At 69.3% G+C, this 55,013-nt stretch carries 56 protein-coding genes (1 of these 56 running past the window's edge); 17 read left to right on the top strand and 39 right to left on the bottom strand.

Features of this window, described 5'->3' with window-relative positions:
• Positions 1-613, top strand: partial view of an AraC family transcriptional regulator gene (locus tag ACJQWM_RS12055; RefSeq protein WP_332705515.1) — the 3' portion only. Its footprint begins 530 nt before the window's first position; the window shows 613 of its 1,143 coding nt (coding positions 531-1,143); its start codon lies beyond the left edge, outside the window; its stop codon occupies positions 611-613.
• A gap of 59 nt (positions 614-672) precedes the next feature.
• Positions 673-1,536, top strand: a complete 864-nt coding sequence (locus tag ACJQWM_RS12050) for a CPBP family glutamic-type intramembrane protease (protein WP_332705560.1) — start codon at positions 673-675, stop codon at positions 1,534-1,536.
• A 90-nt stretch (positions 1,537-1,626) separates the two neighbouring features.
• Here the strand turns inward: ACJQWM_RS12050 and htpG are convergent, their stop codons facing one another.
• Positions 1,627-3,543, bottom strand: a complete 1,917-nt coding sequence (gene htpG, locus ACJQWM_RS12045; RefSeq protein WP_332705512.1) for a molecular chaperone HtpG — start codon at positions 3,541-3,543, stop codon at positions 1,627-1,629.
• A gap of 166 nt (positions 3,544-3,709) precedes the next feature.
• Positions 3,710-4,696, bottom strand: a complete 987-nt coding sequence (locus ACJQWM_RS12040) for a glutathione S-transferase family protein (RefSeq protein WP_332705509.1) — start codon at positions 4,694-4,696, stop codon at positions 3,710-3,712.
• A 224-nt stretch (positions 4,697-4,920) separates the two neighbouring features.
• Between ACJQWM_RS12040 and ACJQWM_RS12035 the strand changes: the two genes are divergently transcribed.
• From ACJQWM_RS12035 to ACJQWM_RS12025, 3 genes are all read left to right on the top strand, one after another.
• A complete protein-coding gene (locus ACJQWM_RS12035; RefSeq protein WP_332705506.1) occupies positions 4,921-5,742 on the top strand; it encodes a DUF1206 domain-containing protein in 822 nt (273 codons plus the stop codon).
• A 197-nt stretch (positions 5,743-5,939) separates the two neighbouring features.
• Positions 5,940-6,221 (top strand): hypothetical protein, encoded by a 282-nt coding sequence (locus tag ACJQWM_RS12030; RefSeq protein ID WP_332705502.1) that lies wholly within the window; start codon positions 5,940-5,942, stop codon positions 6,219-6,221.
• A 226-nt stretch (positions 6,222-6,447) separates the two neighbouring features.
• Positions 6,448-7,653, top strand: coding sequence for a PQQ-dependent sugar dehydrogenase (locus tag ACJQWM_RS12025; RefSeq protein ID WP_411306861.1), 1,206 nt, complete (start codon positions 6,448-6,450; stop codon positions 7,651-7,653).
• 326 nt (positions 7,654-7,979) lie between these two features.
• On the opposite strand, the gene ACJQWM_RS12020 is transcribed toward ACJQWM_RS12025, so the two are convergent.
• Together ACJQWM_RS12020 and ACJQWM_RS12015 are read right to left on the bottom strand one after the other, a co-directional pair.
• Positions 7,980-8,591: a flavodoxin family protein gene (locus ACJQWM_RS12020; RefSeq protein WP_332705496.1), complete on the bottom strand. Its 612-nt coding sequence runs from the start codon at positions 8,589-8,591 to the stop codon at positions 7,980-7,982.
• A gap of 222 nt (positions 8,592-8,813) precedes the next feature.
• The gene (locus ACJQWM_RS12015; RefSeq protein ID WP_332705493.1) at positions 8,814-9,236 is read right to left on the bottom strand and encodes a CBS domain-containing protein; all 423 of its coding nucleotides are present in this window, start codon (positions 9,234-9,236) and stop codon (positions 8,814-8,816) included.
• Positions 9,237-9,424: 188 nt separating this feature from the next.
• Here ACJQWM_RS12015 and ACJQWM_RS12010 point away from each other — a divergent pair, with 188 nt between their 5' ends.
• The 3 genes from ACJQWM_RS12010 to ACJQWM_RS12000 all read left to right on the top strand — a co-directional run bounded on the left by ACJQWM_RS12010 (position 9,425) and on the right by ACJQWM_RS12000 (position 12,168).
• Positions 9,425-9,718 carry a MoaD/ThiS family protein gene (locus ACJQWM_RS12010; RefSeq protein ID WP_330970088.1) on the top strand — a complete coding sequence of 98 codons (294 nt, stop codon included), beginning with the start codon at positions 9,425-9,427 and terminating at the stop codon, positions 9,716-9,718.
• 27 nt (positions 9,719-9,745) lie between these two features.
• Positions 9,746-10,879, top strand: a complete 1,134-nt coding sequence (locus ACJQWM_RS12005) for a WD40/YVTN/BNR-like repeat-containing protein (RefSeq protein WP_332705490.1) — start codon at positions 9,746-9,748, stop codon at positions 10,877-10,879.
• A gap of 221 nt (positions 10,880-11,100) precedes the next feature.
• Entirely contained in the window at positions 11,101-12,168 is a 1,068-nt protein-coding gene (locus ACJQWM_RS12000; RefSeq protein WP_332705487.1) for a COG3904 family protein, read from the top strand.
• 188 nt (positions 12,169-12,356) lie between these two features.
• Here the strand turns inward: ACJQWM_RS12000 and ACJQWM_RS11995 are convergent, their stop codons facing one another.
• Complete coding sequence (locus ACJQWM_RS11995; RefSeq protein ID WP_332705484.1) at positions 12,357-12,575, bottom strand: RNA-binding S4 domain-containing protein; 219 nt, start codon at positions 12,573-12,575, stop codon at positions 12,357-12,359.
• A gap of 140 nt (positions 12,576-12,715) precedes the next feature.
• On the opposite strand from ACJQWM_RS11995, the gene ACJQWM_RS11990 reads away from it, so the two are divergent.
• A complete protein-coding gene (locus ACJQWM_RS11990; RefSeq protein ID WP_332705481.1) occupies positions 12,716-14,257 on the top strand; it encodes an AbgT family transporter in 1,542 nt (513 codons plus the stop codon).
• 15 nt (positions 14,258-14,272) lie between these two features.
• A complete protein-coding gene (locus tag ACJQWM_RS11985; protein ID WP_332705478.1) occupies positions 14,273-14,662 on the top strand; it encodes an MAPEG family protein in 390 nt (129 codons plus the stop codon).
• 109 nt (positions 14,663-14,771) lie between these two features.
• On the opposite strand, the gene ACJQWM_RS11980 is transcribed toward ACJQWM_RS11985, so the two are convergent.
• Entirely contained in the window at positions 14,772-15,041 is a 270-nt protein-coding gene (locus tag ACJQWM_RS11980) for a GIY-YIG nuclease family protein (RefSeq protein WP_332705475.1), read from the bottom strand.
• A gap of 184 nt (positions 15,042-15,225) precedes the next feature.
• On the opposite strand from ACJQWM_RS11980, the gene ACJQWM_RS11975 reads away from it, so the two are divergent.
• Positions 15,226-16,236 carry a fatty acid desaturase gene (locus ACJQWM_RS11975; RefSeq protein WP_332705472.1) on the top strand — a complete coding sequence of 337 codons (1,011 nt, stop codon included), beginning with the start codon at positions 15,226-15,228 and terminating at the stop codon, positions 16,234-16,236.
• Between the two features lie 167 nt (positions 16,237-16,403).
• Entirely contained in the window at positions 16,404-17,771 is a 1,368-nt protein-coding gene (gene dbpA / locus ACJQWM_RS11970) for an ATP-dependent RNA helicase DbpA (RefSeq protein ID WP_332705558.1), read from the top strand.
• Positions 17,772-18,186: 415 nt separating this feature from the next.
• Here dbpA and ACJQWM_RS11965 read toward each other — a convergent pair whose 3' ends face one another.
• From ACJQWM_RS11965 to ACJQWM_RS11835, 27 genes are all read right to left on the bottom strand, one after another.
• Positions 18,187-19,254 carry a flagellar hook-length control protein FliK gene (locus ACJQWM_RS11965; protein ID WP_332705469.1) on the bottom strand — a complete coding sequence of 356 codons (1,068 nt, stop codon included), beginning with the start codon at positions 19,252-19,254 and terminating at the stop codon, positions 18,187-18,189.
• A 116-nt stretch (positions 19,255-19,370) separates the two neighbouring features.
• Positions 19,371-19,832, bottom strand: a complete 462-nt coding sequence (fliJ, locus tag ACJQWM_RS11960) for a flagellar export protein FliJ (RefSeq protein ID WP_332705467.1) — start codon at positions 19,830-19,832, stop codon at positions 19,371-19,373.
• Positions 19,833-19,834: 2 nt separating this feature from the next.
• Positions 19,835-21,244 (bottom strand): flagellar protein export ATPase FliI, encoded by a 1,410-nt coding sequence (gene fliI / locus ACJQWM_RS11955; RefSeq protein ID WP_332705464.1) that lies wholly within the window; start codon positions 21,242-21,244, stop codon positions 19,835-19,837.
• Positions 21,241-21,846 (bottom strand): FliH/SctL family protein, encoded by a 606-nt coding sequence (locus ACJQWM_RS11950; RefSeq protein WP_332705461.1) that lies wholly within the window; start codon positions 21,844-21,846, stop codon positions 21,241-21,243. The genes fliI and ACJQWM_RS11950 overlap by 4 nt, the downstream gene beginning before the upstream one ends.
• Positions 21,843-22,829, bottom strand: a complete 987-nt coding sequence (gene fliG, locus ACJQWM_RS11945; protein ID WP_332705556.1) for a flagellar motor switch protein FliG — start codon at positions 22,827-22,829, stop codon at positions 21,843-21,845. Before fliG ends, ACJQWM_RS11950 begins: the two co-directional genes overlap by 4 nt.
• A gap of 10 nt (positions 22,830-22,839) precedes the next feature.
• Positions 22,840-24,501: a flagellar basal-body MS-ring/collar protein FliF gene (gene fliF / locus ACJQWM_RS11940; protein WP_411306857.1), complete on the bottom strand. Its 1,662-nt coding sequence runs from the start codon at positions 24,499-24,501 to the stop codon at positions 22,840-22,842.
• Between the two features lie 226 nt (positions 24,502-24,727).
• Positions 24,728-25,108 carry a flagellar hook-basal body complex protein FliE gene (fliE, locus tag ACJQWM_RS11935; protein WP_332706716.1) on the bottom strand — a complete coding sequence of 127 codons (381 nt, stop codon included), beginning with the start codon at positions 25,106-25,108 and terminating at the stop codon, positions 24,728-24,730.
• 340 nt (positions 25,109-25,448) lie between these two features.
• Positions 25,449-26,894 (bottom strand): sigma-54 dependent transcriptional regulator, encoded by a 1,446-nt coding sequence (locus tag ACJQWM_RS11930; RefSeq protein ID WP_332706713.1) that lies wholly within the window; start codon positions 26,892-26,894, stop codon positions 25,449-25,451.
• The gene (locus tag ACJQWM_RS11925; RefSeq protein ID WP_332706710.1) at positions 26,891-27,292 is read right to left on the bottom strand and encodes a response regulator; all 402 of its coding nucleotides are present in this window, start codon (positions 27,290-27,292) and stop codon (positions 26,891-26,893) included. The genes ACJQWM_RS11930 and ACJQWM_RS11925 overlap by 4 nt, the downstream gene beginning before the upstream one ends.
• Before the next feature lie 9 nt (positions 27,293-27,301).
• On the bottom strand, positions 27,302-28,723 hold the full coding sequence (gene rpoN, locus ACJQWM_RS11920; protein ID WP_332706707.1) for an RNA polymerase factor sigma-54: 1,422 nt from the start codon (positions 28,721-28,723) through the stop codon (positions 27,302-27,304).
• A gap of 412 nt (positions 28,724-29,135) precedes the next feature.
• Entirely contained in the window at positions 29,136-29,699 is a 564-nt protein-coding gene (locus ACJQWM_RS11915) for a PilZ domain-containing protein (RefSeq protein ID WP_332706704.1), read from the bottom strand.
• Positions 29,696-29,977: a hypothetical protein gene (locus tag ACJQWM_RS11910; RefSeq protein ID WP_332706701.1), complete on the bottom strand. Its 282-nt coding sequence runs from the start codon at positions 29,975-29,977 to the stop codon at positions 29,696-29,698. The genes ACJQWM_RS11915 and ACJQWM_RS11910 overlap by 4 nt, the downstream gene beginning before the upstream one ends.
• Positions 29,974-30,390, bottom strand: coding sequence for a flagellar export chaperone FliS (fliS, locus tag ACJQWM_RS11905; RefSeq protein WP_332706698.1), 417 nt, complete (start codon positions 30,388-30,390; stop codon positions 29,974-29,976). The genes ACJQWM_RS11910 and fliS overlap by 4 nt, the downstream gene beginning before the upstream one ends.
• 8 nt (positions 30,391-30,398) lie before the next feature.
• Entirely contained in the window at positions 30,399-31,736 is a 1,338-nt protein-coding gene (gene fliD / locus ACJQWM_RS11900; protein ID WP_332706695.1) for a flagellar filament capping protein FliD, read from the bottom strand.
• A 245-nt stretch (positions 31,737-31,981) separates the two neighbouring features.
• On the bottom strand, positions 31,982-33,172 hold the full coding sequence (locus ACJQWM_RS11895; RefSeq protein WP_332706692.1) for a flagellin: 1,191 nt from the start codon (positions 33,170-33,172) through the stop codon (positions 31,982-31,984).
• A 280-nt stretch (positions 33,173-33,452) separates the two neighbouring features.
• Positions 33,453-34,655, bottom strand: coding sequence for a flagellar hook-associated protein FlgL (gene flgL / locus ACJQWM_RS11890; protein WP_332706689.1), 1,203 nt, complete (start codon positions 34,653-34,655; stop codon positions 33,453-33,455).
• Between the two features lie 229 nt (positions 34,656-34,884).
• Positions 34,885-36,756: a flagellar hook-associated protein FlgK gene (gene flgK, locus ACJQWM_RS11885; protein ID WP_332706686.1), complete on the bottom strand. Its 1,872-nt coding sequence runs from the start codon at positions 36,754-36,756 to the stop codon at positions 34,885-34,887.
• 11 nt (positions 36,757-36,767) lie between these two features.
• Positions 36,768-37,868, bottom strand: coding sequence for a flagellar assembly peptidoglycan hydrolase FlgJ (gene flgJ / locus ACJQWM_RS11880; RefSeq protein WP_332706683.1), 1,101 nt, complete (start codon positions 37,866-37,868; stop codon positions 36,768-36,770).
• 237 nt (positions 37,869-38,105) lie between these two features.
• Positions 38,106-39,188: a flagellar basal body P-ring protein FlgI gene (locus tag ACJQWM_RS11875; protein ID WP_332706722.1), complete on the bottom strand. Its 1,083-nt coding sequence runs from the start codon at positions 39,186-39,188 to the stop codon at positions 38,106-38,108.
• Between the two features lie 125 nt (positions 39,189-39,313).
• Positions 39,314-40,090: a flagellar basal body L-ring protein FlgH gene (locus tag ACJQWM_RS11870; protein WP_411306860.1), complete on the bottom strand. Its 777-nt coding sequence runs from the start codon at positions 40,088-40,090 to the stop codon at positions 39,314-39,316.
• Between the two features lie 152 nt (positions 40,091-40,242).
• Entirely contained in the window at positions 40,243-41,028 is a 786-nt protein-coding gene (flgG, locus tag ACJQWM_RS11865) for a flagellar basal-body rod protein FlgG (RefSeq protein WP_332706677.1), read from the bottom strand.
• A gap of 40 nt (positions 41,029-41,068) precedes the next feature.
• Entirely contained in the window at positions 41,069-41,815 is a 747-nt protein-coding gene (locus ACJQWM_RS11860) for a flagellar basal body rod protein FlgF (RefSeq protein ID WP_332706674.1), read from the bottom strand.
• Positions 41,816-41,958: 143 nt separating this feature from the next.
• Positions 41,959-43,179, bottom strand: a complete 1,221-nt coding sequence (gene flgE, locus ACJQWM_RS11855) for a flagellar hook protein FlgE (protein ID WP_332706671.1) — start codon at positions 43,177-43,179, stop codon at positions 41,959-41,961.
• 85 nt (positions 43,180-43,264) lie between these two features.
• Positions 43,265-43,930 (bottom strand): flagellar hook assembly protein FlgD, encoded by a 666-nt coding sequence (locus ACJQWM_RS11850; protein ID WP_332706668.1) that lies wholly within the window; start codon positions 43,928-43,930, stop codon positions 43,265-43,267.
• A 2-nt stretch (positions 43,931-43,932) separates the two neighbouring features.
• On the bottom strand, positions 43,933-44,340 hold the full coding sequence (gene flgC / locus ACJQWM_RS11845) for a flagellar basal body rod protein FlgC (RefSeq protein WP_332706665.1): 408 nt from the start codon (positions 44,338-44,340) through the stop codon (positions 43,933-43,935).
• A gap of 13 nt (positions 44,341-44,353) precedes the next feature.
• The gene (flgB, locus tag ACJQWM_RS11840; protein ID WP_332706662.1) at positions 44,354-44,734 is read right to left on the bottom strand and encodes a flagellar basal body rod protein FlgB; all 381 of its coding nucleotides are present in this window, start codon (positions 44,732-44,734) and stop codon (positions 44,354-44,356) included.
• A gap of 194 nt (positions 44,735-44,928) precedes the next feature.
• Complete coding sequence (locus ACJQWM_RS11835; RefSeq protein WP_332706659.1) at positions 44,929-45,861, bottom strand: chemotaxis protein CheV; 933 nt, start codon at positions 45,859-45,861, stop codon at positions 44,929-44,931.
• Between the two features lie 157 nt (positions 45,862-46,018).
• Between ACJQWM_RS11835 and ACJQWM_RS11830 the strand changes: the two genes are divergently transcribed.
• The 5 genes from ACJQWM_RS11830 (at position 46,019) to ACJQWM_RS11810 (ending at position 49,372) form a co-directional block, all read left to right on the top strand.
• Positions 46,019-46,291, top strand: a complete 273-nt coding sequence (locus ACJQWM_RS11830; RefSeq protein ID WP_332706656.1) for a hypothetical protein — start codon at positions 46,019-46,021, stop codon at positions 46,289-46,291.
• Positions 46,292-46,664: 373 nt separating this feature from the next.
• Entirely contained in the window at positions 46,665-47,330 is a 666-nt protein-coding gene (gene flgA / locus ACJQWM_RS11825; protein ID WP_332706653.1) for a flagellar basal body P-ring formation chaperone FlgA, read from the top strand.
• A 121-nt stretch (positions 47,331-47,451) separates the two neighbouring features.
• Positions 47,452-47,763, top strand: a complete 312-nt coding sequence (gene flgM / locus ACJQWM_RS11820) for a flagellar biosynthesis anti-sigma factor FlgM (RefSeq protein WP_411306856.1) — start codon at positions 47,452-47,454, stop codon at positions 47,761-47,763.
• Positions 47,760-48,113 (top strand): flagellar protein FlgN, encoded by a 354-nt coding sequence (locus ACJQWM_RS11815; RefSeq protein WP_332707992.1) that lies wholly within the window; start codon positions 47,760-47,762, stop codon positions 48,111-48,113. Before flgM ends, ACJQWM_RS11815 begins: the two co-directional genes overlap by 4 nt.
• Complete coding sequence (locus tag ACJQWM_RS11810; protein WP_332707994.1) at positions 48,110-49,372, top strand: sensor histidine kinase; 1,263 nt, start codon at positions 48,110-48,112, stop codon at positions 49,370-49,372. The genes ACJQWM_RS11815 and ACJQWM_RS11810 overlap by 4 nt, the downstream gene beginning before the upstream one ends.
• Here the strand turns inward: ACJQWM_RS11810 and ACJQWM_RS11805 are convergent.
• The 6 genes from ACJQWM_RS11805 to ACJQWM_RS11780 form a co-directional block, all read right to left on the bottom strand.
• On the bottom strand, positions 49,348-49,497 hold the full coding sequence (locus ACJQWM_RS11805; protein ID WP_332707996.1) for a hypothetical protein: 150 nt from the start codon (positions 49,495-49,497) through the stop codon (positions 49,348-49,350). The genes ACJQWM_RS11810 and ACJQWM_RS11805 overlap by 25 nt on opposite strands.
• A 693-nt stretch (positions 49,498-50,190) precedes the next feature.
• Positions 50,191-50,943 (bottom strand): chemotaxis protein CheW, encoded by a 753-nt coding sequence (locus ACJQWM_RS11800; protein ID WP_411306854.1) that lies wholly within the window; start codon positions 50,941-50,943, stop codon positions 50,191-50,193.
• The gene (locus ACJQWM_RS11795) at positions 50,940-51,719 is read right to left on the bottom strand and encodes a ParA family protein (protein WP_411306853.1); all 780 of its coding nucleotides are present in this window, start codon (positions 51,717-51,719) and stop codon (positions 50,940-50,942) included. The genes ACJQWM_RS11800 and ACJQWM_RS11795 overlap by 4 nt, the downstream gene beginning before the upstream one ends.
• Positions 51,719-52,801, bottom strand: a complete 1,083-nt coding sequence (motD, locus tag ACJQWM_RS11790) for a flagellar motor protein MotD (protein WP_332707959.1) — start codon at positions 52,799-52,801, stop codon at positions 51,719-51,721. The genes ACJQWM_RS11795 and motD overlap by 1 nt, the downstream gene beginning before the upstream one ends.
• Before the next feature lie 9 nt (positions 52,802-52,810).
• A complete protein-coding gene (locus ACJQWM_RS11785; RefSeq protein WP_332707961.1) occupies positions 52,811-53,551 on the bottom strand; it encodes a flagellar motor protein in 741 nt (246 codons plus the stop codon).
• Positions 53,552-53,773: 222 nt separating this feature from the next.
• The coding region (locus ACJQWM_RS11780) for a chemotaxis protein CheA (protein WP_332707963.1) at positions 53,774-55,013 on the bottom strand (1,240 nt) is incomplete at its 5' end.

The raw sequence follows: 55,013 nt of genomic DNA, 5'->3' as shown, positions 1-55,013 counted from the left end.
CCTTGGCTTCGACTGGAAGCCGCAGTGGTTCACCGTCGCGCAGAATGCCGCCATCCTGCTGGTCGCCGCACGGTTGACCGGCTGGCTGCTGCGGGGCGATGCCAGCGTTCTGACCTTCCGATCCGCGGGCGCGGCCGCCGTGGCGCCGGCGGGCGTCCCGGCCCCCGCGCCGCGACAGACCGGAAGCGCACCAGACCCGCGGCTACTGTGCCGCCTGAACGAGCTGATGGTGGCCGAGCGCATTCACCGTGATCCCGACCTGACCTTCGCCGCGTTCGTGGCGCGGATGGGCGCGCCGGAGGCTGAGGTGCGGCGGCTGGTCAATCAGCAGCTCGGGGCCCGCCACTTCCGCAGTTTCCTCAACGCACACCGCGTCGAGGAGGCGCGAGCGGCGCTTGCCGACCCGGCAAGAGCGAACGACAAGATGGTGGCGATCGCGTTCGACGCCGGATTCGCCTCGCTCGCCTCGTTCAACCGCGCCTTCAAACTGGCCGAAGGGCAGGCGCCGACCGGGTATCGAGCCGATGTGCTCCGGATCGACCGGTCCCGTGACGAGAGGGTGGATCCGGACGGCTCTCCAGAAGCGGAGCAGCGACTCAGAACCGGGTTTTGAGGAACGATCGTCGGGGTATTGAGCGGCATCCGGCACCGGCGCCGACTAGAGTGCTGCGCATGAACAGCCCTGCACCTTTGCCTTCCGCTTTGCGCCGTCCGCCACGCTGGCTGGTCACCGTGCTCACGATCGGTGCGTTCCTGCTGCTCGACCGGTTCCACCTGGACCTGTTCCGCGACGTCGCGGGCGACTGGGAGGGCTACCGGCGGCTCGCTGCACTGGCGGTGCTCGGATACGGCGCGCAGTTGCTCGTGCCGCTCGGATTGGGTGCAGTGCTGTTGGGGCCGAGGTGCGCGCTGGCATCGCTGGGCCTGGACCGTTCGATCCTGACCGGGCTCGCCGTCGGCCTGGCGGGCACATCGGTGTTGCTGGTCGGCTACGCCGCCATCGCGGCGTTTGCGCCGCCGGACCAGGCGCTCTACGTAGTGATGCGCGGCTCCGTTCTGCCCGGTATCGGCGAGGAGGTTCTGTATCGCGCGTTCCTGTTCGGATTCCTGTTCCGCTTCGCCGGCTGGGGTTTCCTGCCGGCTGCTCTGGCGGGGGCGGCATTTTTCGGCGCGGCACACCTGTACCAGGGAGAAGGTATGGCCGACGCGGCGGCGATTTTCGCGATCACCGCCCTCGGTGCGGTCTGGTTCGCGTGGCTGTACGCCGAGTGGGATTTCAACATCTGGGTACCCGCCGCATTCCACGTATTGATGAACATGTATTGGGAGCTGTTCGCCATTTCCGATACGGCGCTTGGGCCGCTGGCGGCGAATGTCCTGCGCTTTGCGGTGATCCTGCTGTCGGTGATCATCACCGTGCTCGCTGCCCGCCGGCGCAGCGGTAGGCTTGTCCACGGCTGGGTGTGGCTATGGGGTGGACCGGGATACGGTCGGGGGGCAGAGGTAGGAACAAGCGCCTGCGAACGGAGCAAGTAGGATGGGTTGACCCCGGACTTGATCCGGGGGATACCCATCGACCCCGAGTCAGCATGGGTATCGCCTTCGGCTCAACCCATCCTACGACTACTACGCCCCCGTCAGCACCCGATTCATCCGCTGCACGAACGCGGCTGGGTCCGCCAGCGGCGCACCGGCCGAAATTTCGGCCTGCTCCAGCAGCAGCAAGGCCAAGTCCTTCGACTTGTCCTCGTCGGCTTCCGCCTCGACCCGCTTGAGCAGGGCGTGCTGCGGGTTGATCTCCAGCGTCGGCTTGCTGTCGGGCGTCTCCTGGCCGGCTTCGCGCAGCAGCCGGGCGAAGTGCGGGGCCATGTCGAAGTCGGCCAGGGCCAGGCAGGACGGCGAGTCGGTCAGGCGTGCGGACACGCGCACGTCGCCGACGCGGTCGCCGAGCAGGGCCTTGAGTTTTTCCAGCAGCGGGCCGGCGGCCTGGGTCGCCTCGTCCTGCTTGGCCTTGTCGGCCTCGTCCAGCGGCAACTCGCCCTTGGCGACGTTCTGCAGCTTCTTGCCGTCGTATTCGCGCAGCGAGCCGAGCATCCACTCGTCGATGCGGTCCGACATCAGCAGCACCTCGATGTCCTTGGCCTTGAATGCCTCCAGCTGCGGGCTGCCGGATGCGGCGGCATGGCTGTCGGCGGTGATGTACCAGATCGTGTCCTGGCCATCGCGCATGCGGCCAATGTAGTCGTCCAGCGAGACCGTCTGCTTGGCGCCATCGCCCGGTGCCGATGAAGTGCCGGTGGACGCAAAACGCAACAGCTTGGCGATGCGCTCGCGGTTGCCGGCGTCCTCGCCGATGCCTTCCTTGAGCGTATTGCCGAAGGCCTTGTAGAAGGTGGCGAACTTCGCGGGCTCGTCGCGCGCGAGTTTCTCGATCAGGTCGAGCACGCGCTTGACGCAACTGGTCTTGATGCGGTCGAGCTGGCGGTTCTGCTGCAGCAGTTCGCGGCTGACGTTGAGCGGCAGGTCGTCGGCATCGATCACCCCGCGCACGAAGCGCAGATAATTGGGCAGCAGCTCCTCGGCGGCGTCCATCACGAACACGCGCTTGATGTAGAGCTTTAGTCCCTTGCGCTCGTCGCGGCCGCCCATCATCAGATCGAACGGCGGCTGCGACGGCAGGTACAGCAGGGTGGTGAAGCTCTGGTTGCCCTCGACCCGGTTGTGCGACCACACCAATGCATCGTTGAAGTCGTGGCCGAGCGACTTGTAGAACGCCTGGTAGTCCTCATCGGAGATTTCCGACTTGGGCCGGGTCCACAGCGCGGACGCGGCGTTGACCGTGTCCCATTCTCCGGCCGGCGCCTCGTCATCGTTCGCGCGATCGGCCTGCTTCTGCATGCGGATCGGGAACGCGACGTGCTCGGAATAGCGGTGGATCAGCGAGCGCAGCTGCCAGTCGGCGAGGAACTCGTCCTCGTCGGGCTTGAGCTGCAGCACCACGGTGGTGCCGCGCTCGGTCAGCTCGACCGGCTGGAGGGTGTACTCGCCGCGGCCGTCGCTCTCCCACTTCACGCCTTCGCCGGCCGGTGCGTCGGCGTGGCGGGTCAGCACGGTGACCCGTTCGGCGACCACGAAGGCGGAATAGAAGCCCACACCGAACTGCCCGATCAGCCGCGCGTCGGCCTTGTGCTCGCTGGCCATCGCCTCCAGGAAGCGGCGCGTGCCGGAGCTGGCGATGGTGCCGATGTTGGCCACCACTTCATCGCGGGTCATGCCGATGCCGTTGTCGCGCACGGTGACCGTGCGCGCGTCCTTGTCCCAGCTGACGTCGATGTGCAGCTCGCCGCCGCCGGCCATCAGCTCGGGCTTGGCGATCGCCTCGAAGCGCAGCTTGTCGCAGGCATCGGATGCGTTGGAAACCAGTTCCCGCAGGAAGATTTCCTTGTGCGAGTACAGCGAGTGCGTGACCAGGTGCAGGACCTGGGCTACCTCGGCTTCGAACGGGCGGGTTTCGGCTTCGCGGGTGTCGGTGCTTGCATTCATACGTGTGGCCTGGTGCCGCGGGGGCATGAGAAGGGGGTCGGTGGACTATGGGTCTGGCGCGCGCGAATTCAAGCCAGGCGGCTCGAGCAGGCCGGCTATCGGCTGGACGTGCGCCCCTCTAGCGGGGGGGCGCCGGGTCGGTATCGTCACTGCGCACCGGTGTCGATCATTGCGGCGCCGCGCGATCACGCCCGTGCGGGGCTTCCAGATCCAGCAGCGGTCCCTTGGGGACGATGCCGTTCGGATTGATCGTGTCGTGGCTGCGGTAGTAGTGCTGCTTGATGTGCTGGAAATCCACCGTCGCCGCGACCCCTGGGCACTGGTACAGCTCGCGGGTGAAGCCCGACAGGTTGGAGTAGTCGGCAATGCGCCGCAGGTTGCATTTGAAATGGCCGTGGTAGACCGGGTCGAACCGCAGCAGGGTGGTGAACAGCCGCCAGTCGGCCTCGGTCAGGCGCTCGCCGACCAGGTAGCGCTGGCCGCCCAAACGCTGCTCGATATCGTCGAGCGCCTCGAACAACGCGGTGACCTCGCGCTCGTATACCGACTGTTCGGTGGCGAAGCCTGCCTTGTACACGCCGTTGTTGATGTGGTCGTAGACCACCGCGTTTATCTCGTCGATCTGCGGCAGCAGTTCGACGGGTGAATAGTCGCCGGGGCGGGCACCGATGCCATCGAAAGCCGAGTTCAGCATCCGGATGATCTCGGCCGACTCGTTGCTGACGATGGTGTTGCGCTCGCGGTCCCACAGCACCGGTACCGTGACCCGGCCGCTGTAGTCGGGCCTGGCGCGCTGGTAGACCTGATAGAGGAACTGCGCCCCGTCGACCGGGTCGGCGATGACGCCCGGCGCGGGCTCGAAGGTCCAGCCGTTGCCGGCCATGTACGGATTGACCACCGACACGCTGATCATGTCCTCCAGCCCCTTCAGCGCGCGGAAGATCAGGGTGCGGTGCGCCCACGGGCAGGCCAGCGAGACGTAAAGGTGGTAGCGCCCGTGCTCGGCCTTGAAGCCGTCTTCGCCGCTGGGTCCGGCGCTGCCATCGGCGGTGATCCAGTGGCGGAACTGGGCCTGGCTGCGGACGAACTTGCCGCCGGTGCTCGATGTGTCATACCACTGGTCGACCCAGCGGCCTTCAATCAACAGGCCCATCGCGTTGTCCTCGGTTCCGGTGCGCGGCTGTGTGCACAACTCCAGCCGCGGCTTGCGTGCGCGGTTGCGACACGCGAATGACCATGATGGCCCGCGGCACGTCAGCGTCACGTGTCGTCCCCGCCCGCACCGGCGTAGGCGCTCCGCCCGGCACCGGTGCCAGTTCACTTTCCGCCCACGCAGGGTCTGCGAGAACTGGTGCCCCTTCAGGCGACAGGCAAGTCATGAACCAGAGCATCGGCAATGCCGGCTCCGATGCAGCCCATGAAGTGGCTGCGTGGGTGCCGCCGCTGGCACGCCTGGGCTACGCCGCCAAGGGCGTGGTCTATGGACTGGTCGGAGGCATCGCGATCCGGGCCGGGCTCGCATCGGGAGATGCCGAGGGCGCATCCGGCGCGCTGGGTTCGCTGACCGACGCGCAGGGCGGCCGGCTGATGCTGCTGCTGATCGCGCTCGGCCTGCTGGCCCATGTGCTCTGGCGGGCGGTGCAGGCGCTGCTCGATCCCGAGCATGCCGGGGTCGATGGCAAGCGGATCGCCATGAGGTTGTTCTACGCGCTCAGCGGCCTGGTGTACGGATCGCTGGCGTACACCGCCTGGCAGCTGAGCCAGGGCCAAGCCAATGGCAACGGCAGTGGCAACGGCCAGGAGGTGTGGGTGGCGCGGCTGCTGGAGCAGCCGCTGGGCACCTGGCTGGTGATGATCGGCGGTGTCGGCGTGATGGCCTACGGCGCCCACCAGCTGTTCAAGGCCTGGCGTGGCGACGTCAACCGCCGCATGGCGCCGCCCGGGCAGGAGGTATCGCGCGGGGTGCGGCTGGTCGGGCGCGTCGGCACCGCGGCGCGCGGCGTGGTGCTGCTGCCGATCGGCTGGTTCGTGTTCGGCGCCGGCCGTCACTACCGCGCGTCGGAGGCTGCCGATACCGGCGAGGTGCTGCAGATGCTGGACGCCACCGGACTGCTGGCGGCGGTCGGCATCGGGCTGCTGGCCTACGGCCTGCACCAGGTCGCCAAAGCGATATACCGGCGGATCGCGCCGCCGGGTTGACCGACCGCGTGTCCTGCTACTCCCGCGAAAAAAGACCATCGGCCCTTCATCCGGCCTGCACATCGAGCTCACCTGACTTGAACTTCTGGTGCGCGACACTCAAGGCGGGACACTCCTCCAGGGCCACCTGCGGGAGATTTTCCTTCCTTACTCATGCGCCAATCCCGTCCTCATAGGCAACTTCCGGAGTCGAAAACATGAAAAACATTAGCGGAAACACCAAAGCACTCGCCTTTGCACTCACGGCGGTATTTGCGCTCGCCGCATGTGACGTCGACCAGACCGAGGAAGGCGCGTTGCCGGAGGTCGATGTGGAGGCGCAGGGTGGCGAGATGCCTGCCTATGACGTGGAAACGGCCGATGTCGAGGTCGGCACCAGGCCGGCGGAGGTCCAGGTGCCGGAGGTCGACGTCACAATGCCCGATGAGCAGCATGATGCCGAGGCAGAGGAACTCGACCCTGCCGACAACGAGCACTGACCGACGCCAGAACCGTAGCGCCGGCGCTGATCAGCGTCGGCGGCGCCCTAATGCCGGCGGCGCCTAAGGAGGGGCCGCCGCGCACGGCCTTCCCTGCCGCGTGAGCACCGCGCGGATGCCAGGCTCTATAACCGGGTTGTCGATGCGATTGTTGCCACATGTAGCACTGACTGTCTCCACCGGCATCCTGCTGGTGGCGGCGGTCGGCGCTTCGTGGCCGCTTCGGATGCAGGCGCAAGGCAGCGCCGCAGCGGCGGTTCGACAGCCGGCTGCGACGGCTTTGCACGTTGCACCGGTGGATGCGCCGCAGCTCGCGCCGCCTGCCAGCGCGCCGCCGCCGGCCGGATACGAGATCGGCACCGGTGGCCCCCATCCGGCGCAGGCCGAACCGGAGCAGCCATTCGTATTCACCGAGGTCGCGCGCCTCGACCAGCCTTGGGCGATGACGTTCATCCCCGACGGTCGCCTGCTGATCACCTTGAAGGGCGGCCGGCTGAAGCTGGTGGACCCGGCCGATGGCCAAATCGGTGACATCATCGGCGTGCCCGAAGTCGCCTACGGCGGCCAGGGCGGACTCGGCGATGTGGTGCTGCACCCGCAGTTCCGGAGCAATCGCTACGTCTATTTCAGCTACGCCGAAGCCGGCTCGGGCGACACGCGCGGGGCAGTGGTTGCGCGCGCGCGGTTGATCCTTGACGCCGGTGTCGGCGGCCATCTGTCGGACGTGGAAGTCATCTGGCGCCAGCTGAAGGTCACCGGCCACGCCCACTACAGCCATCGCATCGCGTTCGGCGGCGACGGCAGCTTGTGGATCAGCTCCGGCGACCGGCAGAAACTCGATCCGGCGCAGGACCTGCAGTCCACGCTCGGCAAGACCTTGCGCCTGAATACCGACGGCAGCTCGCCGGCCGACAATCCCTTCCATGCGCAGGGCGGCCTGGCGACCCAGGTCTGGTCGCTGGGGCACCGCAACGTGCTGGGCATGGCGTTCGACGTGCAGGGCCGGTTGTGGCAGAACGAGATGGGACCGGCCGGCGGGGACGAGCTCAACCTGATCGAGCGCGGCGGCAACTACGGCTGGCCGATCGTCTCCAACGGCGACCACTACGACGGGACATCGATCCCCGATCACGACACGCGTCCGGAGTTCAACGCCCCCGCGACGTGGTGGACGCCCGTGATCGCGCCCTCGGGCTTTATCATCTACACCGGCTCGCGCTTTCCGTTCTTCTACGGTGACGGCTTCATCGGGGGGCTGCAGTCGCAGGGACTGGTCCGGGTCCGCTTCGAGGCGACCGGAGCGCGCGAGGTGAAGCGTTATCCGTTGGGGCGGCGGATCCGCGAGCTCGAGCAGGGTCCCGGCGGCGCCATCTGGGTGCTTGAAGACGGCAATGACGCGCGCCTGCTCAGACTGACCCCGGTGCGGTTGTAGGTCCGACGAGCACTGGGTTCAGTCCTCCAGAAAGCTGGACGGAAGTGCCTTTGTAGGAGCGGCTCTCAGCCGCGACCTGTACATCGGGACCAGCTCCGGTTACCGCTGGCATCCTGCGACAGAACCGTTTTAACGCGCTGCCGAAAGCTCGCGGCTGAAGCCGCTCCTACAGATGATGGTCAGCAGCCGGTCGATGGGCCGAAGGAACTAGGGCTGTGGCCGTAGCCACGCGCACTGTTTTACGGGAGAGGCCTGGTCGCTGCCCGACAAGGCGGATAGAACAGGTCAGGCGTTTCCGGCGGTGCACCGGTAGGCCCGCTAGCCCGCTAGCCGACGCCGGGATAGGTCTGCTGCTTGAGCAGGCCAGCCAGGTGGGTGGCATTGGAGGCCAGCATCTTGATCGTGCTGGCGACCTTGTCCGGCGTCTTGTCGAGGTCCTTGAAGTCGGTGCTGTGCATGGCCTCACCGACCCAGTAGACCGCGCCGGCCGCCGGGATGGTGAAGCCGACGTCCGCCAGCGCCTGGTACAGCTCGGCGCAGACGTGGTGGGCGCCGTCTTCGTTGCCGACCACGCATACCGCCGCGACCCGGCCGTAGCTGGGATAGCGGCTGCGGTCGTCGGTCTCGCCGAGGAAGGCGTCCATGCGTTCGAGCACCCGCTTGCAGACGCTGGACGGCTGGCCCAGCCAGATCGGCGTGGCCAGCACGAAGATATCCGACGCCAGCACGCGCTGGCGCAGCATCGGCCAGGCGTCGCCCGCGCCTTCGTCGCTGCGCACCCCGGGCTTGATGTCATGGTCGACCGCGCGGTCGCTGGCGGTGCGGGCACCGTGGCCGGCGATCGCCTGCAGCACCTGGTCGAGCATCTTCTGGGTCGACGACTCGGCCGGCCCACCCTTGAGCGTGCAGTTCAGCCCGTAGGCGCTCAGGTCCAGCATCGATGCTCCTTGGTAGCGGTGCGTGGCGCACCGGGGACCATGATGCGCAGTGCGATGTGGAGGCGAGGTGGTGTCGCTCCGCGCTGGTGCGTCCGGTGGTGACGGTGATCGCCCGGCTCGCTGGCGCCGGCGGCCGGTGGGGCGGCTGCGACGCGGGCCGTGCCGCGCGCCTGGATCAATGCGGCGGCCCACGGGGTGGGCGCGCCGCCTGCCTGCGTGCGGTCAGTGCCGCGGCTCGGAGACTTCCCTGACCGTTTGCGCGGTCGCGCGGTTCTTGCCGGACAGCGCAAGGTCGGCCAGCGCGAACATGCCGACGATCTTGTCGTTGTCATCGACCACCGGCACCCGGCGGACCTGCGCATCCTCCATCAATGAATACGCATCCTGTACGTCGCTGTCGGCGCGCACGGTCTGCACCTGGTTGCTCATCGCTTCGCCGGCGGTGCACTGGCTGGGATCACGGCCCTGCGCGACGACGCGGGTGGTGATGTCGCGGTCGGTGATCACGCCCACGGGCGCGCCGCGCTCATCGACCACCGGGATCTCCCCGCAGTCGTTGTCGATCATCATCTGTGCGACCTGCGGCACCGGCGTCTCGCGCGAACAGCAGGCCGGGTTGGCGGTCATTGCCGATCTGACGTCCATCGCATGTTCCTCTTCGCAGTGGGGGATCGGCGATGGTGCGCGGAGCGGGGTTGGCCGTGCGTGAACTTTTCGGCTTGGGGAAGTTAGCCGCCGGACCCGCGCGGCACGAGCGGCAGGTGAGGCGTGGCGGCCGATGGCGATGCGGTGGCGCTATGCTGGGGTGTCACTGCCTGCAAAGGGAGGCCCCCGTGGCCAAGGTCGTGCTTGCTTCGGCGTTGTCGCGCTGGTTGCCGCAGGCGGCCGACCGGCCGGTGGGCGAGGTCGCGCTGGAGATCCCCGGAGGCGATCTGGGCGCGGTGCTTGACGGGCTGTTCGCACGGCATCCGAACCTGCGCGGCTACGTGCTCGATGAGCACGGTGCGGTCCGGCACCACGTCGTGGTGTTCGTCGACGGCGATGCGATCGGCGACAAGCGCAACCTCGCGCAACCGCTCGGCGAGTCCGCCGAGGTCTACGTGACGCAGGCGCTTTCAGGTGGTTGAGCTCGATGTTTGACCCTGGAGACTGAAATGTCCGACCGGCTGCTGGTGTCCACGCGCAAGGGATTGTTCGTGCTCGAACGTGCGGTCGATGGTGATTGCGCTGGCTGGCGCATCGCTTCGACCGCCTTCCTCGGCGACAACGTCGCGCTGGTGATGGCCGATCCGCGCGACGGCAGCTGGTACGCGGTGCTCGACCTGGGCCACTTCGGCAACAAGCTGCAGCGCTCGACCGATCTGGGCCGCAGCTGGACCGAGTGCACGGTGCCGGCGTTCGCCCCCGGCGACCAAGTGGTCACCGCCGATGGCAAGCCGCCGCAAGCGGCCACGCTCAAGCTGGTCTGGTCGCTGGAGGCCGGCGGCGCCTCGCAGCCGGGTCGGTTGTGGGCGGGCACGGTCCCCGGCGGCCTGTTCCGCTCCGACGACCACGGCGCAAGCTGGGAACTGGTGCGCGCGCTGTGGGACCGCCCGGAGCGGGCGGAGTGGTTCGGCGGCGGCTTCGATCAGCCCGGCATCCATTCGATCTGCATCGACCCGCGCGATCCGCGCTGCCTGCGCATCGCGATATCCAGCGGCGGGGTATGGCGCAGCAATGACAGCGGTGCGAGCTGGGCGCAGACCGCGCACGGCATGTTCGCCGAGTACATGCCCGGGGACCGCCGCGACGACCCCAACATCCAGGACGTGCACCGGCTGGTGCAGTGCCGCGCGGCCCCGGACGTGCTGTGGGCGCAGCATCACAACGGTGTGTTCCGCAGCGTTTCCGGCGGGGGCGACTGGCGCGAGGTGCCGAACGTGCGGCCCTCGGTGTTCGGTTTTGCGGTCGCGGTGCATCCGTACGATCCCGGGCGCGCGTGGTTCGTGCCGGCGGTCAAGGACGAGCGCCGCATCCCGGTGGATGCGCAGCTGGTGGTGGCGCGTACGGGCGATGGCGGCGCCAGTTTCGAGGTGCTGCGCGAGGGTCTGCCGCAGCAGCACGCCTACGATCTGGTCTACCGGCATGCCCTGGCGATCGACCACGACGGCGAATGCCTGGCGTTCGGCTCGACCACCGGCGGGCTGTGGACCAGCACCAGCGTCGGGTCGGGAATTCCGGGCGACCGCTGGGAGCCGCTGCCGGCGCGTCTGCCGCCGGTCCATGCGGTCACGTTCGCCGGCGGCTGAGCGGGCGCCATCGGCACTCCGCCGCGCGGACCGGCGACCGTGCGAATCGCCGGTTCGTATGCCCCCGGGCGACGGTCGTCGCGTTCCGGGATCGCGACCCCTGAATGTTCACCGCGCGTTGGGCACAGTGGCCCCGAACACCCCTAGACTGGCAGCCTGGTTGGTGACGCTGCGCCGCGGCGCGGGCGTCGGTCTGAATGACTTCAGAACGTGGGTGAACGATGCTCAAACGATGGTTTCCGGTCGTCTGCTGCGTGTGCCTCGCACTGTCGGCCTGCACGCCGCGGGTGCCCGGCTGGGCGATGGACCCGGCTGCGCAGACACAGACCGCCAACAGCAGCGATGGCGGCGCGCTGGTCGACACCGCGGCGGTCGAGATGCCCGAGTCGCCGGCGGTCACCACCCAGGAGATCGATTGGGCGCCGATGGAACTGACCGACGGCACCGCCCTGGTCAGCTGCGAGCATGACTACGATGAGAATGGCGACGGCGAGCCGCTGGCGTCGCTCGGCTTCACCGCCATCTGGCGTGCGCTCGCCGACTGCCGCGACAGCGGCATGCTGCGGTTGCGCTACCAGGGCAAGATCGATTCGGAGTTCCCGGTGCTGGTCGAGCGCGTGGCCGAGGTCGCCGATATCCAGGGCATCGCCAATCGCATCCTCGACATCGATTCCAGCGGCGGGCGGGTCGAGCCGGCGATGCGCGCCGGCGACCTGATGGGCGAGGATGGCTGGACCGTGTGGGTGCGCGAGGATTCGATCTGCCACAGTTCCTGCGTACTGGTGGTCGCCGCCGGCGACATGCGCCTGCTGGCCGGCGACATCGGCATCCACCGCATGATCCGGATCGGCTCGACCGCGACTTCGCGTGCGGAGCTCAACGAGGAGTTGCGCGGCGTCAGCGCGATGATCAAGCGCTACCTGGAGCGGCATGGCACGGCAGTCGCGGTGGCCGACCTGATGATGACGGTGCCCAATCGCAAGCTGCGGGTTCTCAGCGCCGACGAGCTCGACGAGTTCGGGCTGGCCGGTCCGAACGCGGCACAGGACGATCTGGACCGCCTCCGGCTGGCGCGTGAGTGCGGCGAGGCGTTCGTGCAGCGCAAGGACGCATTGCTGCGCGCGTTCGACCGGCAGTGCGTGCAGCCGAGCGAGGAGGTCGGCGACATGGGCGACTGCGCGCTGCAGTTGCGCCAGCGCTTCGGCTTCCCCGACCACAGCTGCCCCAGCGAAAACCCGCTGGCCGAGTACGACCGGATATCGCGCCGCGCTACCGCCGCGCGCGGCTGAATTCCCGCACCGCGAAAGCCGCTCCTGCAAAGGTATCGCTGCTTCCTGTAGGAGCGGGCGCCATGCCCGCGATGTGGAATGACGCGGCCGCGTGCATCGCGCCCATGGGGCGCTCCTACACAGGTGTTGCTGCTTTCGTAGGAGCGGCTCTGGGCCGCGACCTGTACCTGCTCGCCGCGTCTGCCGGGTCATCCGGCCACGACGCGGATCTCGACCTCGCCCAGGGTGACGCTCTGGCCGCTGCGTATCTTGCAGGTCTTGCGCAACTCGACCGCGCCGTCGACCCGCACCGCGCCGCTGGCGACGATCGCCTTGCCGGCGCCGCCGCTGTCGCAAACGCCGGCCAGCTTCAGCAGTTGGTTGAGCTCGACGAACTCCCGGTCTAGTTCGAATTCGATGCGCTGCATGGGGACGGCCGGAATCCTGGGGCATCAGTGGCGGGTGCGCAGGTTCGCAGCGGCGCGCGGCGCCTGCAAGCGGCGGGGCGACGGCCGGTTCGGGTTGGTATATTCGGCCGCTGTCCGCTCCGCGCCTTCCGGTTGAACCGATGACCCACGCTGCTGCCACTCCTAAAAAATCCGCGGTCGACCGCTTCCTCAACATTGTCGAGTCCGGCGGCAACGCACTGCCGCACCCGGCCACGCTGTTTGCAATCCTTGCGATGGTGGTGGTGCTGCTGTCGTGGATCACCTCGCAGCTCGAGCTGTCAGTGCAGCACCCGACCACCGGCGAGCTGATCACGCCGGTCAACCTGATGAGCGTCGCCGGCCTGCATCGCATCCTGACCGGGCTGGTCACCAACTTCACCAGCTTCGCGCCGCTGGGCACGGTGCTGGTATCGCTGATCGGCATCGGCGTGGCCGAGCATTCTGGGCTGATCGGCGCCGCACTGCGGCAACTGGTGCTGGCCGCTCCGCGATTCCTGCTGACCCCGGTGATGGTGTTCGCCGGCGTCATGTCGAACATGGCCAGCGAGATCGGCTACGTGCTGCTGGTGCCGCTGGCCGGGCTGGTGTTCCTCGCCGCCCGGCGCCATCCGATCCTCGGCATGGCCGCGTCGTTCGCCGGCGTATCGGGCGGCTATTCGGCCAACCTGCTGCTGGGCACGATCGACCCGCTGCTGGCCGGCCTGTCGCAGGAGGCCGCGCAGATCATCGATCCGGCCTACACGGTCAGCGCGGCGGCCAACTGGTACTTCATGATCGTCTCGACCTTCCTGGTCACCGGCCTGGGCTGGTGGGTGACCGAGCGCTTCGTCGCGCGGCGCTTCCCCGATGCGCCGGAGGCGGCCGATGGCAGCGACATCGAGCCGATGAGCGCTGCCGAGAAGCGCGGCCTGCTGTTCGCGATCGTCGCCACCGCCGCGGTCACCGCGCTGGTGTTGTGGGGCACGGTGCCGGGCGATGGATTTTTGCGCGATCCGGGTACCGGCGACCTGCTGAACTCGCCGTTCCTGCGCGGCATCGTCGCGCTGATCTTCATATACGGCGTGGTCGCCGGCGTCGCCTATGGCATCGGCGCGGGCACCATCAAGAGCGATGCCGACGTGATCAACGGCATGGGCAAGAGCATGAGCACCCTGGGCGTGTACCTGGTGCTGACGTTCTTCGCCGCGCAGTTCGTGGCGTTCTTCAACTGGACCCAGCTCGGGCTGATCTTCGCGGTCAACGGCGCGGCGGTGCTGACCCAGCTGGAGCTGCCCGGCATCGTGCTGTTCGCCTGTTTCATCGTGCTGACCGCCACGGCCAACCTGTTCATGGGCTCGGCCTCGGCCAAGTGGGCGCTGATGGCGCCGGTGTTCATCCCGATGTTCATGCTGCTGGGCTATTCGCCGGAGCTGACCCAGATCGGCTACCGCATCGGCGACTCAGTGACCAACATCATCTCGCCGATGATGAGCTACTTCGCGCTGATCATCGCCTTCCTGCAGCGCTACGAACCCAAGGCCGGCATCGGCACGGTGGTCGCGGTGATGCTGCCGTATTCGATGGTGTTCATGATCGGCTGGACCGTGCTGTTCGCGGTCTGGATGGCGATGGGCTGGCCGATCGGGCCGGGGGCCCCGCTGGAGTACCTACCCGCAACCTGACTGGAGGCAACGCGCATGACGATCGAACTGCAGATGCTGGCGTGGACCATCGTGCTGGGCCTGGTGCACCTGTTGCTCGCGGCGGCACTGTCGACGCAGCAGCGCGGCCTGAAGTGGAACGCGGGCGCGCGCGACGATTCGCCCAGGGCGCTGACCGGCGCCGCCGCCCGCATCGGCCGGGCCTGGGTGAATTTCCTGGAGACCTTCGCGTTCTTCGCCGGCGCGGTGCTGGCGGTGGTGCTGACCGATCGTGCCGATGATGGGACCGCGCTGGGCGCGCAACTTTATTTCTGGTCGCGGCTGCTGTACGTGCCGGTGTACGCGGCGGGCATCGCATACCTGCGCACGCTGATCTGGGCCGTATCGCTGGTCGGCATCGTGATGCTGCTGCTGGGGCTGTTCTGACCGGAGCCTCTCGGTGTTCACAGGAGCGCGCCCAACAAGCCCTGTAGGAGCGGGCCATGCCCGCGACAGTGCGGTTTCGTAGTGGAGCGATCGCGCCCATGGGGCGCTCCTACAGGGAGGTTGGCGCTTCGGCGGCGGAGTCGCACAACGTGCGCTTGCCTGCCGGGCTGAGCTGCTTGATCGCGTATTCGGCGCGACTGGCATCGGCCCGGTCGGCGTATCGGAAGCATGCCAGCAAGCGCACCGGCGGGCGCGAGCGGGTGTAGCGGGCGCCCTTGCCGGCGGCGTGTTCACCGTAGCGCCGCTCCACATCGACCGTGATCCCGGTGTAGATGCTGCCGTCGCGACATTCCAGCAGATAGACGAACCAGTCTGACATCGACCCAGCTTAGGCGAAGCCGCGGAGTTTTCCGCAGCCATGCCGCAGCGGCTGCGGTACGCAACCTGAACACCCAACAGGCTGAACATGGAACATGAACCCCTGTCACGGGATATCTAGCCGGATGTCATTGCCGTGACCCGGCGGGGCCGACACAATGGCTGATCAAAGGGAGAACCCACATTTGAGCGCCGTCATCGACACACCCGGTACCACCGTCAACCTGCGCAAGCTGTGCGCGCAGTTCGCCAAGCCGCACCTGGGCCGCGCGGTCTGGCAGTTGGTCAACACGCTGGTGCCGTTCGCGCTGGTCTGGGCGCTGATGGCCTGGAGCGTGGTCGGCCAGTGGGGCTACGGCTGGACGCTGCTGCTGGCCTTGCCGGCCGCCGGCCTGTACGTGCGCACCTTCATCATCCAGCACGACTGCGGGCATGGCTCGTTCTTCGCAAGCGCGCGCGCCAATGACACCGTCGGCCGCTGCCTCGGGCTGGTCACGCTGTTCCCGTACGGCTACTGGAAGAAGACCCACGCCGTGCACCACGGCACCTCGGGCAACCTGGACCGCCGCGAGATGGGCGATATCGAGACGCTGACGGTCGCCGAATACCGGTCGCTGTCGTGGTTCCGCCGCCTCTGCTACCGCTTCTACCGCAGCACGCCGGTGCTGCTCGGCATCGGCCCGGCCTACCAGTTCGTGATCAAGCACCGCTTCCCGTTCGACCTGCCGTTCTCGTGGAAGAAGGAGTGGGCCAGCGTGCTGCTCAACAATCTCATGCTGCTGCTGGTCGGCGGTGCGATGGGCTTCGCGATCGGCTGGTCGACCGTGCTGCTGGTGCACCTGCCGGTGGTGCTGATCGCCGGGGCGCTCGGGGTGTGGCTGTTCTACGTGCAGCACACCTTCGAGGACGCCTACTGGACCCGCGGGAAGCAGTGGGATTCGCACGAGGCGGCGATCGCCGGCAGCTCGTTCTACGACCTGCCGCCGGTGATGCACTGGTTCACCGGCAACATCGGCTACCACCACATTCACCATCTCGCCAGCCGCATCCCCAACTACCGGCTGCGCGAGTGCTTCGAATCGAGCCCGCTGTTGCAGGCCGCGCCGCGGCTGACGCTGTGGACCAGCCTGCGCAGCGCCGGGCTGAAGCTGTGGTGCGAGGAGTCCCAGCGCATGGTGGGCTTCCCCAAGCGCTAGTCCGTAGGGTGGGCACGCTTTTTGTGCCCACCATTCCGGAAGGTGGGCACAAAAAGCGTGCCCACCCTACTGTCCTGTCCCGGAGAGCCGGGCTTGTCAGCCCAGCCTGGTTCGCACCGGTGGCAATGCTGCGATCATGGCGCATGACCGATACCACCGCAGACCGCATGTTCTCTTCCCTGTCGCTGTCGCCGGCCCTGTTGCAGGGGGTCGATGCGCTCGGCTACGCGCGGATGACCCCGATCCAGGCGCAGGCGTTGCCGGCGATCCTCGACGGCCGCGACCTCATCGCGCAGGCGCCGACCGGCAGCGGCAAGACCGCGGCATTCGGGCTCGGCCTGCTGCACCGGCTCGATCCCGCGCGCATCCAGACCCAGGCGCTGGTGCTGTGCCCGACCCGCGAGCTCGCCGACCAGGTCGGCAAGCAGTTGCGCAAGCTGGCGGTCGGCATCCCCAACCTGAAGATCTCGATCCTCTGCGGCGGCATGCCGCTGGCCCCGCAGCTGGCGTCGCTGGAGCACGACCCGCACGTGGTGGTCGGCACCCCCGGCCGCGTGCAGGAGCTGCTGCGCAAGAAGGCGCTGCACCTGCGCGGGGTGCGCGTGCTGGTGCTGGACGAGGCCGACCGCATGCTCGACATGGGATTCGAGGAGCAGATCCGCGAGATCATCGGCAAGACGCCATCGGGGCGGCAGGGTTTGCTGTTCTCGGCGACGTTCCCCGACAGCATCCGCGCGATCGCCGCGGAGATGCTGCGCGAGCCGCTGGAGGTCACCGTGCAGGGCGATGCACAGACGGTCGCTGTCGAGCAGCATTTCTTCGAGGTCGAGCCGGCCAAGAAGTCGCCGCTGCTCGCCGCGCTGCTGCTGCAGTACCGGCCCGAGTCGTGCGTGGTGTTCTGCAACATGCGCCGCGACACCGAGGAGGTGGTCGGCTCGCTCGAGCACTACGGTTTCAGCGCGCTGGCGCTGCATGGCGACATGGAGCAGCGCGACCGCGACGAGGTGCTGGTGCGCTTCGCCAACCGCAGCTGCAGCGTGCTGGTGGCCAGCGACGTGGCCGCGCGGGGACTCGACGTGGAGGATCTGGCGATGGTGGTGAACTACGAGTTGCCGAGCGATCCGGATGTCTACGTGCACCGCATCGGCCGGACCGGGCGCGCCGGCAAGGGCGGGGCGGTGCTGAGCCTGGTGGCGCCACGCGAGCTCGGCCGCGCCTCGGCCATCGAGCAGCAACAGGGTGACAAGTTGCGCTGGCAGCGCGCCGCGCCGCTGACCGGAAAGGCCGGCCAGGTGCCGGCAGCGGCGATGGCGACGCTGCGCATCGATGCCGGCCGCACCGACAAGCTGCGGCCCGGCGACATCGTCGGGGCACTGACCGGCGACGCCGGGGTGCCGGTCGCGGCGATCGGCAAGATCGACGTGTTCCCGACGCGCTCGTACGTGGCGATCGCACGCGGCCAGGCGGACCGCGCGCTGGCGCGGCTGCGCGAGGGCAAGATCAAGGGGCGTCGGTTCCGGATCAACCGGATGTAGGGATTGGGGCGCATGGCGCGCCACGTCCCGTAGAGCCGAGCTTGCTCGGCTTTCGAGCTCGCCCGGAAGCGTTGTCGTTGGATTTTGTAGGAGCGCCCCATGGGCGCGATTGCGGTTCGCGCGACGTTGGCACGAGAAGCATCGCGGCCATGGGCCGCTCCTACAGGGGCGACGATGCCCGTTCCCGTAGAGCCGAGCTTGCTCGGCTTTCGAGCTCGCCCGCAAGCGTTGTCGTCGGATTTTGTAGGAGCGCCCCATGGGCGCGATTGCGGTTCGCGGGACGTTGGCACGAGAAGCATCGCGGCCATGGGCCGCTCCTACAGCTTTCGTGCTCGCCCGGAAGCTATGTTGGCGTGGCGGTGCGGCGGAGCAAGCTCCGCTCTACGATTCCCTACGGTCGGGGACGGCCGGCAAGTCAGGCGTATTCGTCGAGCAGTCCGCGCATCGCGAGGCGCGCCGGTGGCATGTCGATCAGGCTGGCTTCGGCCTCGGTGCCGTCGCCGTGGCCGTTTGCTTGCGTGGGACGGCCGGAACCATCGGACCGGCCCTGGCCGACGTCGCTGTGGGTCAGTTGCATGCCCTGCTGGCCGAGCATGTCGCGTAGGCGGTTCATGCTGGCTTCCAGCGACTGCCGGACTTCGGCGTTGGCGGAGTTGAACTCGGCGCTGACGCGGGTGCCGTCGATCTGCAGGCGGACCTCGATCGGGCCGAAGTGGTCTGGGTTCACGCGCAACTCCGCGCGGCCGATGCCCTGTTCGGCCATCCAGCCGATGCGTGCGCCGAAGCCGTCATCGAAGCCGGCGTCGGGCGTGGCCGGCAGCGTCATCGGCTGCATCAGCGACGGTGGCATCGCGCGCGATGGGGTCGCGGACGGGCTGGCGGCGGTGGTCAGGGTGGTGGCCAGGCCGCGCTCGCCCGCCTCGCTGCCGGCGCTGGCCTCCGGGCTGGCGGCGGCGGAGATGGCGCTGGTGAGCAGGTCGAGGGTGACACCCGCTTCGGTGCCCGCCGTGCCCGCCGTGCCCGCCGCGGCCGCGCCGCCGGCGGCCAGGCCAAGTGCGGTGCTCACCGCTTCGGTCAGCGCGATATTGCCGGCCACTTGGCCGGCGGGAGCGGTGGTGGGCAGGGCAGCTGCGGGAGCCGCAGTGCTTGCCAGACCGACTGCGGGATCGGCTGGTGTCCCGCCGGCCACCATCGCTGGAATCAGCAGGCTCTCGGCGAGGGCACGCGCGGGCATGGCGCTGCGGCCGAACGGGGCGGCGGTGGCCTGGGTGCCGGCCAGTGCCGATGCGGTCGCCGATGTGGTCGCCGGTGCGGGCGTCAACGGACCGGTCAGCAGGGCGAGCAGCTGCTCGGGCAGCGCCGCTTCCCGCGCGTCGGTCGCGCGGGCGCCGTCGTCAGGCGTTGCACGCTCGCCCTGAGTGGTCGGCGCCGGGGTTGCCGACTGCGTGGACGCTGCCGGGGCATCCGTCGATGCGGAAAGCATTCCGGCAAATCCGCTGTCGGACGCGGCAGCATCCGCGGCGCCCTCGGCACCGGCGGAGGCGGTCCGCGCGCTGGTTGCAGTGGGCGACGGCGGTGCGGTCGGGAGCGCGGCCGGCATCATGGAATCGACTCGCTGTCGTTGGCGACGCGTGCGGCGCGCAGGCGGCGCGCGCCGATGTCGTCGAGTTCGCGCTGCACGTGCTTCTCCGCGGTGCGCGACTCCTCGGCGCGGTAGCTGGCTTTGAGTTTTTCGAGCACGTGGGTCTCGCGGCTGGCCAACAGCAGGCGGGCGCGCTCGACATCGCAGTGCTCGCGGTTGCTGTCGACGATCTGCCGCTGCTGGTCGACGGCCGCGTCGAGCCGCTCGCGGAAGGCGAGCCGATTGGCCAGCAGCGCCGGCGCCAGGGTGGTGCCGGCGGTGGCCGCCGGCGCGGCGTATTCGGCGGCGTACTGGCGCAGCGCTTCCAGCCGGGCTTCTTGTTCGGTCAGCGCACGGTCGCGTTCGGCGACGGTGCGGGCGGCGTCGTCCTGGCGTTGCTGTTTGACCCGCAGCAGTGGGTCGAGGCGTTGCGAACGCATGGTCAGTTCTCCTGCTCGACTGGGACGGCGAGCATGGTGGGCACATCGTCGGTGTCGTCCAGCAGGCGCGCGAGCGCCGCGCGGCTGGCTTCGACATTGGCGGCCTCGGCCACATCCTGGCCGAGGAACTTGAGGATTGCCGGCCAGCGCGCGAGCGCCTCGTCGACCGCCGGGTCGCTGCCGCGCTGGTAGGCGCCGATCGCGATCAGGTCGCGCTGCGCGGAGTAGGCCGCCATCAGCCGCTTGAGCTTGCCGATACGCCCGCGCCAGGCCGGGTCGGTGATGTCCTGCATGACGCGGCTGACCGAGGCCTCCACGTCGATCGCCGGGTACAGCCCGGCGTCGGCGATGCGGCGGGTCAGCACGATGTGGCCGTCGAGGATCGCGCGGGCGGCATCGGCAATGGGCTCCTGCTGGTCGTCGCCCTCGGTCAGCACGGTATAGAACGCGGTGATCGAGCCGTGGCCGTCGGCGCCGTTGCCGGCGCGCTCGACCAGTTGCGGCAGCTTGGCGAATACCGACGGCGGATAGCCGCGCGTGGTCGGCGGCTCGCCGACCGACAGGCCGATCTCGCGTTGGGCATGGGCGAAGCGGGTCAGCGAATCCATCAGCAGCAGCACATGCAAGCCCTGGTCCCGGAACCACTCGGCGATGGCCGTTGCCCGAAGCGCGCCATGCAGGCGCGCCAGCGGCGGTCGGTCGGCCGGCGTGGCGACCACCACCGAACGCCGCAGGCCTTCCACGCCCAGCGTGCTCTCGACGAAATCGCGCACCTCGCGGCCGCGCTCGCCGATGAGACCGACGACGATGACGTCGGCGGCGGTGTAGCGCGTCATCATGCCCAGCAGTGTCGACTTGCCGACACCGGAGCCGGCGAACAGACCGATGCGCTGGCCGCGCCCGATCGGCAGCAGCGAGTTGATCGCGCGCACGCCCACGTCGAGCGAGCGCGTGATCGGTTCGCGCATCAGGGGATTGATCGGGGTACCGGCCAGGCCGACCCAGCCCTCGGCGCGCACCGCGCCGCGGCCGTCCAGCGGCACGCCGTCGCTGTCGATCACGCGCCCGAGCAGGCCATCGCCGACGGCGACCTCGCCCTGGCGGCGGGTGGTCACTACGCGCGCGTTCGGCAGCAGCCCGCCGAGGTCGGCGGTCGGCATCAGGTAGGTGCGGTCGCCGGCGAAACCGACCACTTCGGCATCGACCCAGCGCCCGCCGGCGGTCTCGACCCGGCAGCGCGAGCCGAGCGGCGCACTGCAGCCGGATGCCTCCAGGGTCAGTCCGACCGCGCGGCGCAGCACGCCCTCGCGGGTCAGCGCCAGCGACGGTGGATTCGGGTTGGCGGCGTTCAGCCGCGCGGCCAGGCGCAGGTTGCGCGCTTCTTCCCAATGCGCGGCGGCGATGCTGCTCACGGCTCGCTCCCGTTGTTCTCGACCAGCGCATCCAGGCAGGCCTGCAGCCGCGCGGCGAGGCTGCCGTCGATGCGCACGCTTTCGCTGTGCAGGCGCAGTTCGCCGCGGGCCAGGGCGGCGTCGTTGGTCAGGCGCACGCCGCTGAGGCCGGCCAGGTGCGGTGCGAGCACGCCCAGGTCGTCCGGATGCAGGCGCAGCTCGACCTCGCGGCTGCTGGTGCCGACCGCGTCCAGCGCCTCGCTCACCAGATCCGACAGCAGCGTCGGATCGGCGATGTAGGCGCGGCCGAGCAGGACCCCGGCGATGCGCACGGCCAGGTCGCCGAGCGCATCGCCGACCTCGCCATCGAGCCGCGCCAACGGCCGGGTGAAGCCGTCCAGGATGCCCTCGATCTGCGCGATCATGCGCCGCACCTCGGCCTGGCCGGTGGCCAGCCCGTCCGCGTGGCCGCGGGCGTGGCCCTCGTCGTAGGCGGCGCGCTCGAGGGCCTCCAGGTCTTCCACGCTGGGTGGCTTCGGCAGTTCCGCTTCGGGCTCGGCCACCCGGGCCAGGCCGGGCGCGGTCCAGCGCACGATGTCGGGATCATGCGCGGCCGCGCTCATACGAACTCCTCGGACTTGGCAGCGAGCTGGATGGTGCCGGCTTCGGCCATCTTGCGCACCAGCGCCAGGATCTCCTTCTGCGCGGCCTCGACCTCGGCCAGCCGCACCGGACCACGTGCATCCATGTCCTCGATCAGGATTTCCGCCGCGCGCTGCGACATGTTGCTGGTGATCTTCTCGCGCACCCTGGCTTCGGCGCCGCGCAAGGCCACGGCGAGCTTCTCGTTGGGCACGTCGCGCAGCACGGTCTGCATCGCGCGGTCGTCGATCTCGGCCAGGTTGTCGAACACGAACATCAAATCGCGGATGCGCGTGCCCAGGTCGTCGTCGATCTCGCCGATGGTGCCGAGGATGATCTCGTCCTGACCCGAATCCATGAAGTTGAGGATGTTGGCCGCCACCTTGATGCCGCCAACCGAGGAGGACTTGAGGTTCTGGCTGCCGGCGAACTGGCGCGCCATCACGTCGTTGAGCTCATTGAGCGCATTGGGCGGGATGCCATCGAGCGTGGCGATGCGCAGCAGCACGTCGGCGCGCACGCGGTCGGGCAGCACCTTGATCACTTCGGCGGCCTGGTCGGGGTCGAGGTGCGACAGCACGATCGCGATGATCTGCGGGTGCTCGTTGCGCACCAGGTCGGCGATCGCGCGCGGCTCCATCCACTTCAGCGTGTCCAGCCCCGAGGTATTGCGGCCGGCCAGGATGCGGTCGATCAGGGTGCCGGCGCGTTCCTCGCCGAGCGCCTGGGTCAGCACCGCGCGGATGTAGTCGTCGGCGCCGGAGCCCAGCGCGCTGGGCTGGGCCAGCACGTCGACGAAGTCGTCGAACACCTGGGCGACGGCCTCGCGCGAGATGCCGCCGACCGAGGTCATCGCCTGGCCGAGCTTCTGCACGTCCTTGGCGCCCATGTGCTTGAGCACCTCGGCGGCCTGCTGCTCGCCCAGCGACAGCAGGACCACCGCGGCGCGCTGCACGCCGGTCAAGGGGATTGGTTCAGCCATCGGCTTCGACCCAGTTGCGCACCACATGGGCGACGCGCTTGGCGTCGTTGTTGACGGCGGTCTTGGCGACCTGCAGTTTCTCGTCGAAATCCATCGCCGCCTGCGCAGTCACCGCCGGCTTGGCGCGTGGCTTGGGCGAGGACAGGGCGACCGGGACTTCGTCTTCCTCGTCCTCGGCTACCTTGGCGATGGCGGTATGCGTTCTGGGCGGCGCCAGCAGTTGGCGGAACGCCGGCCGCAGCACGGTGAAGATCAGCAGCAGCACGGCGATGCCGCCGAGTGCGATGCGCAGCAGCTCCTGCGCGCGCGGGTGCTGCCAGAACGGCAGGGCCTCCGGCGCGTCGATCGCGGCGCCGCGCGCGAACGGTGCGTTGACCACCGTGACCATGTCGCCGCGTTCCTGGTCGAAACCGATCGCCTGCTGCACGAGCGTCTGGATGCGGCCCAGCTCGTCCTCGGTAAGCGGCCGGTAGGTGACCGCTTCGTCCTCGGTCTGCGGCAGGTTGTCGACCAGCACCGCCGCGGTCACCCGGGTGATGCGGCCCGGCGCCTGGCGGGTGTGGGTCAGCGTGCGGTCGAGCTCGTAGTTGCGCACCGCGGTGCGTGCACTGGGGCCGGCCGGCGCGGCGGCCGGCGGCGCCTCGGCGGCGGCATCGGCGGCATCGGCAGCGCCGGGCGCGGCCGCGTCAGGCATGTTGCTGGCGCTGCCGGGCACGCCCTGCGCCGGCTGAGCCGCGTCGAGGTTGCCCGATTCGGAAATCTGCTCGCTGCGGATCATCGCCGCGTCGGGGCCGTAGACCTCGCGCGCCTGCTCGGTCTGGGCGAAATCCATGTCGACGCTGACCTGGGCGCTGACCCGGCCGGGGCCGGTCATCGGCTCCAGCAACTGCTGGATGCGGCTGACGTAGGAGGCTTCCTGGCGGCGCTGCTGCTCGAAACGCTTGGCGCCGACCGCGGCATCGCTGTCGGGATCGGGATTGGACAGCATGCGGCCGGACTGGTCGACCACGGTGACGTGTTCGGGCGGCAGCAGAGGGATGCTGGAGGCGACCAGGTGCACGATCGCGTCGACCTGGCCCTGTTCCAGTGCGCTGCCGCTGCGCAACTGCAGCACCACCGACGCGCTGGCCGGTTCCTTCTGCCGGGTGAAGGCACTGGGCTTGGGCAGCGCCAGGTGCACCCGCGCCTCGCGCACCGGGCGCAGGTTGGCGATGGTGCGGGCCAACTCGTTCTCCAGCGCGTGCTGGTAGCGAGCGTTCTCGATGAACTGGCTGGTGCCGAAGCCCTGGTCCTGCTGCATCGCCTCGAAGCCCATCTGGGTGCCGGCCGGCAGTCCGGCCGCGGCCAGCGCGAGCTTGGCCTGTCCAGCCTGGTCGGCCGGTACCGACAGCGCGCCGCTGCCGGCGTCGATGCGAAACGGGATGTTGGCGCCGCGCAGCAGGTCGGACGCTTCGCTGGTGGAGCGCGCGTCGAGTCCGGCATAGACCGGCACGAAGTCGGGGCGCTGGGTCCAGAAGAACAGCCACAACCCGAGCGCGATCGCCGCCGCGGCGATCGCGAACACGCCGAGCTGGCGCACCGCCGGGATGTCCTGCAGGCGGCCGAGGTCGCGCAGGTTGCTGGCGGTGTTCTTGGGAAGGGTGATGACGCTCATGGGTGGGCTCGGGGTGTGCAGGGCGACGTCGCTGGGCGGGACTCGGGACTCGGGACTCGGGACTCGGGAAAGCAGAGGCCAAAAGCGGAAACCCCGATGGGAAACCGTGTCGGGAAATGGATCACGTCGTGGCTTTTGCTATTGCGCATCTCGTTACTGCTCCTACGCTCTTGCCGAGTCCCGAGTCCCGAGTCCCGAGTCCCGAGTCCCGAGTCCCGAGTCCCGACTAGATCGGCATGTTCATGACGTCCTGATAGGCCTGGACCAGCCGGTTGCGGACCTCCACGGTGGCGCGGAACGCGACCTGTGATTCCTGCATGGCGACCATCACCCGCGCCAGGTCGGCCCGCGGGTCGCCGAGCTCGAACGCCTGTTGCAGCTCTCCGGATTTCTGCTGGGTGCGGCTGACGCTGTCGAGGGCGCTGGACAGCGTTTCGGAAAAGCCGGCCGCGCCGGTGCCCTGGGTCTTGTCCGCGCCCGGGAGTGCGCCGCCGGGATTGAGCGCATTGGGGCTGATTGCATTGCCCGCGGCGGCATCGCCCATGCGCGCCGCCTGTGTCTGGTGGGCGCGGATCTGCGAGAGGATCGATGAAATCGCGTCGGTCATGGGCGGCACTGCGGGACGTGTCTGCCCTCACTAGGCAAGGCGCGTGCCAGAAATCTGCCGGAATTCCGGCACGGGCGGCGTCAAGAGTGCGCCGCGTGCCGACGGTCGCGGGCATGGCCCGCTCCTACACAGCACGATGCCTTTGTAGGAGCGCCCCATGGGCGCGATGCCCGCGCTCGCGTCACTCGCGTCGCGGGCATGGCCCGCTCCTACAAGAGCGCGTCGTACCTGTAGGAGCGCCCCATACCTGCAGGAGCATGGGCGCGATGCCCGCGCTCGCGTCATTCGCATCGCGGGCATGGCCCGCTCCTACACGGACCGGACCGTTTGGCCGGCAACCTCAGGCTTCTGCCGTCGCCTTTTCGCCGTCGCGGTCGAAGCCGTACTTGCGCAGCTTCTCCACCAGGGTGGTGCGGCGCAGGCCCAGCAGCGGGGCAGCGTGTGCAACCACCCCGTCGGCCTGCTGCAGGGCGGCGCGGATCAGTTCGACCTCGATCTCAGCCATGTGGCCGCGCAGGTCGATGCCCTCCGGGGGCAGGGTGGTGTTGGGCGAGAGCTGGCTCGGGTCCGGTGCGGCCGGCTCGACCGGCGACTCCGCGATGTCCGGCTCCGGCATGCCGGCGCGGTAGCGGGCCGGCAGATCGGTCACGCCGACCTTGCCGGAGGGATGCAGCACCGCCAGGCGTTCGAGCAGGTTGCTGAGCTCGCGCACGTTGCCCGGCCAGGCGTAGTGGCTCAGCGCAGCCACCGCATCGGCGGTCAGCGCGACCTGGCCGCGGCCGCTCTCGGCGAGTTGCTTGGTGATCGCGGCGATCAGATCGGGCAGGTCGTCGCTGCGCTGGCGCAGCGGCGGCATCTCGATCGGAAACACGTTGAGCCGGTAGAACAGGTCCTCGCGGAACTTGCCCTCGGCGATATGCGCTTCCAGATTGCGGTGGGTCGCGGCGATGACCCGCACGTCGCACTGCATGGTCTGGTTGCCGCCGACGCGCTCGAACGTGCGCTCCTGCAGCACGCGCAGCAGCTTGACCTGCATCGGCAGGCTCATGTCGCCAATCTCGTCGAGCAGCAGCGTGCCGCCCTCGGCGATCTCGAAACGGCCCTTGCGCTGCGTCAGCGCGCCGGTGAACGCACCCTTCTCGTGGCCGAACAACTCGCTTTCCAGCAGGTCCGGCGGGATCGCGCCGCAGTTGATCGCGACGAACGGCTTGTTGCCGCGCTTGGAGCGCTGGTGCACGGCGCGCGCGGCGACCTCCTTGCCGGTGCCTGACTCGCCGAGGATCAGCACGGTGGTATCGAACGGCGCGACCTGATCGATCATGCGCGACAGCTGCAGCACCGACGGACTGCGGCCGGTCGGGCCGCTGCCGGACTGCTCGCCGCGGCGCTCGTCCTCGTCGATGCGCTTGAGGCTGGCGCGGCGCAGCGATTCCTGCAGCTGGGTGCGACGGATCGGGTAGTCCAGCGGCCAGATGGATTCGGGATGCAGCTGCTGGCGCCAGCCGGCGTCGGCCGATGGGCCGGGCAGGGTCAGCAGCGGCGGGTGCAGCGGCTGCCGGCCGAGCCAGTCGACGAACACCGACCACGCGCGCTGCTGGTCGGAGCCGGCCTCGCCGGTGTCGCCGATCACCACTGCGACCCAGTCGCTGGCGCGCGCGCGGGCGAGGTCGACATCGGCGGCGTCGGTGACGATGCGCGGGGTGAAATCCATGAACTCCAGCAGCGTGGCCACGCGCTCGGCGCGGTCCATGTCCTGGTCCAGCAACAGGATGCGTGACTCGCTCATCCCGGCTCCCCCACGGTCTGGCTGGCATCGTCGGTCGCCAGGCGTTCCAGCAGCGCCATCACGTCATGGATGTAGGACAGCTTGCTGACGAAAGCGTCAGCGCCGGCGCGCATGGCGTGCTCGCGGTGCTCGGCGTCGTCGAAATGGCTGGCGATCACGATGAACGGCGGGTTGTCCTGCGCCTTGATCAGGCGCGTGGCCTGCAGCCCGCCCATTTCCGGCATCGCCAGGTCCATCAGCACGACCGTGGGGCGCAGCGCCTCGCATTGGGCGATCGCCTCGATGCCGTTGCAGGCCGAGCCGACCACGCTGACCCAGTCGAGCTTGCGCAGGTGCCGCATCGCGGCGTTGATGAAACCGGAGTGGTCGTCGACCAGCAGGATGTTGAGTGTTTTCATGGGGATTCCTCAGCCCGCCGCGGCATAGGTGGGCGTCGCTGCCGCACGCTGGCGTGCGCGGGCCGGGCCGATGGCGAGTTGGTCGCGGTACTTGGCGACAGTGCGGCGTGCGATGCGCACGCCCTGGCGCGCGAGCAGGCCGGCGATCACGTCGTCGGCCAGCGGTGCGTGCGCCGGTTCGGCATCGATCAGGCGCTTGACCATCGCCTTGACGGCGCTGCCCGACACCGCCGCGCCTTCCAGCCGCACCGCGAACAGGCGCTTGAGCTCGAAGGTGCCGCGCGGGGTCTGGATGTACTTGCCGCTGGTGATGCGCGAGACGGTGGACTCGTGCATGCCGATCGCGTCGGCGACCTCGCGCAGGGTCAACGGCGCGATCGCCTCCTCGCCGCGTTCCAGGAATCCCTGCTGGCGTTCGACCAGCACCTGCGCGGTGCGCAGCAGGGTGTCGTTGCGCATCGCGATGCCGCGGACCAGCCAGCGCGCCTCATCGAGCAGGCCGCGCAGCACGCCATGGTCGCCGCCACCGCCGGCCAGCGCCTGCTCGCAATGCGGCGCGATGCGCAGGCGCGGTGCGGTGCGGCCGTTGAGGGCGACGCGCCAGGCGCCGCCGAGCAGCCGCACTACCACGTCGGGCACGATGTGCGTATCGACCGGCTCGCGCGGCTCCTCGATTGCCGAGGGGCGCAGGCCCAGGATCAGGGCGGCCGCGGATTCGACCAGGGACGGCTCGCTGCCGAGCACGGCGGCGAGGCGGGTGTAATCGTGCGTGGCGAGCAGGTCGAGATGGCAGGTGAGGATGCACTCGGCCAGCGTGCGCATTTCGGCGTCGCGCCGGTCGCCCGGGCGCTCGGCGCGCAGCTGCGCCAGCAGGCATTCGCTGGCGGTCGCGGCGGCCATGCCCGGCCACTCGCCGTGCAGCAGGCGCTGGCGCACCGCTTCGAGCTCGCGGGGGTCGAGCGACAACGCGTGCGCGCCGCGCGTGATCAGTTCGGGCAGCGGCGCTTCCAGATAGCCGCGGTCGTCGCTGTGGTCGAGCCACCAGCTGGCGACGGCGAGGTCGTCCTCGCTCCATTTCAGTGCGAGTTGCTGCAACAGGCGCACGCGCGGGTCGCTGGATTCGCCCGCGGCGATGCGCGCAGTGGCGTCGGCATCGCCCGAGGCCAGGCCGGCACCGGCGGAAAGATAGGCCGGCTCGGGCAGTTCGTCCCAGGCGGCCGCTTCGAGCGTGGCCTCGTCGGCGGCGCTGGCGTCGAGCGCCTCGTCCTCGGGCTCGGGCTCGGCCTGCTCGAGCAGGGGGTTTCGTTCGAGCGCCTCGCGCAGCTCCATCTCGAGCTGCGGCGCGGTCAACTGCAGCAGCCGGATGGACTGCAGCAACTGCGGTGTGAGGTTGACGCTCTGGCCAAGCTGCGCGCGTATCGTGTTCTTCATCGATCCATCCCCTTGCTGCCGGGCGGCAGCCCCCTTGCACGGCACCGTGCTGGATCCTTGACGGCCCCGAAGCGGGGACGGACCTGCATCCGATGAGAGAGTCCCTTCATAGGCTGCTAGGAGAACCCGGCAAGGGCGTCAGAATCCCGGCGGCCGGTCACAGTCCGGGACCGCCGTCGACGAAGTCGGCATGCAAGACTGGTGCCTGATCACGCTTTTCGCCGGCGGAATGTGACCGCGCGCACGTCGGGCCGGCGCCGTGGTGGCGACCGACCGCCTTGTAGGAGCGGGCCATGCCCGCGATCGGGAGGACCGGCGGTGCGGCTTGTGGCCGTCCCCGCGGCGTGGCAACAACGCGGCGGCGTGAATCGCGCCCATGCTTCATAGCGGCATGGGGCGCTCCTACGAGCGGCTATCGTGGCCGGCGCTGCTCGGCGATCGCGCGGCGGTGGACGCGGAACAGGTGGCGCTCCAGCGCGGCGGTCAGCGCCGGGGATTGCGGGGCGAAGCGCAGCCACGTCTGGCGGCCATCGCCATCGGTGAATGTAGCGACCACGGTGGCCGGCAGCAGCAGCGATTGCGGCAGCCAGTCGGACGGCTGGATGCGGAATCCGCCGGCGGTGCCCGGTGCGACCTCATCGTCCGATCGCAGGCAGGCACCGAGCGCGGACCACTGCAGCGGACGCAGCGGATCCTCGTGTTCGTGGCGCTTGCTGAGCCCGGCGACCAGCGCCGTCAGCAGGTCGACCTTGGCCTCGATGCGGCTGAGCGCGAGGTCGGCGGCGGTGCGCTCGTCGCTGTCCTCGACGCGGCTGTCCTCGATCACCGCCAGCGCGCGCAGCAGGCTTTCGGCCCGCAGGCAGGCATCGCGCGCGGCGTTGGCGCCGAGTTCGCCCGGCACGAACGCGGCCGGGCGGGTCTCCTCGCAGGCCAGCGAGTCACCGAAGATCTCAGCGCGCGCGCTGTCGGCGTTCATCCACCACCGGCGCCGAGGTAGGCCTGCGCGCCGCGGTGGTCGCGACCGAGTTGCTGCAGCTGGTGGGCGGCATCGTCGCGGGCGGTCTTGAGCTCTTCGAGGAAGGCCCGCTGGGCGTGCAGCAACGCCAGCAGCGGCTCGGTGCGGGCGCTGCTGCCTTCGGCGGCGATCGCGTCGCGCAGCTCGGTCTCGTGCGTGGAGATCAGGCTGGCGGCAGCCTCCCAGTCGCCGGCGTCCAGCGCGCTGCGTACTTGGCGGACGGGCAGGGTCGGGATCATGCGGTGGCTCCGGCAGTGGCGGGCGCGGTGCCGGGGGCGATGGCGCGCCAGGCAGTTTCGATGTCGCCGAGCAGGCCGTCGACCTCGTGCAGCGGCGCGCTGTCGTTGGCAGCGTTGGCGTCTAGCAAGCGGCGTTGGGCGTAGTCGTACAGCGCCTGCAGACCGTCGGCGATCTCGCCGCCGGCTTCCAGGTCCAGGGCGCCGTTGAGGCCCCCGATAATCGTGCTGGCGTCGGAAATCGCCTGTGCCTTGCGCGGCAGGTCGCCGCGTTCCAGGCAGGCGATGGCCAGGCGCGCGCGTTCACGCGCACCCGAGAGCATCAGTGCGATCAGCCGGTGCGGGTCGGCATCGAGCACGGCGCTGGATACACCGGTCTGGCGGTACTGGTTGGCGAAGTTGCGGGCGCGGTGCATGTCGGGCCTCAAAGCAGGTTGAGCTGCTGTGCGAGAAAACTGCTGGTGCTCTGGAGCTGCGCGACCAGAACGTCCAGGGCGGTGAACTGGGCGCGGTAGCGCGCTTCGACCTGCTCCATGCGGCGATCGAGCGCGGCGCGCTGGTCGGTGATCGACTCGGTGCGCGAATCGTGACTGTCGCTGCGACTGTCGAACACGCCGTTGTCGTCGAGCAGCCGTGCCAGCGTCGTCCCGATGCCGACGGCCATGCCGGTCTTGCTGCCGAACAGCCGCTCGGCCGCTGCCGGATCCTCGGCGAGCGCGGCATCGAACGCGGCGTCGTCCATGGTGAGCTTGCCCTCCACGTCGATGGTGATCCCCATCGTCTTGAGGTCGCCGACCGAGTTGCTGACCTGCTCGCGCAGGTCGCGGCTGGTGGTGCGCACCAGCGAATCGCCATTGAGCGCCGCGGCGACCTGGCTGCTTGTGTCGTAGCTGGTGGTGCTGGCGATCGCGCCCAGCCCGCCGTTGTAGGCCTTGACGAAAGCCTTGGCGGCGCTGCGCAGCACCGACGGATCGCTGGCGACGGTGAGGTCCTTGATCGTGCCGGGCGCAGCCTCGGTCAAGGTCAGCGTGACGCCTTCGAGCATGTCGGTGATGGTGTTGCTGGCGCTGGTTCGCTCGAACCCGTCGACCTTGACCTGTGCGTCGGCCGCGGCCGAGAGCACGGTCATCGTGGTGGCGTTGGGCGGGTTGTAGGTCAGCGCCGACAGGCCGCCGTCGCCGCCGCTGGCGGTGATCGTCAGCGCGTTGGCCGCGCCGGTTGCGGTGGCGCCCAGCACCAGGTGCGCGCCGTCATCGGCGTTGACGATGCTCGCGGTCACGCCCTTGCCGGCGGCGGCGGCGTTGATCGCATCGCGGATGCCGGCCAGGGTGTTGTTGGTCTCGTCGATGACCACATCGAGCGTGGTCTCGCCACTGGTCAGGGTGAGCGTGCCGGTGCCGACCACGGTCTGGCTGTCGGTGTAGGCGGTGGAGGACAGCTTGTCCGCAGTCGCCAGCGCCAGCACCTCGACCTGGTAGGTCCCCAGCGCGGCGCCGGCGGTGGCGCTGGCGCCGAAGCCGGCATCCGCGCCGACGCTGGTCTTGCGTGCATTTGCGGCGTCGCCCGAGGACAGTTTCTCCACCGCGCTGCGCAATGCGTCGAATGCGCTGCGCAGGGTGCCGATCGCGGAGATCTCCGCGTTGAGGCGGCGCTCGCTGCGGTCGATCCGACCGGCGGCCGGGGCGCGCTCGGCGGCGACCAGTTGCTGGACGATGGAGGCGACGTCGAGGCCGCTGCCGATACCGCCGGCGCTGATGCTCATCGTGTGGTCCGCCTGTCGTCGTATCCCGTGCGGGCCGTGCGGTGGCGATCGAGCTGCGCTGTGCTGTCAGTCGGGTCGGTCACGGTGGGCTCGGCGGGAATGGAGTAGGGGGTGGTGCGGTAGTGCGGTGACTGGTGCTGCGGGTATGTGCTGGTTGTCCTTTGAAGCAAGGCGCGGCCGGGCCGCGCTTGCCGTGTCGCAAGGTGCGGCCGGAGCCGCACCTTGCATCTTTAATGCCGCTGCCTTTAACGCAGCAGGCTGAGCACGTTCTGCGGTGCCTGGTTGGCCTGGGCCAGCATCGCGGTACCGGCCTGCTGCAGGATCTGGTTGCGGGTCAGCTGCGCGGTCTCGGCGGCGAAGTCGGCGTCCTGGATGCGGCTGCGGGCGGCCGAGAGGTTCTCCGAGTTCGAGCCGAGGTTGGCCACCACCGAGGTGAAGCGGTTCTGCACCGCGCCCATGTCGGCGCGGGCGGTGTTGATCGCGCTCAGTGCCCCGTCCATCGCCAGCATCGCGGCATCGGCGCCTTCGGCGGTGGAGATGTCCAGGCTGTCGAAGCCGGTCTGTGCGGTGCCGGCAACCACGGTCTCGGTAGCGGCCGTGGTGGCGAACGTCAGGCCGGTCGCGGATTCGGTGGCAGCCTCGTTGGCCGTCGCGCCGGCGATGACGATGCCGTCCTCGCTGGTCGAGGTCAGCGTAATCACGCCGGTGGTGGCATTGGCCGCTGCAGACACGCCGGTGTCACCGGTCACGCCATTGATTGCGGCTGCGACCGCAGCGCCTTGCGCCGCTGCGTCCACGCCACCGGTGACCGCACCGACGTCGACGCCGTTGATGGTCAGGTCGCCTGCGGCCAGATTGGAATTCGCCGTCGGGGCAACGCCGGTAACGGAGGCAGCGAAGGTGCTTGTGTCGACCGAAGTCCAGGTGCCCAGCGCAACCGAGGAGGCATCGACAATGCCTGCGACGTTGATCGTCTCGCCCTGATTGGCGCCGACCTGGAAGGTCTGGTTCTCGAACGAGCCGTCGAGCAGCTTGACGCCGTTGAACGCAGTCTGGCCGGCGACGCGGTTGATCTCGGCCTTGAGCTGCTGGGCTTCCTTGTTCAGGGCCTCGCGGTCGGTGGCGGAGTTGGTGGCGTTGCGCGACTGCACGGCCAGCTCACGGATGCGCTGCAGGTTGTTACCGATCTCGCCCATCGCGCCTTCGGCGGTCTGCGACAGCGAGATGCCGTCGTTGGCGTTGCGCGCGGCCTGGTCCATGCCGCGGATCTGGGTGGTGAAGCGCTCGGAGATGGCCAGGCCGGCGGCGTCGTCCTTGGCGCTGTTGATGCGCAGGCCCGAGGACAGGCGCTGCAGGCTGGTCGCCAGGTCGCCACCGGTCGTGGACAGGTTGCGCTGCGCGTTGAGCGACATGATGTTGGAGTTGATGACTTGCATGGATGCGGTCTCCTGGAAGTTGGTATCCGGCGGCGACGAGAGCCTGGGCCGGCGTTCGCAGGGTGTTGGCCGGGATGGCCCTCGCCGCTGCTGTGAGGGATAACGGCAGCCACTTGTCAAGCTTTAATTCTTATTTGCGGGGGTGGTCTTCCTGCGGCGTTGCCCGTTGTCCGCCTGGACTTCCTTCGGTTGTAGGAGCGCCCCATGGGCGCGATGCTCTTGGTGCCGACGAAGCAGAAGCATCGCGCCCATGGGGCGCTCCTACACGATCTCCGGCTGGTTAGCCCAGTCGGTCGAACAGCGACAGGCTCTGCACGCGCACGATCGTGCGCTGCGCGGCCTCCAGCGCGGTGGCGTGCAGGGCAAGTTGAGTGGCGGCCTTCGCGTAATCGACGTCGCGCAGTTGCGAGAGCGTGGCCGACAGCGACACCTCGTCGGCGCCGCGGGTATCGCTGGCCGAGTCCAGCGAGGCCAGCCGCGCGCCGGTCCCGGCGCGCAGCGACAGCATGTGGTCCTGCGCGGTGCCCAGGTCGGCGATCGAGCCGCTGATGGCGTTGTCGCGGCGGGCGCGCTCGGCCGCGGTCGCGGCGGGCGCCTCCAGCGCGTCGGCCAGGGCCTTGACGCTGGCGAACACATCACGGGTCGGGGCGCGTTCGACGGTGAAGGCGTCGCCGGCCGCGGGCGCGCCGGTCAGGGTGATCCGGGCGCCGCCGGCGTCGATCGACTCGCCGCTCTGCCAGGTGCCGGTGGCAAGCTCGGTGCCGCCGGCGTCTAGCACCCGGTAGCTGTCGGCGGCGGTGAACTCCACCCGCAGGGTGGCGCCGTTCCAGGCGGTTTGATCGGTGATCGCGGTCGACTGCAGCACGCCGCTGCCGGTGTTGCCGGTGGCGGCGCTGCCGAAGACCTGGCCGTCGCCGGTGCGCACCCGCATGAACACGTCGCTGCCGGCGTCGGTGTCTGCCACGGCCAGCCCGGCGGCGACATCGACCAGGTTCTGGCCATCGTCGCCGGCGTAGGTCACGCCGCCGTCGCTGTTGGAGAATGGCGTTACGCCGTCGCGCGAGCCGGCGAACAATTGCCAGCCGTTGCCGTCGTCGCGATTGGCGATCGCCACCAGCCCGCCGTGCAGCTCGCGCAGTTCGGCGGCGAGCAGGGCGCGGTCGGTCGGCGACAGGGCGGCGTTGTTGGCCTGGATCGCCAGCTCGCGCGCACGCCGCAGGCTGTCGCCGGCGTCCTCCAGCGCACCTTCCTGCAGGCGCAGGCGGTGCTCGAGCAGGCCGCTGTTGCGGTCGTACTGTTCCAGCGCGGCGACCGCGTGGTCCAGCCGCTGCGCATTGGCGGCGGCGGCGGGGTCGTCGGCGGCGCGGTTGATGCGCGTGCCGCTGATCATCTCCTGCTGGGTGCGGGCGAGTTCCTGCTGGCGTTGCAACAACCCGTTCAGGCCCTGCGCGTGCAGGCCGGCGGTGGAGATTCTGAGGTTCATGGCTGCACTCCCGGCGCAAGCCGTAGGCTGGATTCGAGCGCACGGGCGGTCAATACGCGCACCGTTATTCCCGCCGTCATTCCCGCGGACGCGGGAACCCAGTGGCTTCGCTCGCCGTGGCAAGCGAGGCGGTCCGGATTTCGCGTACAAGTCGCTGGGTTCCCGCGTTCGCGGGAATGACGAGCCAAGGCGCGGAAACGATGGGCAATAGAAGCAAGGCCGAAGTCATTCATCGCCGCACCGCCCCGAGCAGAGTCTGGAACATGGTGTCGGCGGTGCTGATGATCTGCGCGGCGGCCTGGTAGGCCTGCTGGTAGCGCAGCAGGTTGGCGGCCTCCTCGTCGAGGTTCACGCCGGACACCGATTCGCGTTCGGCGATCACCTGCTGGTGAATCGCGCCCTGCGCGTCGAGGGTGAGGTCGGCGTGGCGCGCTTCGCTGCCGATCCGGCCGGTGAGGTTGGCCAGTCCCGCGGTGAGGCCGACGGTGCCGCCCGACAGTACGCCGCGTTCGTCCAGCGCGGCCAGCTCGCGCATGTTGCCGTTGTCGGACGAGCGCGGCGGCGTGCGTTGCAGGTTGAAGCTGTCGCCGGCCGCCGGCGTGCCCTGCAGCGCCAGCGACCAGCCGGCGCCGGCGATCGGGCTGCCGGGCGTGTAGGCGACCGGGCTGCCGCCGTTGATCGTGTACTGGCCGGCATCGATGAACTCGATCGTCGCGCCGGTGAAGGAGGCGAACGCGTCCGGGTCGGTGACGCGCGCCGCGCCGGTGGAGGCACCGCCGAGGTTCGCCGTGTCGGCACTGGCCTGCAGCGGGCGCGCCGCGGCGATGCCGAGCGGGTCCTGCAGCGCGACCTGCAGCCCGCCGGCCGCGCCGGCGGTGGGCCGCAGCGAGAAACGGTCGCCATTGGCGGGCGCGCCGCCGACCACCACTTCGACCCCGTCGATCAGCAGCGGATCGGCGGCGCTGCCGGTGCCGCTCAGCGCGACCGGTTCGCCGCTGTCGGCCCGGGTCGCGCTCCAGCTGCCGCCGTCGAAACGCAGCACCAGGTCGTGGCCCTTGAGCGCGCCGGGGTCGCCGAAGCTGGCCGAGAGCGTTGCGCTGCCGGTGTTGTCGGCGTGGCGGTCGATCCGCGGCGCCGGCAGCGAGAAGAAATCCGCGCCCGGCTGGCCGTTGTAGTCGACGCCGGCGTTCTGGGTGGCGTTGAAGGTCGCGGCAAACGCCACCGCGATCCGGCCGATCTCGGCGCGCGCCGGGTCGAGCACCCGGCCGCGGAATTCGAGCAGCCCGCCGACCTCGCCCGAAACGCTGGTGGCCGGCAGCCGCACCGGTCCGGCGCCGCTTTCCACGGCCAGTTGCACCCGGTCGGGGCGGTACGGGTCGTTGACCGTGCTCAGCGCCATCGCGCGATTGCCCAGCACCAGCGCCTGGCCGCCGGCGGTGAATACGTTCATCGCGCCGTCGTCCTGCTCAATGGTCTCGGCACCGACCAGGCTGGCGAGCTTGTCGATGCGCAGCGCGCGCTGGTCGAGCAGGTCCGGGGTCGCGTTGCTGCCGGCGGCAGTAATGTTCTTGTTGAGCCCGGCGATCTCGCTGGCCAGCCGGTTGGCCTCGCCGACGCGCGCGGTGATGCGTTCGTCGACCTCGTCCTCCATGTTCGCGAGCTGGCCATCCATCGAGCGCCAGCGCGAAGCGAGCTGCTCGCCCGAGCTCAGCACCTGGCCGCGCGTGACCGCCGAGGTGGGGTCGGCGACCACGCCTTCGGTGGCGGCGAAGAACGCCGACCACGGCGCCGACAGCCCGGTCGCCGGATCCGACACCAGCCCGTCGATGCGCGCCGAGAGCGAGGACATCTGCTGCAGCCGGCCGAGTTCGCCGCTGCTGTCGACCTGGCGCGCGAACACCAGGCCATCGGCCAGCCGCTGCAGGCGGGTGACGTCTACGCCGCCGCCGATGTGCTGGGTGCCTACGCCCTGGCCCGGCCGCGATGTCAGTTCCACCCGCTGGCGGCTGTAGCCTGGGGTCGCGGCGTTGGCGACGTTGTTGCCTACCGTCGACAGCGCGCGCTGGAACGCGAGCAGGGCGGAGCTTCCGGTGGAGAGCATGTCACCCATGGTCAGCCTCGAATGGTCGGGTCGGGCAGCGCGGCATGCGCGTGCTCATATTTTTCATCCAGCGCGCCGAGTGCGCGTTGGAGAGTCGGCCCATTGGCGATCGCCGAGATCTTGGCCGCGTAGGACGGGTCGGTGGCGTAGCCGGCCTGCTGCAGTGCCGAGGCGAAGCGGCCGGTATCGTTGCCAGCGGCGAGCGCGCCGGCGTAGCGCTCGTTGCGCATCAGCTGGGCGTAGTCGGCGAAGCTGTCGTGGATCGAGCCGTAGGCGCGGAAATCGGTGCGCTCGTTGCGACGCACGCCGCCGACGAATTCATGGGTGGCGGAATTCACTCGCTCACCGCTCCAGCGTGATCCGGTCTTGATGCCGAAAAGATTGTGCGAGCTCGTCTCGCCGCGGCCACCGGCCAGGCGCCGGCCCCAACCGGTCTCCAGCGCGGCCTGCGCGACCAGCGCCTTGGCCGACACGCCCAGTTCGGCGGCGGTGCGCTGCGCATGCGGCCAGATCGATTTGACGAAGGCCTCCGGGCTGCTGCAGTCCAGCGGCGTGTTTGTCGCGGCGGCCGCCTCGCCGGTGGTCCTGTCGGGCGACCACTGGTCGGCCGCTAGGCCTGGTGCGGCCGGCGATGAGGCGGGCGGGCGGCTTGCCGCCACATCCAGCGCCGGCATCGACACGCCGCTGCGGCTCGGCGCCAGGGCGAAGCCGCCGGTCATGGAGGCGGCCATCTTCATCATTGAGCCGCCATGCGAGTAGGGCATCGCCATCGGCAGCGTCGCCGCCGGCGCGCGCTGCGGCAGCGGCATGGGCGCGGCGGACATGTTCTGTCCTTCGGCGCCGCCGCTGCCACGCTCGAGTTGGCGCACGATCATCGGCGCCAGACCGAGGCCTTGGCCCTTGGTGATCTCGCGCGAGAGCTGCTGGTCGTACATGTCGCGGTACATCGTGTTGTCGCCCAGCATCGAGTCGCCCATGCTCGCGCTGCGCATCGACTTGAGCATCAGCTGCGCGAACTGCGACTCCAGTTCGCGCGCAGCGGTCTGCAGGCGCTCGCGCGATTGCGACGGTTGCGGGGTGATCGCGAGTTCGGTGGCGGAGGGCAGGCGCATGTTCGGGCTAATGCAAGGGTTGTGCCTCGGGGAGCGGGAGTAAGGTCGGTCTTTGTCGGATGTCGGGTTGAGGGGCCGTGCTTCTCTGCTCGTCATTCCCGCGAAGGCGGGAACCCAGTGACCTGCGCGTTTTCGGCCAGCGGCGTTGCAAGTGCCATTAGCGAAAGACGTTGGATCCCCGGCTTCGCGGGGATGACGAGCGGGTTGCAGGATGACGAGTGCTGGCGGCGATGATCCTCAAATCACTTCCAGCTCAGCCCGCAGCGCACCCGCGCGCTTCAGCGCTTCCAGGATCGCGACGATGTCGCCCGGCGCGGCGCCGACGGCGTTGACCGCGCGCACGATCGCTTCCAGCGAGGTGCCGCCGGCGAACAAGAACATGCGGCTGGAGTCCTCGACCGCCTCGATCGTCGATTGCGGGGTGATGACGGTGGCACCGTCGCCAAACGGGTTGGGCTGGTCCACTTGCAGGGATTCGACGATCGACACGGTCAGCGAGCCATGCGCGACCGCGGCCGGCAGCACGGTGACGTGGCCGCCCATGACCACGGTGCCGGTGCGCGAGTTGACGATGACCTTGGCGGCCGCCGCGCCCGGGCGCACGTCGAGCGTTTCGAGCTGCGCCAGGAAACCGATGCGGTCGCCCGGCGGCGGGGTCACCTCGATGGTCACGCCGTCGAGTGCGCGCGCACGGCCGGGGCCGAATGCGCTTTCGACCGCAGCGACTATCCGCGCAGCGGTGGTGAAGTCGAACTCGTGCAGGTTCAGCAGGATGTTGCCGGTCGGTGCCGCCCCGGCGACCGCGCGTTCCACGATCGCGCCGTTGGGGATGCGCCCGCCGTTGGGCGCGTTGACCGAGATGCGCGAGCCGTCGCGGCCCGAGGCGCCGAAGCCGCTGACCACCAGGCTGCCCTGGGCGATCGCGTAGACCTGGCCGTCGGCGCCTTTTAGCGGCGCCATCAGCAGGCTGCCGCCGCGCAAGGATCCGGCATTGCCGATCGAGGACACGGTGACGTCGATGTTCTGGCCGGGCTTGGCGTAGGCCGGCAACTCGGCGTGGATCGCGACCGCGGCGACGTTCTTGAGCTGCGGATTGACCCCCGGCGGAATGGTCACGCCGAGCTGGTCGAGCATCGTCTTGAGGCTCTGCACGGTAAAGGGCGTCTGGCTGGTGCGGTCGCCGCTGCCGTCCAGGCCGACCACCAGGCCGTAGCCAACCAGCGGGTTGCCGCGCACCCCGGCGACCTGGGCCAGATCCTTGATGCGCTCGGCCTGGGCATTGGCGCTGAAAACAAGCAACAGCACCGCGCAGGTACGCATCGCGGCGCGTAGCGCGCGTCGCGGCGCGGAAGCGGCGGCCTCGGGGCGGGCTACGCGTCGGGCCGGGACGAAGGTTGGGGTGGCGATGCCGCGTCCCGCGAGATTGGCGCTGGTCATGACGGGCCTCAGTAAGGGAAGGCGGCGGAGTTGAAGAAGCGGCCCAGCCAGCCCATCGCGTTCGACCGCGCCAGCGTGCCGCGGCCGCCGTAGACGATGCGGGCCTCGCCGACGCGGTCGGAACTGATGCGGTTGTCGGGACCGATATCGGCGGTGCGCACGATTCCTTGAACCTGGACCAGCTCGTCGCCCTGGTTCAGGCGCATGCGCTTCTGGCCGGCGACCAGCAGGTTGCCGTTGCCGAGTTCGCGCACCACCGTGACGGTGATCTCGCCGTCGAGCTGGTTGCTCTGCGCGCTGTTGCCGGCGCCGGTGAAGTCGCGGGTGCCCTCGATCTCGGCTTCGAGGATCGACTGGCCGGCGTAGGTCACCGGCAGCCCGGCGACGATCGGCGCGCCCAGGCCGATGCCGGATTCCTTGGTGACAGAGGTCTGCGCAACCGAGCGCGAGGCGGTGCGCTCGGTCAGCACGATGGTCAGCAGGTCGCCGACGCCTCGTGCCTTGTTGTCCTGGAACAGCCGCAGGCCGCGCCCGCTGCCGCTCCCGCGGTTGGACGCGGCGTAGATCGAACCGCCGGGGTCGGCGGCGGCCGCCGGGGCGAGCATGCCGGCGGGCGTTGCGGCATCGGGCACGGCGACCTGCGCCGCATACGGCGAGGCCGCCTGCGGCACCACCGGCTCGAACGGGCGCACGTCGCCCATCACCGTGGCGCAGCCAGTCAATATGCCGACGAAAAGCAAACCGCCTACCGACACCACGGAGCGCACGAACCCTCCAGCCGTCATTCCCGCGAAGGCGGGAATCCATGCCCGCGCGGTGGCGGACGCATCGTCGGCATGGATCCCCGCCTTCGCGGGGATGACGGCTTGAAAGCGGCGATTCGGGATCTTCATCAGTGCGGCGACCGTCTTCATTGCGACTCTCTAAGCGTTGCGGATCAGAGGTTCTGGTTGAGGAAGCCAAGCATCTGGTCGATGGTCGAGATCGCCTTGGCGTTGGTCTCGTAGGCGCGCTGGGTCTCGATCATCGACACCAGTTCCTCCACGGTGTTGACGTTGGAGCCCTCCAGCGCGCCCTGCACCAGCAGGCCGGCGCCGTTGCTGCCGGGCGCACCCTGCTGCGCCGGGCCGCTGGCGCCGGTCTCGACATAAAGGTTCTCGCCCTTGGCTTGCAGGCCGGCGGGGTTGACGAAGTCGGCCAGGGTCAGCGCACCGACCTGCACCGCCTCGGCCTGTCCGGCGACCTGCACCGAGACCGTGCCGTCGCTGCCGATGGTCACGCTCTGCGCGCCCTCGGGCAGCTGCAGGCCCGGCTGCACCGGGTAGCCGGAGTTGGTGACCAGCTCACCCTGGGAATTGATCTGGAAGCTGCCGTCGCGGGTGTAGGCCGGGCTGCCGTCGGGCAGCAGCACCTCGAAGAAACCGCGGCCGTTGATCGCGACGTCCAGCGCGTTGCCGGTCTGCGCCAGGTTGCCCTGCTGGAACTGCTTGGCGGTGGCGGCGACCCGCACGCCGGTGCCGGTGGACAGGCCGCTGGGCAACTGGGTCTGCTCGGAGCTGGCACCGCCGGGCTGGCGCACGGTCTGGTACAGCAGGTCCTCGAAGCTGGCGCGGTCGCGCTTGAAGCCCACGGTATTGGTGTTGGCGAGATTGTTGGAGATCACCGCCATGCGCGTCTGCTGCGCATCGAGGCCGGTTTTCGCGATCCATAGAGCCTGGCTCATGGCGTGTTCCTCTTCATGTCAGTGGCGTGTGCCGTAAAAATCAGCGCGAGGACAGCAGGGTGTTGGCCGCACGCGCGTTCTCGTCGCCCTTCTGCAAGATGCGTACCTGCATCTCGAACTGGCGCGACAGCTGGATCATCGAAACCAGCATCGAGGTGGCGTCCACGTTGCTGCCCTCCAGCGCGCCGGAGGTCAGTACCTTGCCGGCGGCGGGTGCCAGCGGCGCGGCGTCGGGGGCGGCGTACATCAGGCCGTCCTCGCCGCGGACCAACTCGGCGGTATTGGCCGCGGCGACCTGCAGCCGCCCGGCTTCGGCGATGGTGTTGGCCGGCTGACCCTGCGGCACGATCGAGATGGTGCCGTCGCCACCGATGCTCAGCGACTGGTGCGGGGGGATGGCCAATGGCGCGCCGCCTTGGTCGAGCACCGGCCGCCCCGAGGCGGTGGTCAGCAGGCCGTTGGGGGTGAGCTGCAGGTTGCCGGCGCGGGTGTAGGCGACACCGCCGCCGGGCGCCTGCACCGCCAGCCAGCGGTCCGGATCGAGCGCCACGTCGAGCGCGTTGCTGGTGTTGTGCACCGCCCCGGCGCGCGCGCTGACCCCGAGCGTCTGGTGCGAGGCGGCGACGCGCGAGGCGTGGCCGGCGCCATCGACCGGAGCTGCAACCGTGCCGCTCAAGGTCGCCTGGAAGCCCACCGTGCTGGCGTTGGCGAGGTTGTGCGACACCGAGGCCTGCGCCTTCAGCGTGGCGCTGGCGCCGGTCATCGCGACGTATAGGGCCTTGTCCACGGTGGTGTCTCCTGTTGTTGCCGATCAGGTGCCTGCCGATCAAGTCGGCAAGGCTGTCCGCAAAGAGCGCAAAGGGCGCAAAGACCAAATAGAAAAACTTTCCTTTTGCGCTTTTTGCGTCCTTTGCGGACCAGCTACTGGCTTCAGCGGATGTTGATCACGGTCTGGGTGATCTGGTCCTGGGTCGAGATCATCTGCGCGTTGGCCTGGAAGTTGCGTTGCGCGGTGATCATGTTGACCAGCTGCTCGGTCAGATCGACGTTGGAGGTTTCCAGCGCGCCGCCCTGGATCAGGCCGAACTCGGACGAACCGGCGCCGCCGCGGCGCGGTTGGCCGGACTCAAAGGTTTCGGACCAGCCGTTGTCACCCTGCGGCTGCAGACCCTGCGGGTTGCTGAAGTTGGTCATTGCGACCTGGCCCAGCGGAGTCGAGACGCCGTTGGTGTAGCGCGCATTGACCACGCCGGTCGAGGACACCTCGATGCCGGTCAGGCGACCGGTGGCATAGCCGTCCTGTACTAGCGCGGACACGCTGAAGGATTCGCCGTACTGGGTCGACTCGCTCACGTCGACGGTGATCGCCATCGGCGCGGCGCCGTTGCCGGGATCGTAGTCGGGCAGCGCGATCTCGCCTGGTACCGGCGCCTGCAGTTCGCCGATGTCGGAGTACTGCAGCGTGGCCGGCGCCCCGACGGCGTTGCCGTCGATCTGGGTATGCACTTCCCACTCGTTGGGGTTGGCGGTCTTGACGAAGTACAGCGACTGGGTGTGCGAGGCGCCTAGCGAGTCGTACACCGTCAGCGAGGTGGTGTGGTTGTAGCTGCTCGGATCAGTCGGATCGAACGGCGCCACGGTCGGCGCCGCCGCATCGGCCGGCAGGTTGCTGCCGACCTCGATCTCGCCGGTCGCGCGCGGCGGCGAGTCGCCGTTGGCCAGCTGCAAATCGCTCATGCGGCCCATGTCGAAGCCGGTGCCGGTGGCGCTGGGCAGGTACACCTGCAGCCGGTGGCCGGACGGATTGACCACGTAGCCATCGCGGTCGGCGCCGAAATTGCCGGCGCGCGAGTACACGCTGGCGCCCTGGTTGGACAGGGTGAAGAAACCCTGCCCGCTGATCGCCAGGTCCAGCGCCTTGCCGCTGAACTCGACGTTGCCCTGGTCGAACTGCTGCGCGACCTGGTTGAGCCGCACGCCGGCGCCGATCGCGTTTTTCGACAGGCCGAAGGCCGACACCGGGAACACGTCGCCGAACTCGGCGCGCGACTGCTTGAAGCCGGTGGTGTTTGCGTTGGCGATGTTGTTGGAGGTGACGTTGAGGTCGGCCGAAGCCGCGTTCATGCCGCTGAGCGAGATGCGGAAACTCATGGTGTGTGCTCCTGGGTGGACCGGGTGCTGAAGGGGGTGCGGATCTGATTGCCGACCTGAAGGTCGATGGTTGGGCGCGGCGACATCAGCCGACCCTGCGGATCGCCGACAGCGAATGGCTACCCAGCCCTGCAAGGTTGAGGACGAGCCCGTGCGGCTCGATCGAGACACTGTCGACGTGGCCGGCCATGCGTACCTGCAATGCCTCGGCCTGCTTGCCGGTGCCGATGCTGGCGCGGATGGTGTACTGGCCGCCGGCGCTGGGGTTGCCGGCGTCGTCAAGACCGTCCCACTCCCAGTTCACGGTGCCGGCCGAGGGCGCGTCGACGGTGGTGCGGCGCACGATCGCCCCGGCACTGTCGACGATTTCAATGCTGATCGGCCCGGCAGAGGGCGCGGTAAGCTCGCCGCGCATCGGCGCGCCGGGCGCCAACTGCACGGTGTCGGCCTCGACCAGTGCCTCGCGCCCGACCAGCGAGGCCGCGCGCAGGGTCTGGTCGGATTCCATCACGCTGGCCATCGCGCCCATCGCGCCCTGCATCTCCTCGATGCCCTGCACGGTGGAGAACTGCGCGAGCTGGCCGAGGAACTCGGCGTTGGCGAGTGGTTTGAGCGGGTCCTGGTGCTTGAGCTGCTCGGTCATCAGCCGCAGGAAATCGGCCTGGCCCAGCGAGGTGTCGCGCGGCGGCGCCTGCGCGGCGAGGCCGAGCGAACCGTAGGGATGTTCGTTGCTGCCGGTGATCGCGCTCATCGTTATTTACCCATGTTGAGCGTGGCCATCGCCAGCTCCTTGGCGGTGTTGAACACCTCGACGTTGGCCTGGTAGCCCCGCGAGGCGGAAATCAGGTCGACCATCTGCGCGACCGGATCGATCGCCGGGGCGTAGACGTAGCCCTCGCCGTCGGCCAGCGGGTGCCCGGGCTCGTAGCGCTTGATAGGCGCGGCGGTGCTCTCGGTGACCTCGGTCACCTGCACCCCGGACAGCTCGGGCTTGCCCGCGACTGCCTCGGCCGAGAACACCGGCTGCTTGGCGCGGAACACCGCGTCGGGATCGCCTGATACCGAGTCGGCGTTGGCCAGGTTGCTGGCGATGGTGCTCAGGCGCACCGATTGCGCCTGCATCGCCGAACCGGCGACGTTGAAGATGGGCAGGTTGCTCATGCGGTCGTCTCCCTTACTGGCCCGTTATGGCGGTCAGCATCCCGCGCACCTTCGCTTCGACGAACGACATCGAGGCGCGGTATTCGAGTGCGGCCTGGGCGAAGGCGGCGTGCTCGCGATCACCATCGACGGTGTTGCCGTCCATGCTGGGCTGGCTGGCGGGGCGCTCGTAGCGCGCGCCGCTGGCTGCCGCGGTGATCGCATCGGTGCCCGCACCGCTGCCGGCCACGGGCTGCATCGCCGCTCGCAGGGCACTGTTGAAGTCGAGGTCCTGCGCCTTGTAGCCGGGCGTGTCGGCGTTGGCGAGGTTGGACGCCAGCAGCTGCATGCGCTGCTCGCGCAGCGCCAGCGCCGTGCCATGGACGCCAAGAAACGAGGAAGTTGGCTCGGTCATCGCCCCTCCGGGGTGCGTGTTCCCCCGAACCGAGGCAAGCGGCGTGCCACGCCGTCTTCAGCCCTCCCCTTCAAGGGGAGGGTTGGGTGGGGATGGGGTGGCTCTGCGCCAGACCGCAGCCGCCAGGCCAACCCATCCCCATCCCGGCTCTCCCCTTGAAGGGGAAGGAGCAAAGCTGCTTTGGAAACAGCCGCTTACGCGGCCATCTGCAACGCGTTAATGCGCGAGGTGATGCGCTGCGCAAGCTCGTGCTCGGAGTACTTGGCGACAAAGTCGTCGGCGCCGACGCGCTCGACCATCGCGTGGTTGAACACCCCCGACAGGGAGGTGTGCAGCAGCACGTAGAGGCCGCGCAGGGCCGGATGGCGACGGATTTCCGTCGTCAGCGTGTAGCCGTCCATCGCCGGCATCTCGATATCGGAAATCACCATGGCGTAGCGCTCGGTCGGCGCGCGGCCGCTTTCGGCCAGTTGCTGCAGGTGCTCCAGTGCCTGGCGACCGTCCGACAGCAAGGTGGCATGCAGCCCGAGTTGCTCGAGCACCTGGCGGATCTGGTTGCGCGCCACGCGCGAGTCGTCGACCACCAGCACCTCGCGCGCCGCACCGCCGTGCGCCAGCGGCATGATCGCGCCGGCCTCGCTCCTGCGCGGTACCGCCTCGGCCAGCACGCTCTCCACGTCGACCAGCTGGATCAGTTCACCGTTGTGGCGGGTGACGCCGGTGAGGTAGTTGCAGTCGCCGCCCAGGTCCGGCGGCGGATGGATGTCCTCGACCGCGATATTGACGATGCGCTCGACCCCCGACACCAGGAAGCCCTGCACGGTGCGGTTGAACTCGGTCACCACCAGGTAGCGCGGTTCCGGGCCGTCGTCCGGGCTGCCGTGGCCGATCGCCCGGGCCAGGTCCAGCACCGCCACGGTCCGCCCGCGCACATCGGCCGCGCCACGGAAGGCGGCGGACAGCTGCGGCAGGGTGAACAGCGGCGGGCGCGGGATGACTTCCTGCACCTTGAATACATTGACGCCAAAAAGCTGACGCGTGCCCAGCCGGAACAGCAGCAAGGCCAGCCGGTTGTGGCCGGCCAGCCGGGTGCGTTGGTCGATTCGGTCCAGCAGGTCGCGGCTCATGGCGATGTTGTCGGCCGTGGCCGGCGCTTCTTGAGCGGCACGGGCGGCCGCTGGATCGGCATTGCTTTTGCCCTTGCCCCGACGTTGATCTTGACGTTGACCTTGCGATGCCAATCAACCATTTCGTCGCTCCACAGACCCCGAAGGGGCGGCGGCCATGGATGGCCGCCGTTTTCCGACCGAGGCAGGATGCCGAGTCGGAAAATCCCCGCGTCGCCCGCACGGCGAGGTGTTTGAAGTGTCGAGGAAGGGCCTTTCTTTGGTTACTTTCTTTGGCCCTTCAAAGAAAGTGACTCGCCTTCAGGCGAAAGCATTTGATCTTTGCCTGTCTACCGCCAGCGGATGTTTTTGGAAGTTGCGACGCGACGAGATCATGATCAAGATCAAGGTCAAGAGCTTCCGCCTGAAGGCGGGTCACTTTCTTTGCTGACCCAAAGAAAGTAACCAAAGAAAGGGTCCTCCTCGACACACCTCCCGTGCGGGCATGGAGTAGCGCGGGGATTTTTCGACTCGCCATCCATGGCTCGGTCGAAAAACGGCGCACATCCATGTGCGCCGCCCCTTCGGGGTCTGTGGAGTGACGAGGTGGCTAGGTTTACGCGGCAACGGCAAGGCAAAGGCAAAGGCAAGGCAAGGCAAGGCAAGGCAAGGGCAAAGGCAAGGGCAAGGGCACCGGAAGAGCAAGTGCAGAAGGGCGACCGCGGGGGCTCCAGCGCGGCGAGGGCCCTACGCGGGACCGGCAAAGCGCCCCGCGGCACATGACTTGCTTGTCCACGACGGAACAAGTGCCAAGGAGCGTCCGCGTGCCCCATCGATCACCACCCGCCTGGCTGGCGGCCTTGCTGCTGCTCGCGAGTGCGTCGTCGGCCGCAGGGACGGCCATCACCGAGCCCGACGCGATCCGCCAGGCCGCCCTCGCCGCGCTCGGCGCCGAAGGCACGGGCTCAGAGGCCACCGTCGACCCGGCGCTGCGGATGGCACGATGCGGCCAGCCGCTGCAGGCGGTGCCAACCAGCCCGCGCACGGTCGAGGTGCGCTGCGATGATGCGCCCGGCTGGCGGCTGTACGTGCCGGTGCGCCTGCGGCGCGAGGCCGATGTGGTAGTGCTCAAAACCCCGGCCCGCGCCGGTGTGCCGATCACTGCCGACCAGTTGGCGGTGCAGCGCCGCGACATGAGCGGCGAGGGGGCCGGCTTCAGCGATCCGGCCCAGCTGATCGGCCGGCTGCCGCGCTTGAGCCTGCCGCGCGGCGCGGCGCTGACCGAGGCCGACCTGGCTACCGGTGCGCTGCTGCGCCGTGGCGACCCGGTCGTGCTGGTCTCGCGTGCGGGCGGGGTCGAGGTGCGCGTGGCCGGTCGCGCGCTTGGCAAGGCCACTCCGGGCGGCACCGTCTCGGTGGAGAACATCGGCTCGCGCCGGGTGGTCCGCGGCCGGCTCATCGAGGAGGGTGTGGTCGAGGTCACCCGTTGAGCCGGCAGGCATGCGCCGTGGGCGGCGGCGCAGGACCGATTCGTGCGGTCGTTCACAAATCCACTAAAGTTCCGCCCGGCCCCGCCGTTAGCGTGGTCGACCGAGTAATCAGGAGCGTGCGATGACCAGCAAGATCGACGGCGGCGTGCCGCCACCGCGGCCAGCCGAGCTTGGCAATCCCGCCGCGGCCGCCCGGTCCGGCGAGGACCGCTCGCAGCCGGTGGCCGCCGCCACGCCGGCCGACAACATGCGCCTCACCGGCGAGGCCGCCGGCCTGCAGGCGCTGGAGCGCGAGCTCGGCGCCGCCCCGGCGGGGCTCGACCAGGCCCGCGTCGACGAGATCAAGGGTGCGATCGCCGACGGCAGTTACCGCGTCGACGCCCAGGAAATCGCCACGCGCATGCTGGCCTTCGAGAACGACCTGACCCGATGAACGCCGTGACGGACCAGGCTGCGGTCCCTCCGCTGGAGGCGCTCGAACGTGCCTTGCAGGAAGAACGCCGCGCCCTGCTCGAGCACGATGTCGACGCGCTGCTCAGCTCGACCCAGGCCAAGCTGGTCGCCTTGCGCGAGGTCGAGTCGCAACCGCTGGGCAATGAGGCCACCGCACGCGTCTCCGCCCTGAGCGAACTCAACCGCGCCAACAGCGTGCTGCTCGCGCGGCGCCGCCGCGAAGTCACCTGGGCCCTGCGTCACCTGGGCCGCGTCGACGCCACGGGCGTGTACGATGCCGGTGGACAAGCGGGCACCCGCCCGCAGGCGCGCTGTCTCGGAGTGGGATGAACGAACAACAGCCTGGTCACTCAGGCGATCGCCCGAACACGGCCTGGAGCGACGACCTGCTCTGGGCGCTGGCCGTGGCCGACACCGCGGCGTTGCTGCTCGATGGCGACGGCGCACTGACCCATGCCAACACCGCCGCGCAGGTGCTCGCCGCGCGCCTGCACCCGGATGACCCGACAGCCGAACCCGCTGCGCTGCTGGCGTGCGTGCCGGACCGCGCCTGGGACGCCGCCGGCGTCGACGGCCGCTGGATCGGCGAGGTCGCCACCGCGCAGCCCGGACTGGTGCTGGAGATCAAGGTCTTCAGCGGTCTCCAGGGCGGCACCCATCGTGGGCTGGTGGTGATGAGCGACGTCTCCGCGCGCGCCGCCCGCGAGCGAGAGCTGCAGCGCCGGCACGACGAACTGCAGCAGACCTACAGCCGCCTGGCCGGCGCCCAGGAGCAGCTGCTGCAGTCGGAGAAAATGGCCTCCATCGGCCAGCTCGCCGCCGGCGTCGCGCACGAGATCAACAACCCGATCGGCTACGTGCACTCCAACCTGGGCACGCTGCAGGAGTATGTCGGCGCATTGTTCGCGCTGCTCGATGGCTACGCCGCGGCGCTGCAGTCCGACGACCCTGCCGCGCAGCGCGCGGCGCTGCAGAACACGCGCAACCGGCTGGATATCGACTTCATCGCCCGCGACCTGCCGCAGTTGCTGTCCGAGTCGCGCGAGGGCATCGAGCGGGTCATCAAGATCGTGCAGGATCTCAAGGATTTCTCCCACGTCGGCCGAGGCGAGCCGATGCGCCCCTCGGACCTGCGCAAGGGGTTGGAATCGACGCTCAACATCGTCTGGAACGATCTCAAGTACAAGGTGCGCGTGGAGAAGCATTACGGCGAGTTGCCGCTGGTCGAGTGCCATCTGTCGGAGATCAACCAGGTGTTCATGAACCTGCTGATCAACGCCGGCCAGGCGATCGCCGAGCGCGGCTCGATCGTGCTGGCTACCGGCAGCGAGGACGGCGAGGCCTGGATCAGCATTGCCGACACCGGGTGCGGCATCCCCGACGAAACCCTTCAGCGCATCTTCGATCCGTTCTACACGACCAAGCCGGTCGGCCGCGGCACCGGCCTGGGCCTGGCGATCGCATACCGCATCGTCGCCAAGCACCACGGCCGCATCGAGGTCGCCAGCCAGCCCGGTGCCGGCAGCACGTTCCGAATAGTGCTGCCGCTGGTGCAGCCGCCGCCTCAGACCGAGGCGCCCGCGCCGTAGTGCCGAGCTTGCTCGGCAGCCTCCAGCACGCGTAGTGCCGAGTTCCCGATCCCGATCCTGATCGAAACCGAGTCGTTGCCGTTGCCGGTGATGTTGATGTTGATGTTCAACGCCAACCGATCCACGTCGTCACTCCACAGACCCGAAGGGCGGCGGGCATGGATGCCCGCCGTTTTTCGACCGAGCCACGGATGGCGAGTCGAAAAATCCCCGCGCCACTGCACGCCCGCACGGGAGGGGTGTCGGGGAGAGCCCTTTCTTTGGTTACTTTCTTTGGGCTTGTCAAAGAAAGCGACCCGCCTTCAGGCGGAAGCTCTTGATCTTGAAGTTGATCTTGAAGTTGATCTTGATCTGATCACGCCGCGCTCTTCGGCGCTGAGGTGCGCGTAGTGCTGGCCCATTGCAAGTTCTCTTTGCCAAGTGATGCACTTGAGCTTAGAGACCGCCAACCAAAGAAGGGCCCTTCCTCGACACTTCAAACACCTCGCCGTGCGGGCGACGCCGGGATTTTCCGACTCGGCATCCTGCCTCGGTCGGAAAACGGCGGCCATCCATGGCCGCCGCCCCTTCGGGGTCTGTGGGGTGGCGAGGTGGGTTGATTGGTGTTGCAACCGCAAAGGCAACAGCAACAGCAACAGCAAATCCTCCCCAACCCTCCTTTTTCAAAGGAGGGAGCTCAATGCAGGGGAGGAGCTCAACGCGGGGGAGGGAGCTCAATGCAGGCAAGCTGATGCGGCGCACGTTCCAACAGTGCGGACCGCTATGGCAGTTCCCCCCTTTGGAAAAGGGGGGCAGGGGGATTTGCTCTTGCCGGGAGATCAGCCGAACAGCGCGTCAGCGTCCAGCAGTACCGTGGGGGCGCCGCCGGTGCGGGCGACGCCGAGGATGGCACCGGGATCGCCGTTGGCCAGGGGCGGCTCGATGTGCTCGCGACCCAGCGTCACCACGTCCTCGACCGCGGTGACGAGCACCCCGATCAGCTCGTCGTCGCGTTCAACCACCACGATGCGTGAATTCTCGTCGGCGCTGACGAAACCCGAGTCGAGCCAGCGGCCCAGGTCGAACACCGGGACGATGCGGCCGCGCAGGTTCATCACCCCTAGCACCGAGGCGGCGGCGCCGCGCATGGCGAGGGTCGGCACAGTGCGGACCACCTCCTGGACGCGCATCAGTTCGAAGGCGTAGACGTCGACGCCGACGCGCATGCGTAGCCAGCGGCCGCTGTTGTGCACGGTCTGGATGCGCGTGGCGGGCGGTCCAGCGCCGACGGCCGCCGGTGGTGCGGCGCTCGGGCTGGTCGGCTCCGGTGCGACCGCCGGCGTGGGCACCGGTGTACGCCGGCTTTCGATGCGGAGGGCTTCTGCAATGGCCATTTCGGCCACCGCTGCTTCTGGATCGGCGAGCTGACCGGATTCGGCCGGCGCGCGGTCCGGGGGAGCGTGCGCGATCGACGCCGGTGCCGCCGCTGCCGCCGCGCTCGCCGCATCCGCTGCCCGCGCCGGCGGCTCGTGCTCGGCGGCCGAGGGCGACAGCAGATCGTCCAGGTAGGCGTCGATGACGTCGTCGCTCACGCGGCCTCCTTGCGCGCATTGACGCTCTCGGCCGTGTCCAGCAGCCACCTCAGGGCAGACCGGTAGGCGAGGGCGCCGCGGCCGGTCGGCGCTTCGGCGGCGGTCAGCACGGCCGGGTCGCGCAGCCGGGTGTCCATCGGCACCGCCTTGTGCCAGACGCGCCCGGCGTAGGTATCGTGCAGTTGCTCCAGGCTCTTGACCCCCGAGCGGGTGCGGCGATCGAACAGGGTTGGCAGGATGTGGCGTGGCAGCGGGCGCCGGCGCGAGCGTTCGATCATTTCCGCGGTGCGCAGCATGTCGGCCAGGCCGTGCAGCGCCAGCGGATCGGTCTGGGTCGGGATGACCAGGCGGTCGGCGGCGGCGAGCGCGTTGACCATCAGCAGCCCCAGCGTCGGCGGGCAGTCCAGCAGCACGTAGTCGAAATCCCCGCGCACGCGATGCAGGGCGCGGCCGAGCGCCAGCCCGAGCCCGGGTTGGGTGGCGCCGCGCCGCTCCAGCGTCGCCAGTGCCGGTTGCGCGGCCACCATCAGCAGCCCGGGGATCGCGGTGCCGCGCGCGAGCGTGCGCAGGTCGGGGTCGTGGCCGGAGAACAGGTCGTGGGTGCCGGCCGGCGGCGGCGCGCTCGGCACCTCGAACGCACGCGTCAGGGAGGCGTGCGGGTCGAGGTCGAGCAGCAGCACGCGCTCGCCGCTCTCGGCCAGGTTGCGCGACAGGCACAGCGAGGTGGTCGTCTTGCCGACGCCGCCTTTCTGGTTGGCGATCGCCCAGATCAACATCAGCCGGCATCCTCTTCGGTGGTGCGCACGGCGGTGGCGATGACCGGCAGCACGGGTTGGGGCGGGCGCGTCGCGGCGGCGCCGGTCGAGTCGTTGTCGGCGGCCGGCGCGAGCGGAGCAGGCAGGGTGGCTCCGGCATGGCGCTGCGCGGTGTCCGCGTCCGCGCCGGTCTCGTGATCGGCCAGCATTGGGGGCAGCTCGTCGATGATCGCGTCCGGCCCCTGCGGGCTGGCCAGGATCACCAGCAGCACCCGGCGGTTGCTGTTGCGGCCCTCGACACTGCCGTTGTCGGCGATCGGCTGGTGCGAGCCGAACCCGACCACGGCGAGCCGATCGGGTTCGATGTCGGCATCGATCATCACGTGCACCACGCTGGCCGCACGCGCGGCCGACAGCTCCCAGTTCGACGGGAACTGCGCGGTCTTGATCGGCATGTTGTCGGTGTAGCCCTCTACCCGGACGGAGTTGGGCTCGCCACGCAGGACCGCCGCGAGCCGGCGCACGGTGCTGGTGGCAAAGGCGTTGGGCACCGCCACGCCGCTGGCGAACAGGATGTCGCTCTGGATCTCGACCTCCAGGAAGGTCGCCCCGCGGCGCACCTTGACCAATTTCTGCCGCACCAGTTCCGACAGCGCATCCTCGATGCGCTGGCCGAGCGCCTGCAACTGCGCGGTGTCGCGTCCGGCGATGTCGCTGGCGGTGTGGGCCGCGGCCGCGGCGGCGCGCGCCTCGCTGGCGCTGCGCTGGCCGAAAGTCGGCATGTCGACTATCTGGCGCACGCGCAGGTTGGCGATCGGGTCGACCGGGGCCGGCCCGGCCTTGGCCGCGGCGGTCTGCATCGCGGGCCGGTCGAACGAGCGCGGCTGGGTGGCGCCCAACTGCACCGGCGCGATCGTGCGCGGCGGACCGCCGAATGCCGAGGACAGCGCATCGGCGATCATCCGGTACTTGCCCTCGTTGACCGAGGAGATCGCGTACATCACCACGAAAAAGGCGAGCAGCAGCGTCACCAGGTCGCCATAGGGGATCGCCCAGGCTTCGTGGTTGGTGTGATCTGCGTGCGGGTCGCGACGTCGGGCCATGGCAGGGCGTCAGTGGAGGAAGCCGTTGAGCCGGGCTTCGATGTTGCGCGGGTTCTCGCCCTGGGCGATCGCGATCAAGCCCTCGATGATCATGTCGCGCTCCTGGGTCTGCCCGTTGATCACGCCCTTGAGCTTGCTGGCGACCGGCAGCAGCATCAGGTTGGCCGCGCCGATGCCGTAGATGGTCGCGGTGAACGCCGCGGCGATGCCCTGGCCCAGCTTGCTTGGGTCGGCGAGGTTCTTCATCACCGCCATCAGCCCCAGCACCGCGCCGATGATGCCCAACGTAGGGGCGTAGATCCCCATGCCCTCGAAAACCTTGGCCGCGGCGAGGTCGCTGTGTTCCTGGCCGGCCAGCTCGATCTCGAGCATCTGCCGGATGGTCTCGGGTTCGACCCCGTCGACCACCATCTGCAAGCCCTTGCGCAGGAACGGATCGGGCTGCGCCTGCACCTCCGCCTCCAGTCCGAGCAGGCCCTGCTTGCGCGCGACGCTGCTCCACTGGACGATCTTGCCGATGACCGCGCTGCGGTCCTGCGACGGCGGCTGGAACACCCAGCGCACGATCCGCAGCGCGCGCCTGAACGTCACCATCGGGGTCTGCAGCAGGATCGCCGCGACGGTGCCGACGATCACGATCAAAAACGCGGCCGGATTCCACAGTCCGGACAAGCCGGCACCCTTGAGCACGCTGCCGCCGATCAAGGCGACGATCGCGAGCACCACGCCGATGAGACTGAGTCTGTCCATTGGGGAAATTAACGGTCGCGGGGGGGATTACTTGAGCGCGCAGGCGTTTGGTTCGACTGCGGGAGCGCGCCGTGGGTGAGATCGCGGAATTGCTGGAAAGGCTCGCGCCCATGGGGCGCTCCTACAGGAATCGACGCGCTGTTGTAGGAGCGGGCCATGCCCGCGATCGGGAACGATGCGGTCGCGCTCAGGGGCGTTCAGCGTAGCGGAGCAAGCTCCGCTCTACAGCGTTCTGGCGGCACCGCGCACGCCGGTCCGGTACAGCGCGTCGACGTCCAGGATCAACGCCATGCGGCCGTCGCCGATCAGGCTGGCGCCGGCGTAACCGGGCAATCCGCGCAGGGTGCGCGGCAGCGCCTTGATCACCACTTCCTCGCGGCCGCGCACGCGATCGACCGCCAGGCAGAAGCGTTGCTCGCCCGACTGCAGGACCACGTTGGTGCAGTCCGCCAGCGGCGCCTCCTGCAGGCCCAACCAGTCGCGCAGGCCGAGCAGCGGCACCGGCTCCTCACGCAGGTCCAGCACGCGTTGGGTGTCGACCCACATCGGCTCGCCCGGATGGTGCGCGAGCACCTCGACCACGCGCACCAGCGGCAATGCGTAGACGTCCTGGTCGATCTCCACCAGCAGGGTCGGCAGGATCGCCAGGGTCAGCGGCACCCGGATCAAAAAGCGGGTGCCGCGTCCGGGCTCGGACTGGATCTGCACCTCGCCGCTGAGTTCGCGGATCTTGGACTGCACCACGTCCATGCCGACGCCGCGACCGGACAGGTCGCTGACCTCGGCGCGGGTCGAGAAGCCCGGCAGGAAGATCAGTTGCAGGCACTCCTCGGTGCTCAGCCGCGCGGCGGCCTCGGCATCGATCAGGCCCTTGCGCAATGCGCTGTCGCGGATGTTGTCGGGGTCGATGCCGGCGCCGTCGTCGCGCACTTCGATCGCGACGTGGTCGCCCTCCTGCTGGGCACTGAGCCGCACCCGGCCCTGCTCGGGCTTGCCGGCCTCGATGCGCACCGAAGGCGGCTCGATGCCGTGGTCGATCGCGTTTCGAACCAGGTGCAACAGCGGATCCGACAGCGCCTCGACCAGGTTGCGGTCCAGTTCGGTGTCGGCGCCGACCACGTCCAGCTCGACCGATTTCTGCAGTTGGCGGGCGATGTCGCGGGTGAGCTTGGGGAAGCGCGAGAACACCCGGCCGACCGGCTGCATGCGCGCGGTCATCACCGCCGATTGCAGGCGCGAGGTGGCGCCGTCGAGCGCGGTCACCGCGCGGTCGAGGTGCTCGTCGCGCAGGCGCGGGCGGATGGTCTTGAGCCGGTTGCGCGCCAGCACCAGCTCGCCGACCAGGTTGACCAGCGCATCGAGCCGGCGCACGTCGATGCGCACGGTCGCGTCGGCCGATTCCGCGCTGGCGGCGGGCTTGCGCGGCGCGGCCGCGGGGTTCGGGGGTGGTGGCGGGAGCGGC

This window comes from Novilysobacter longmucuonensis (assembly GCF_046600735.1).
GTDB classification, from domain to species: domain Bacteria; phylum Pseudomonadota; class Gammaproteobacteria; order Xanthomonadales; family Xanthomonadaceae; genus Novilysobacter_A; species Novilysobacter_A longmucuonensis.
This window is presented reverse-complemented; position numbering and strand designations above follow the sequence as displayed.

Bases quoted from the DNA above. Each gene is read 5' to 3' on its own strand.
- ACJQWM_RS12025 (WP_411306861.1), top strand. From the start codon at position 6,448: ATGCAGGCGCAAGGCAGCGCCGCAGCGGCGGTTCGACAGCCGGCTGCG.
- fliF (WP_411306857.1), bottom strand. From the start codon at position 24,501: ATGAGCGTCATCACCCTTCCCAAGAACACCGCCAGCAACCTGCGCGAC.
- ACJQWM_RS11995 (WP_332705484.1), bottom strand. From the start codon at position 12,575: ATGCAGCGCATCGAATTCGAACTAGACCGGGAGTTCGTCGAGCTCAAC.
- ACJQWM_RS11925 (WP_332706710.1), bottom strand. From the start codon at position 27,292: ATGAAAACACTCAACATCCTGCTGGTCGACGACCACTCCGGTTTCATC.
- ACJQWM_RS12005 (WP_332705490.1), top strand. From the start codon at position 9,746: ATGTCCGACCGGCTGCTGGTGTCCACGCGCAAGGGATTGTTCGTGCTC.
- ACJQWM_RS11870 (WP_411306860.1), bottom strand. From the start codon at position 40,090: ATGACGGCTGGAGGGTTCGTGCGCTCCGTGGTGTCGGTAGGCGGTTTG.
- flgM (WP_411306856.1), top strand. From the start codon at position 47,452: ATGACCAGCAAGATCGACGGCGGCGTGCCGCCACCGCGGCCAGCCGAG.
- flgJ (WP_332706683.1), bottom strand. From the start codon at position 37,868: ATGCGCCTGCCCTCCGCCACCGAACTCGCGATCACCCCGCAACCGTCG.
- ACJQWM_RS11810 (WP_332707994.1), top strand. From the start codon at position 48,110: ATGAACGAACAACAGCCTGGTCACTCAGGCGATCGCCCGAACACGGCC.
- flgB (WP_332706662.1), bottom strand. From the start codon at position 44,734: ATGACCGAGCCAACTTCCTCGTTTCTTGGCGTCCATGGCACGGCGCTG.
- fliD (WP_332706695.1), bottom strand. From the start codon at position 31,736: ATGAGCATCAGCGCCGGCGGTATCGGCAGCGGCCTCGACGTCGCCTCC.
- fliJ (WP_332705467.1), bottom strand. From the start codon at position 19,832: ATGCGTTCGCAACGCCTCGACCCACTGCTGCGGGTCAAACAGCAACGC.
- ACJQWM_RS11850 (WP_332706668.1), bottom strand. From the start codon at position 43,930: ATGAGCGCGATCACCGGCAGCAACGAACATCCCTACGGTTCGCTCGGC.
- ACJQWM_RS11830 (WP_332706656.1), top strand. From the start codon at position 46,019: ATGGATGGCCGCCGTTTTCCGACCGAGGCAGGATGCCGAGTCGGAAAA.
- flgC (WP_332706665.1), bottom strand. From the start codon at position 44,340: ATGAGCAACCTGCCCATCTTCAACGTCGCCGGTTCGGCGATGCAGGCG.
- flgE (WP_332706671.1), bottom strand. From the start codon at position 43,179: ATGAGTTTCCGCATCTCGCTCAGCGGCATGAACGCGGCTTCGGCCGAC.
- flgK (WP_332706686.1), bottom strand. From the start codon at position 36,756: ATGCTCTCCACCGGAAGCTCCGCCCTGCTCGCGTTCCAGCGCGCGCTG.
- ACJQWM_RS12020 (WP_332705496.1), bottom strand. From the start codon at position 8,591: ATGCTGGACCTGAGCGCCTACGGGCTGAACTGCACGCTCAAGGGTGGG.
- ACJQWM_RS11930 (WP_332706713.1), bottom strand. From the start codon at position 26,894: ATGAGCGAGTCACGCATCCTGTTGCTGGACCAGGACATGGACCGCGCC.
- fliS (WP_332706698.1), bottom strand. From the start codon at position 30,390: ATGCACCGCGCCCGCAACTTCGCCAACCAGTACCGCCAGACCGGTGTA.
- ACJQWM_RS11875 (WP_332706722.1), bottom strand. From the start codon at position 39,188: ATGCGTACCTGCGCGGTGCTGTTGCTTGTTTTCAGCGCCAATGCCCAG.
- flgL (WP_332706689.1), bottom strand. From the start codon at position 34,655: ATGAACCTCAGAATCTCCACCGCCGGCCTGCACGCGCAGGGCCTGAAC.
- ACJQWM_RS11915 (WP_332706704.1), bottom strand. From the start codon at position 29,699: ATGAACGCCGACAGCGCGCGCGCTGAGATCTTCGGTGACTCGCTGGCC.
- ACJQWM_RS11835 (WP_332706659.1), bottom strand. From the start codon at position 45,861: ATGAGCCGCGACCTGCTGGACCGAATCGACCAACGCACCCGGCTGGCC.
- motD (WP_332707959.1), bottom strand. From the start codon at position 52,801: ATGGCCCGACGTCGCGACCCGCACGCAGATCACACCAACCACGAAGCC.
- ACJQWM_RS11795 (WP_411306853.1), bottom strand. From the start codon at position 51,719: ATGTTGATCTGGGCGATCGCCAACCAGAAAGGCGGCGTCGGCAAGACG.
- htpG (WP_332705512.1), bottom strand. From the start codon at position 3,543: ATGAATGCAAGCACCGACACCCGCGAAGCCGAAACCCGCCCGTTCGAA.
- ACJQWM_RS11950 (WP_332705461.1), bottom strand. From the start codon at position 21,846: ATGAGCGCGGCCGCGCATGATCCCGACATCGTGCGCTGGACCGCGCCC.
- ACJQWM_RS11815 (WP_332707992.1), top strand. From the start codon at position 47,760: ATGAACGCCGTGACGGACCAGGCTGCGGTCCCTCCGCTGGAGGCGCTC.
- ACJQWM_RS11895 (WP_332706692.1), bottom strand. From the start codon at position 33,172: ATGCAAGTCATCAACTCCAACATCATGTCGCTCAACGCGCAGCGCAAC.
- flgG (WP_332706677.1), bottom strand. From the start codon at position 41,028: ATGAGCCAGGCTCTATGGATCGCGAAAACCGGCCTCGATGCGCAGCAG.
- ACJQWM_RS12015 (WP_332705493.1), bottom strand. From the start codon at position 9,236: ATGGACGTCAGATCGGCAATGACCGCCAACCCGGCCTGCTGTTCGCGC.
- ACJQWM_RS12035 (WP_332705506.1), top strand. From the start codon at position 4,921: ATGAACCAGAGCATCGGCAATGCCGGCTCCGATGCAGCCCATGAAGTG.
- ACJQWM_RS11910 (WP_332706701.1), bottom strand. From the start codon at position 29,977: ATGATCCCGACCCTGCCCGTCCGCCAAGTACGCAGCGCGCTGGACGCC.
- ACJQWM_RS12040 (WP_332705509.1), bottom strand. From the start codon at position 4,696: ATGGGCCTGTTGATTGAAGGCCGCTGGGTCGACCAGTGGTATGACACA.
- ACJQWM_RS11985 (WP_332705478.1), top strand. From the start codon at position 14,273: ATGACGATCGAACTGCAGATGCTGGCGTGGACCATCGTGCTGGGCCTG.
- ACJQWM_RS11990 (WP_332705481.1), top strand. From the start codon at position 12,716: ATGACCCACGCTGCTGCCACTCCTAAAAAATCCGCGGTCGACCGCTTC.
- ACJQWM_RS11965 (WP_332705469.1), bottom strand. From the start codon at position 19,254: ATGCTTTCCGCATCGACGGATGCCCCGGCAGCGTCCACGCAGTCGGCA.
- dbpA (WP_332705558.1), top strand. From the start codon at position 16,404: ATGTTCTCTTCCCTGTCGCTGTCGCCGGCCCTGTTGCAGGGGGTCGAT.
- fliE (WP_332706716.1), bottom strand. From the start codon at position 25,108: ATGACCGACGCGATTTCATCGATCCTCTCGCAGATCCGCGCCCACCAG.
- rpoN (WP_332706707.1), bottom strand. From the start codon at position 28,723: ATGAAGAACACGATACGCGCGCAGCTTGGCCAGAGCGTCAACCTCACA.
- ACJQWM_RS11785 (WP_332707961.1), bottom strand. From the start codon at position 53,551: ATGGACAGACTCAGTCTCATCGGCGTGGTGCTCGCGATCGTCGCCTTG.
- ACJQWM_RS12000 (WP_332705487.1), top strand. From the start codon at position 11,101: ATGCTCAAACGATGGTTTCCGGTCGTCTGCTGCGTGTGCCTCGCACTG.
- ACJQWM_RS11980 (WP_332705475.1), bottom strand. From the start codon at position 15,041: ATGTCAGACTGGTTCGTCTATCTGCTGGAATGTCGCGACGGCAGCATC.
- ACJQWM_RS12030 (WP_332705502.1), top strand. From the start codon at position 5,940: ATGAAAAACATTAGCGGAAACACCAAAGCACTCGCCTTTGCACTCACG.
- ACJQWM_RS12050 (WP_332705560.1), top strand. From the start codon at position 673: ATGAACAGCCCTGCACCTTTGCCTTCCGCTTTGCGCCGTCCGCCACGC.